This window comes from Acinetobacter sp. UC24323 (assembly GCF_024151445.1).
GTDB lineage: Bacteria > Pseudomonadota > Gammaproteobacteria > Pseudomonadales > Moraxellaceae > Acinetobacter > Acinetobacter baumannii.
In genome coordinates, this window is sequence record NZ_JAHIBY010000004.1 from 1 (window position 1) to 57671 (window position 57671).

Here is a 57671-nt window from a genome sequence, read left to right on the forward strand (position 1 = left end):
TGCAGAAATCACAACACCTGGTGTCGTATCATCTGTGCTGCTTCCTGACCCCTTGATTCCTTGATCAGGTCCAACATTGTCCAGATAACCACTCGGTACAGAAGGAGTAGCCGGTGCTAATGTATCTACAGTAACTGTTATTGCTGGGCTCTGTGCACTTTCATTACCTGCTGCATCAGTCAGCGTATAAGTCAGTTGATGTGAACCATCTGCCAGCGGAGTGGTAGGCGTTAGTGTACCGGTTACAGGATCATAGCTTGCAGCTACCTTCTCACCATCAACATACAAGGTCGGAGTCTCACCTGCACCCGGTGCAGAAATCACAACACCTGGTGTCGTATCATCTGTGCTGCTTCCTGACCCCTTGATTCCTTGATCAGGTCCAACATTGTCCAGATAACCACTCGGTACAGAAGGAGTAGCTGGTGGTGTAGTATCTGTTGGTGTTGAAGAATCATCATTACTATCATGATTTGATGCTGCGGCGATAATACCGCCCGCAACTAGTGGAATAGCAGCCCATAACCATGGGTTCACGCCTGCATCATGATAAAGTAAAGGTTCAATTGAAGAAATAGGCTGGTAAATAACATCAGATACCAACTCTTGTGGAGCTTCTGCTGGTAGAGCTGCTGGTAAATCCTCACCTAAAAGTGCTTGTGGTTCCACATCACTGTCAGCATCTGCATCTGCGTCACTATCAGCATCTGCATCATTTTCAGCATCTTTGAATTTTGCCCAAATCAACTGTCCATTTTCATCTTGGAAAACCAGACTGTTATCTTTAGGCTCGGCTGTTCCGCTAAAGAAACCTTCAATAACAATGGTCTCGCCATTTTTCAGACGTATGACTGCATTGGTACCCTCCCTATTCACTACCAATACATCACTGGCAGCCACTTTCACCAATACAACTGACGCTTCTGAAAGTTTTGCAGAAGTTCCCTCTGTGGTTACCAAGGTCTTATGATTATCCTTAGCAATAATTTGTATCTCAGGCATATCTACATTCCTTTATATTATTGATTTAAATGATTTTATGTATAATTCTTTTTACTTAATGTTTTCATGTTTTTTGATCTACAACTTAAAAAACATTAAGTAATGTGATCATTTTTACGTTAATCACTTTAAAATAAAAAAAATAAATACTAAAGCCCTTAAAGAAAAAAAATTAACTAATACAAATTTTATATAAATAAAAATCTGATTTTTCTACTTATAATCTATTCAAAATAGCTTATTAACTTTTTTATATGTAAAAGAAAATTAATTTTTCAATATTGAACATTCATTAAAAATTATTTTAATTTAAATTTTCATATAACAAGTTTTAATATCTCAACAAAATAAAATATATTAATAATGATATATATAAAAAAATGGCCTTAGATAATATTTTACTATTACACTAAAGCCTCATTTTTATATTCAAATAAAAATTATTTTTTATTTACCTTTAGAAATTATCGGGACTTTCAAAACGTTTTACTTCTTGTAACTTATTTGGATCATGCATGGTTGCGATCCCGTCTTCTGTTTTTTGATCAACAATAACATCTGGGTTAAAGATAGTAATTGTTTCTCTTCCTAATGCATCTTCTCCAACTATATATTGAAAGCCACGGCGATTCATTTTATGGCATAGCTTTTGATAAAAGCCTTTAAGCCCTTCCGTTTCTTCATTAGGATTGTAATAAAACGCATTCATTACCGCAGGAAGGCCAAGTCCACACACTACACCAGATAACAATACGCTGATAAAGGTATATCCAATCAGAATACTGCTATAAGGGCTCAGCGCCGGAATATTCGCGACCGCCAAAATCAAAGCGAGTGAAATCCCTCCTCGAACACCACCCCAAGATAAAATAGTTAAACTACCATTGTAACTTTTGGTCTTACGCATTGTTGGGAAGAAAGCAAAAGACATAAAGTTTGCTGCAAAACGAGAAATATGCAGAATAAAGAAAGCAACTATTCCACCTAAAATCAGGCTAAAGTTTAAGTCAAGAATAAATAACTCAAGGCCAATTAAGGTAAATAAGAATGAATTGATAATCCCTTCTACTGTATGCCAAAAATGGTTAACCTCTCTGATCTCACGCTCTTCACGAATTTCTTTCCATTTATTACCGACGATTAAACCACCAATTACGCAGGCAATCGGTGCGGAAGCATGGGCGAATAGAGCCACCAAATATGCTCCGCTTGCAAGTAAGGCAGTTGTTAAAATCAGGGATTCCATTTCGTGTTTACCACGCAATAAGCGTAAGGTACCTATCCCAAATGCCCACCCAATACCAACAGCTACCACAATTTCATAAAGCAAAGCTTCTAATGTCGCAACCAATGAAAAATGTTCACCCTGTAAAACATTCAGTAATGTCATAAATAAGGCAATACACATCGCATCGTTAAATAAAGATTCTCCTTCTAATTTAACAATGAGATGATGAGGAGCACGAATTGAACTTAAAACACCTTTAATACCGATCGGGTCTGTTGCACCTAATGCTGCACCTAATAATAGAAGAACCAAAATTGGTACATGATGCCCAACTAACAATTGGAAACCGTAAAGTAAGCTACCAAACAATACAGCGCAGATTACCAAGGCAATAGTGGCTAAAATACTAATCTGTTTCCAATAACTTCTTAGATCTGAAATTTTAAATTTAAGTGCTGAAGACGTCAGAATAAAGCAAATAACACCATTAATTAAAAAATCATAGAAATCGATATGACGTACTGCTTCCTCAATATTATGAATATTGATAGTAATGAATTGATTACCATTTAAAAGACTGGCTCCCCATTGCAAAATGAAGACAAAAATCGCAGAAACAAGAGGTACGCCGATAGCCTGAGGAAAGCCCAAAATACGCTTATTAAATATGGTGGTCGCAATTGATAAGGCAAATACAACCGTAAATGCTTGTAATAAGAAAAAATTACCCATGAACACCCTTCTTCTGGGTCAATGACCAAATAAAAAATCTAGACAGCTGAACTGAACAGAACGAGAAAATAGACACCTCATGTGTGCCCAAGCAATTAAAAAGTTAGAATACAAGTTTAACGAATTACGTTAATCATTCTATCAATTAGTTAAATTTCTTAACATTAATTATGTGGAAGGGATGATTAAAAAGATGAGTCTACTTAAACACCTTGTAAACTCATCTTATTTATAGATTTAGATAGAATTATTAAAAGTATCGCATTGGCTAATATCACCGGTTTTTAAACCGACTTGGAACCAGTGCATTCGCTGTTCACTACTACCATGAGTAAAGCTATCCGGAACGACTTGTCCTGTTGCTCGTTTTTGTAAGTAGTCATCTCCAATTTTTTGCGCGGCATCCATTGCCTCCTCAACGTCCCCCTGCTCTAAAAACTGAGTACGCTGTTGATTATGATTGGCCCAGATACCCGCTAAACAGTCAGCTTGTAATTCTTGACGTACAGATAACTGATTACCTTCTCTTTGACTGACTTGTGCACGAGCCTGTTGTACTTGAGATGAGATACCAAGCAAAGTTTGAACATGATGTCCTACTTCATGGGCAACCACATAAGCTTGGGCAAAGTCCCCTGCCTGATCTTGTCTCGATAATTCTGTCTGATTTTGTTCGCCAGATATTCCCATCTGCTCACGCATATCTTTGAAGAATTCTGTATCTATATAAACCTTCTGATCTGCTGGGCAATAAAAGGGACCCATTGCAGACTGAGCTGTACCACAGCCTGACTGAATCATCCCACTAAACAAGACTAATTTTGGTGGCGTATAAGTTTTACCTAACTGTTTAAAAATAGGTGTCCACGTATCCTCTGTATCGGCTAATACTGTTCCAACAAAATCAGAAGCTTCTTTTTGCTCGGCTGTTAAACTTTCGGGTGCAGTTGCATTTGATTGTTGCGAAGCAGTAACCTGCTGCGTTGCCTGATATGCTTGTTGGGGGTCAACGCCAAAAAATTTCCATGCAACAAATGCTACAACCAAACCAATAATACTAATACCACCTGCCCTAACACCGCCTCCGCCTCGACGGTCTTCAACATTGGTACTGACTCGACGATCTCTCCAACGCATAATTTCCCTCTTCTTTATAGATGGCCTGATTAACTAGAAGCTTTTGGCCACATTTTTTGTATCAAGCTAACAACAAGCAATACTATTGCACCAGCAACAATTCCTATTGCAAAGTTAATAAGCGTTGGGGTTAAAGCACCAATGATGTTGCCTACAGCAGGTATAGTTTCCACATGGTCAACTGTATTTTCAGTGACATGATGGAGTAAAGGAATCGTATGATTAATAATCCCTCCACCTACCAAAAACATCGCAATAGTGCCGACGATAGACAATAACTTCATTAAAAGTGGCGCAAATGCAAGCAGCCCTCGACCAATAGTTTGTTTAAAAGAAGCAGCCTGTTTTGTTAAATATAGACCCAAGTCATCAATCTTAACAATCATGCCGACCAAACCATAAACGCCGATCGTCATCACAACTGCAATAATGCTGAGGACACTAACTTTAGTCATTAAAGTTGCAGTTGCCACAGTACCTAAAGAAATAACCACAATTTCAGCTGACAAAATAAAGTCTGTACGAATAGCTCCTTTCACTTTATCTTTTTCAAAAGTCGCCAAGTCTAACTCTTCACTATCAAACTCTTTTTGTGCTTCTTCTGAGGTTGAGGCTTTTTTATGTGTAATGGTATGAAGAACTTTTTCAACACCCTCATAACATAAGAATAGCCCGCCAAGCATTAATAAAGGATTAATCAACCAAGGAGCAATCACGCTAATTAATAAAGCTAGAGGAACTAAAATGAGCTTATTAACAAAGGAGCCTTTAGCAACTTTCCACACAATCGGTAATTCGCGATCAGCACGGACACCTGTAACCTGTTGTGCATTTAAAGCCAAATCATCACCTAAAACACCAGCAGTTTTTTTTGCTGCCATTTTGCTCATTAAGGCGACGTCATCTAAAATTGTTGCAATATCATCTAGTAGTAAAAGTAAGCCACTTGCCATTTCTTATCCAGGTTTGTATTTATTAAACTATTGTAAGATGATTTTTTTCAATTTTTGTAATTTTACTGAATAAATTCACAATATTATTTTAAGAAAAGTTTACCCAATTGCTGACGAAAAAATTTTATTTCCCGTACAATAATGCCAATCTTTTATATTGCAGGGCTTATTATCCCTGATTAAGCCAATACCATAGTGGAATAAATAATGAGTAATGTTGATCAGCGTCCAATTATTTTGACAGGCGACCGCCCAACCGGACAACTTCACCTCGGGCATTTTGTCGGTTCTTTGCGTTCTCGTGTAGGTCTACAGGATAGCCATCATCAACATCTCTTATTAGCAGATGCACAAGCGTTAACAGACAATGCCGATAACCCAGATAAAGTGCGCCGTAACATTTTAGAAGTTGCTCTAGACTATTTAGCGGTAGGCATTGATCCAACTAAAACCACAATTTGTGTACAGTCATGCTTGCCTGCACTGAATGAGCTTACAATGTTATATCTTAACTTTGTAACTGTAGCTCGATTGGAACGTAACCCAACCATCAAATCTGAAATTCAAATGCGTGGTTTTGAACGTGATATTCCTGCTGGTTTCCTTTGCTACCCTGTAGCACAGGCAGCTGATATTACGGCTTTTAAAGCGACTGTAGTACCAGTAGGCGAAGATCAAATTCCAATGATTGAGCAAACTAACGAAATCGTACGTCGTGTAAACCGTCAAATTGGTCAAGACCTTTTACCTGAATGTAAAGCATTGCTTTCTAATATGGCTCGTTTACCTGGTTTTGATGGTAAAGCGAAAATGTCTAAGTCATTAGGCAATACCATTGTTTTAAATGCTTCTGACAAAGACATCAAAAAAGCTGTAAATGCGATGTATACCGATCCAAATCATCTTCGCATCGAAGATCCGGGTCAAGTTGAAGGAAACATTGTATTTACTTATTTAGATGCATTTGATCCAAATAAAGAAGAAGTTGAAGAGCTAAAAGCACACTACCGCCGTGGTGGTCTTGGTGATGGTACAGTTAAAAAACGTCTTGAAGGTGTACTAAAAGAATTAATTACACCTATACGTGAACGTCGAGAAGAACTTGCTAAAGATCCTGACTACATTATGGATGTTTTACGCCAAGGTACTGATAAATGTCGAATCATTACCCAGCAGACTTTGGACGAAGTTAAAGATGGCTTAGGCTTATTTAAGTTCTAATTTTTTATATTAGAGATATAAATCAAAAAAGCCCTGCGGGGCTTTTTTTATAATTATTTTTAGATTCAACAATTTAATTTTTTAGAATTTCTATATATTTATTATGATTCACACGCTTTTACCCTTTTAACGTGAAGTAACACTAATTAACGTGAACCTTAATGAACAAATAAGAATGCGTCACTAATATAACTTGAGTAGGTTGATATGAACCTCACGACATTTCTCCTTAAGCCGAAACTGTTTTTAACAGATTCGTTGTTCTACGCAGTGATCACCCCAATCATTGCGTATTTTTTTTGTCTTTTTTAACCAAATTATTCCTTATATCAATTTTATTTAACTTTTCAATAATACAAAAAAATACCGCATCATTTTTCAGATGCGGTATTTTTTAAAGATTCAAGGAAGCAATTAAGCTAAACCTTTCTCTTTTAATACTTGCAACATAGTTGAACCAAGCTCAGCTGGGCTACGAGTGTAAGCCATACCTGCTTTTTCAAATGCAGCGAATTTCTCTTCAGCAGTACCTTGACCACCAGAAATGATCGCACCAGCGTGACCCATACGCTTACCTTTAGGCGCAGTTACACCAGCGATGTAACCTACTACAGGTTTAGTCACGTTAGATTTGATGAATTCAGCAGCTTCTTCTTCCGCTGTACCACCGATCTCACCGATCATGATGATTGCATCAGTATCTGGATCGTCTTGGAACAATTGAAGAGCTTCAATTTGGTTCATACCTGGGATCGGGTCACCACCGATACCGATACAAGTAGACTGACCTAAACCAAGCTTAGTTGTTTGAGCAACAGCTTCATAAGTCAATGTACCTGAACGTGAGATGATACCAATACGACCTGGTTGGTGGATGTGACCAGGCATAATACCGATCTTACATTCACCCGGAGTGATCACGCCTGGGCAGTTAGGACCAACTAAACGAGTACCGTTACCGTTAGTTTCTAAATAACGTTTTGCTTTAAGCATGTCGATTGTTGGAACACCTTCAGTGATCACAACGATTAGGCCAACACCTGAATCAACCGCTTCAACGATTGAGTCTAAAACGAATGGAGCTGGTACATAGATTACAGATGCATCTGCATTTGTTTCACGTACAGCTTCTTTCATTGTGTTGAATACTGGTAAGTCAAGGTGAGTTGTACCACCTTTACCTGGAGTAACACCACCAACAACTTTTGTACCGTAGTCTAAAGCTTGTGCAGAGTGGAAAGTACCGTTTTTACCAGTAAAACCTTGTACCAATACTTTAGTGTCTTTATTAATTAATACGCTCATGATTGATACTCCCCTTACGCTTTAACTGCAGCTACAACTTTTTCTGCGGCATCAGACAAACCGTTCGCAGAAATTAATTTCAAACCAGATTCATCAAGTAATTTCGCACCTAACTCAGCGTTGTTACCTTCTAAACGAACAACAACTGGAACAGTTACATTTACTTCTTGAACCGCTGCAATAATTGCTTCAGCAATCATGTCACAACGCACGATACCACCGAAGATGTTGATTAAAACACCTTGTACAGACGTATCAGCAAGAATGATTTTGAACGCTTCGATTACACGCTCTTTAGTTGCGCCGCCACCAACGTCAAGGAAGTTTGCAGGCTGACCACCATAAAGTTTAATGATGTCCATAGTTGCCATTGCAAGACCAGCACCGTTAACCATACAACCGATGTTACCTTCTAAAGCAACATAGTTAAGATCAAATTCAGATGCTTTTAACTCACGCTCATTCTCTTGAGATTTGTCACGTAAAGCAGCAACTTTAGGTAAACGGTAAAGCGCGTTAGAGTCGATACCTACTTTCGCGTCTACACATAAAATTTCGCCATTTTCACGAACTGAAAGTGGGTTAATTTCAAATAAAGCGAAATCATTTTCAACAAATGCTTGGTAAGCAGCTGTCATGATTTTCACGAATTGACCGATTTGCTTGTCTTTCAAACCTAAAGCAAACGCAACTTCACGTGCTTGGAATGGTTGTAAACCAACTAATGGATCAACTTCAACTTTGATAATTTTTTCTGGAGTTTCTTCCGCAACTTTCTCGATTTCTACACCACCTTCTGTAGAAGCCATGAAAGTAATACGACGGCTAGAACGGTCTACAACCGCACCCAAGTAAAGCTCACGCTCAACTGGATATACGTCTTCAGCAACAATGATGCTGTTTACTGGTTGACCATTTGCATCTGTTTGATACGTTACAAGACGAGTACCAATGATATTGTTTGCAAATTCGATAACATCTTCTTTAGATTTTGCAACTTTAACGCCACCAGCCTTACCACGACCACCAGCATGAACTTGCGCCTTCATTACAGCGAATTTACCACCAAGCTGTTCAAATGCAGCAACTGCTTCGTCTGCATTGGTTGCCAAGATACCTTCTTGTACCGGCATACCATATTCTTTCAATAACGCTTTAGCTTGATACTCATGTAAGTTCATTTAGTTACCTACTTAACTTTGTTTGTTGTCTTCAATTTGCGCAACATTCTCATGTTGTATAAGCAAATTGCTGTCTACGTCTATCAACTTGATGATTTTTTAATCACACCATCGAATGTGAAAAAGAGCGGAGGACCGCTCTTTATTTTATTTACGCTTACGTTGAATCGCGTGAATTGCACGACCATCTACAGCAAGTGCAGCTTCATGAACAACTTCAGAGAATGTTGGGTGACCAAAAGTCATCAACTGAAGATCTTCAACAGAAGATACAAATTCAAGTGCGATCATACCTTGGTGAACGATATCAGATGCCGCAGGCCCAATCACATGCATACCTAATAAACGGTCAGTTTTTGCATCAGCAACAAACTTAACAAAACCTGCACCTTCACCAGCAGCTAAAGCACGACCATTTACAGCAAAACCGAATTGACCAGTTTTTACTTCATGACCTTTTTCTTTAGCTTGCTCTTCAGTTAAACCAACCCACGCCGCTTCAGGGTGTGTATAGATAACAGAAATGATTGTGTCATAGTTTACTTGAGCTGCATGACCATGAATACGTTCAACAGCCATTACGCCCTCTTCCATTGCTTTATGAGCAAGCATTGGACCGCGTACTAAGTCACCAATGGCATATACACCTTCTACAGAAGTTGCACAGTGATCATTTACTTCAACTAAACCACGTTCAGTTAATTTAATACCTGAATCTTCAGCTAATAAACCTTCAGCATAAGCTTTACGGCCCACACAAACGATTAACTTATCAAACGTTTGTTCTTTATCTTCGCCACCTTGAGTGTATTTAACAGTCACTTCACGACCGTTTACTTCAGTACCAGATACTTTTGCACCAATGCGGATATCTAAACCTTGTTTAGTCAAGATTTTTTGATATTCCTTAGAAAGTGCTTTATCAGCCATTGGCAAGAATGCATCCATTGCTTCAAATACAACAACTTCTGCACCAAGACGACGCCATACTGAACCAAGTTCTAAACCGATTACACCTGCACCAATTACACCTAAACGCTTAGGTACTTCAGGGAAGTTTAATGCACCAGTTGAATCAACAATAATATCTTGATCTACAGGAGCTACAGGAATATTTACAGGCACAGAACCAGACGCAAGAATTACGTATTTAGGTTCTAAAATTTGAGTTTCACCTTCATGTGGAACAAACTCAACTTTTTTACCAGCAAGTAATTTACCTGTACCTTTTAACCACTCGATACCGTTGCCTTTAAGCAATTGATCAATACCGCCAGTTAATTGGTCAACAATTTTGTCTTTACGAGCAAGAAGTTTTGCAAGATCGAAATTCACTTCACCAGTTGTAATACCGTGATCAGCTAAATGATGCACTGTATCTTCATAACGATGAGAAGAATCAAGCAAAGCTTTAGAAGGGATACAACCTACGTTTAAGCAAGTACCACCTAAAGAAGGCTTACCGTTGTGAATACGTTTTTCAATACAAGCGACTTTGAAGCCTAGTTGAGCAGCGCGAATCGCAGCTTCATAACCACCAGGACCACCGCCAATGACAACAAGATCAAATTGTTGAGACATTTTTATCTCCATAAACCAGGATAGAGGATTACTCTACCCTGGTAGGTATTTATTCGAAGAAATTAAAGATCAAGAATGAGTTTAGCTGGTTCTTCTAACAATTCTTTGATTGCTACTAAGAAACCTACAGCTTCTTTACCATCGATCATACGGTGGTCATAAGAAAGCGCTAAGTACATCATTGGCAAGATTTCAACTTGACCATTTACCGCCATAGGACGTTCTTGGATTTTATGCATACCCAAGATACCAGTTTGCGGCTGATTCAAAATTGGAGTTGAAAGTAATGAACCGAAAGTACCACCGTTAGTGATTGTGAAAGTACCGCCAGTCATTTCTTCGATAGATAATTTACCATCACGTGCTTTAGCAGCGTAAGCAGCAATACCTGCTTCAACTTCTGCATAGCTCATACGGTCAGTATCACGTAATACTGGTACAACAAGACCACGATCAGAAGATACTGCAACACCGATGTCATAGTAACCGTGATAAACGATATCATCGCCATCAATTGAAGCATTTACAGCTGGGTAGCGTTTTAGCGCTTCAGTTGCTGCTTTAACGAAGAATGACATGAAGCCTAAACGAGCACCATGACGTTTTTCGAAAGCATCTTTATATTGCTTACGTAATTCCATGATTGGCTTCATGTTAACTTCGTTAAATGTAGTTAACATTGCTGTTTCTTGAGTAGCTGCAAGAAGACGCTCAGCTACACGTTTACGTAAACGAGTCATTGGAACGCGTTTTTCGATACGTTCGCCAACAGCAACGCTTAATGGAGTAACGTTAGCAGCTGGTTTAGCTTGATGGTTTGCAACATCTTCTTTAGTGATACGACCACCACGACCAGTACCTTGTACGTCAGAAGCAGCAATACCAGATTCAGTTAACGCTTTACGTACTGCAGGAGCTTGATCAGATACAGTTTCATTACGCTCAACAACAGGAGCAGCACCAGCTTGAGTCTGAGCAACTGCTTGTTCTACTGCCGCAGGAGCAGCAGCCGCTGCGCCAGCACCAGCTTCGAATTGAGCAATAACTTCATCAGAAAGAACTGTATCGCCTTCACCTTTAATGATTGCAACCAAGCTACCATCTGCAGGAGCAACAACTTCTAAAACAACTTTGTCGGTTTCAATATCACAGATTACTTCATCACGTGATACAGGTTCACCCACCTTTTTATGCCAAGTTGCGATGGTTCCATCTGCAACAGACTCTGGGAATACCGGTGCTTTAATTTCGGTTGCCATTATTGAGAATCTCCTGATTGTTCAGCTTCGATTGCCAATGCATCATTAATTAGCTGAGCTTGTTGTTTTGCATGCAAGTACGGTGAGCCACAAGCTGGTGCAGCAGAAGCTTCACGACCTGCAAAACTGATACGGATTTGTTTGCCAGATTTTAAGATATCGTCATATAAACGCGGTGCGATAAACAACCAAGCACCTTGGTTCTTCGGCTCTTCTTGCGCCCAAACGAGTTCTTTCACATTTGGATAAGCAGCCAAGATTTCCGCAAGACGTTGCTCTGGGTATGGATACAACTGTTCAATACGTACAATTGCAACATTAGTTAAGTTTTGTTCACGACGTTTTTCAAGTAAATCGTAGTAAACCTTACCACCACAAAGTACAAGACGAGTTACATCTGACTTGTTAATTTGATCAATTTCGTCAATTACAGTCTGGAATGAACCATGTGCTAGCTCTTCTAAAGTAGAAGTCGCAAGTTTATGACGAAGTAAAGATTTCGGTGACATTACGATTAATGGCTTACGAATTGGGCGTACAGCCTGACGACGTAATGCATGGAAAATCTGTGCAGGTGTCGTTGGAGTGATCACTTGCATGTTGTCTTCAGCACATAACTGTAAGAAACGTTCTAAACGAGCTGAAGAGTGCTCTGGACCTTGACCTTCGAAACCATGCGGCAACAACATTGTTAAACCACAAACACGTTCCCATTTAGTCTCACCAGAAGCAATAAACTGGTCAATCACAACCTGAGCACAGTTTACGAAGTCACCAAATTGTGCTTCCCAAATAATTAAGCTCTTAGGAATCGTAGTTGCGTAACCATATTCGAATGCAAGAACTGCTTCTTCTGATAAAAGAGAGTCATAAATCGCAAAACGCGGTTGGTTCTCTTTCACATGGCAAAGAGGAATGTAAGTTGAACCATCAACTTGGTTATGCAATTTCGCATGGCGGTGTGAGAAGGTACCACGACCCACGTCTTCACCAGTAATACGAACTAGATAGTCTTCATCTAATAAAGTTGCATAAGCTAAAGTTTCTGCTGCACCCCAGTTCAATGGAGTTTCACCAGTTTGCATTTTCACGCGGTCTTCAATTACTTTTTGAACCTGACGTTGCATTACAAACCCTTCAGGAAGCTTGCTCATGCCCTCGCCTAACTCTTTAAGGCGGTTTATGTCAAATGAAGTATCCCAATCGTCTGTATATTCATGGCCCAAATATGGAGTCCAATCTACAAACATTTTAGTGTTCGGCTCAAGAATCAAAGCATTCGCTACATGATTACCCGCTTCTAAATCAGCACGATAATCTTCAACCATTTGGTCAGCTTCAGCACGGTCAAGCACTTTCTCTTGTACCAATTGATCAGCATAAAGTGTACGAGTAGTTGCTTTCTTAGCAATCACTTGATACATCAATGGTTGTGTACCAGATGGCTCATCTGCTTCGTTATGACCACGACGACGGTAACAGAACAAATCGATGACTACATCTTTACGGAATTCGTGACGGAAATCATGTGCTAATTGAGTAGCAAAGATAACAGCTTCAGGATCATCACCATTTACATGGAAGATAGGAGCCTGAATCATTTTAGCAACGTCTGTACAGTATTCTGTCGAACGCGCATCACGTGGATCAGAAGTTGTGAAACCAACTTGGTTGTTCACAATAATATGAACTGTACCACCAACCGTATAGCCACGAGTTTGTGACATCTGGAAGGTTTCCATGTTCACGCCCTGACCTGCAAATGCAGCATCACCATGAACAATAACTGGTAATACGTCATCACCGCCGATGTCTTTACGACGTACTTGACGCGCACGTACAGAACCTTCGACTACAGGACCAACGATTTCTAAGTGAGATGGGTTAAATGCCAATGCCAAGTGAACTTCACCACCTGGAGTCATTACATTACTTGAGAAACCTTGGTGGTATTTAACGTCACCAGAACCTTTCTTATGAAGTGCTTTACCTTCGAACTCACCAAATAAGTCCGCAGGGTTTTTACCCATAATATTAACAAGAAGGTTCAAACGACCACGGTGTGGCATACCGATAACAACTTCTTTACAACCTACGGCACCAGCACGCTGGATAATCTCATTTACCATAGGAATAAAAGATTCGCCGCCTTCAACACCAAAACGTTTAGCGCCGACGTATTTATTACCGAGATATTTTTCTAAGCCTTCAGCAGCGGTTAAACGCTCTAAGAAGCCTTTCTTTTGTTCATTTGAGAAATTGAATTTACCACGGGCACTTTCAAGACGCTGTTGAATCCAACGTTTCTCTTTTGTGTCCACGATATGCATATATTCAACACCGATCGAACCACAATAGATTGCTTCCATTGCTTCAATCATCTCAGCAAGCGTTGCTTCGCTTTTACCGATCTCAAGATTGCCTGTGTTGAATACTGTGTCTAAATCTGATTTGGTTAAACCGTGTGCTGAAAGATCTAAATCAGGAATATCTTCACGCTTAGCAAGACCTAACGGATCTAACTTAGCTTTTTGATGTCCGCGATTGCGATAAGCAGCAATGAGTTGTAAAACGCCAATTTGACGACGCTCATGTTCAGTACTTACAGTACTTTGTACAACAGGTTGAACACGATTAGCATTACGTCCTAGTAATAGGAATTGCTCACGCACAGCGCTGTGTGGTTGGTCACCCTTTGGATATTTATCGAAATATTGGCGCCAGTCCTCAGCGACGGAGGTTGGGGAAGTCAGGTACTGCTCGTAAAGTTCTTCAATATACGCTGCACTATCAGCGGAAAGTTCAGTGTCAAGACGCAATGCGTCAGCAACTTCTTGCATTTGTGGACCCATTTCCTATTGCAAAAAATATTACAGGCTGCCTTTTAAGCATACCCATGATGCATAATGTCAAATTGGTAAAAATGACACTACTTACCCAACAGGTCTTCAAGACCATGGGGCGTCATACTACCTAGAGAGAAAACTCCATAGGTAATTAATGAATCACAACGCCCTCAATGGCATCATCACTCACCTTATACTCGATAAAAAACCGAGCAATTTTTTGCAAATCTTTTTAGAAAAATTAACTTTAAAATTAACTTTTCTAAAATGACTTTAACCATAAAAATTAAGCACAGATCTAAGATCGTGCCACTTAATTTAATTTCACTAGTATACGCTTTTTTCACCTATAACTTTGTGGCAAATCGTATCATGTTCTTAACGAACGATTGATTTTTTTGACACATACCATCTATAAATTGGCGAAATACATATCCAATTTTATCTATTAATATATGGTGCTTTATATAAAAACCCCTCTTTTACCGACTAAAGTATAAGACACGTATTATAAAATTAAAAAAAAACGCACATCAAGGATGTGCGTTCTCTATTTGCGCAGAATTAACCCGCTTGATCTAACAACATATTACGGATATGACCGATTGCTTTTGTTGGATTCAAACCTTTAGGACATACTGACACACAGTTCATAATACCTTTACAACGGAACAAACTGAACGGATCGTCAAGACGAGCCAAACGTTCTGCAGTTGCAGTATCACGAGAGTCGATAATAAAACGATATGCATTCAACAACGCTGAAGGACCCAAGAATTTATCAGGGTTCCACCAGAATGATGGGCATGAAGTTGAACAACATGCACAAAGAATACACTCATACAAACCATTTAAGTGTTCACGCTCTTCAGGAGATTGCAAACGCTCTTTAGGTGGAGCAGGTTGGTTATTAATCAAGAATGGCTGAATTTTGTCATACTGATCATAGAATTGGTTCATATCAACAACCAAATCTTTAACAACCGGCAAACCAGGTAATGGACGAATTACGATTTTCTCTGGTAAATCGTTAAGGTTTTGCAAGCAAGCCAAACCATTTTTACCATTGATATTCACACCATCAGAACCACAAATACCTTCACGGCAAGAACGACGGAATGTTAACGTTTCGTCTTGAACCTTCAAAGCAAGCAATGCATCAAGCAACATACGGTGCTTATCAGTCAATTCAAGCTTGAAAGTTTGCATGTACGGCGCTTTATCCTTATCAGGATCATAGCGGTAGATTTCGAATGTACGAGTACCTCTACTCATCTTTATACTCCCGATTAGAATGTACGTGGTGCTGGTGGAATTGGATCAACAGTTAACGGCTTGAAGCGCACTGGCTTATATTCCAAACGGTTATCTGATGAATACCATAAAGTATGTTTCATCCACTCATCATCACGGCGACCGTATGAATAAGTTGGGTGATCAGCTGGTAATTCATAATCAACTACCGTATGCGCACCACGACATTCTTTACGCGCAGCAGCTGAAATTAATGTAGCTTTTGCAACTTCATATAAGTTTTCAACTTCAAGCGCTTCAACACGTGCAGTGTTAAATACTTTAGATTTATCTTTCAAGTGGATGTTACGCACGCGTGGTTCAAGAGCAAGAATCTCTTTAACACCCTTATCAAGCAATGCTTGAGTACGGAATACACCTGCGTGGTCTTGAACGATATCACGAATTGCATCAGCAACTTCTTGAGCATTTTCGCCAGAAGTTGATTCATCCAATTTACGTAGACGAGCTAAAGTTTGCTCTAATACATTTGTTGGAAGCGGCGCATATTCATCACCATGATGTTTAGTTACGTAATCGATAATGTGCTCACCAGCAGCCTTACCAAATACAACCAAGTCAAGAAGTGAGTTAGTACCTAAACGGTTCGCACCATGTACTGATACGCATGAACACTCACCGATTGCATAGAAACCTTTTACAGGTTTAGTGTAGTTGTCTGTACCAGGCTCTGGTAAGCACACTTGACCATGCATATTCGTAGGAATACCACCCATTTGATAATGGATTGTTGGTACTACTGGAATTGGTTCTTTAGTGATGTCAACGTTTGCGAATTTTTTACCAATCTCAAATACAGATGGTAAACGCTTCATAATTGTGTCAGCACCCAAGTGAGTCATATCAAGCAAGATATAATCACCTTTCGGACCACAACCACGACCTTCTTTAATTTCTTGGTCCATAGAACGTGATACGAAGTCACGCGGAGCCAAGTCTTTTAAAGTTGGTGCATAACGTTCCATGAATGGTTCGCCGTCTTTGTTACGAAGGATCGCACCTTCACCACGACAACCTTCAGTCAACAATACGCCTGCGCCCGCAACACCTGTAGGGTGGAATTGCCAGAATTCCATATCTTGTAATGGAATACCAGCACGAGCAGCCATACCAAGACCGTCACCAGTGTTGATATAAGCATTTGTTGATGCACGGTAAACACGACCAGCACCACCAGTTGCAAATAATGTTGCTTTTGCTTGGAATACTGCAATGTTACCAGTTTCTTGGTCAATTGCAGTTACACCGAGTACATCACCTGCTTCGTTACGGATCAAATCAAGAGCGATCCACTCAACGAAGAATTGAGTACCCATTTTCACGTTGCTTTGATAAAGCGTGTGCAATAAAGCGTGACCAGTACGGTCAGCAGCAGCACAAGCACGTGGAACTGGTTTATCACCATAGTTTGCAGAGTGACCACCGAATGGACGTTGGTAAATTGTACCATCAGCGTTACGGTCAAACGGCATACCTAAGTGTTCAAGTTCATAAACAACTTTTGGCGCCTCACGACACATAAACTCGATTGCGTCTTGGTCACCTAACCAGTCAGAACCTTTTACTGTATCGTAAAAGTGGAAATGCCAGTTATCTTCTTGCATGTTACCTAACGACGCACCAATACCGCCCTGAGCAGCAACTGTATGTGAACGTGTTGGGAAAACTTTAGTAAGTACTGCAACTTTCAAACCTGCTTGAGCAAGTTGGTAAGATGCACGCATACCAGAACCACCACCACCAACGATAACAGCATCGAAAGTGAGGTTTTGAATATTTGAATAATCTTCTTTAGGGTTTATCGCGCCCATGATATCTTCCTATCAATTCGCCCAGAAAATCTGGATACCCCAGATTGCGTACACAAACACTGCAATAATGACAGCCGTAGTCAGTACAAGGCGTAAACCTTTCGCTGAAGGACCCATTTGACGAGTAGTGACATAGTCAGTAAAAACCTGCCACATACCAATCCATGCGTGTGCGATAAGCGACAAAATTGCCAATAAAGAGAAAATCTTCATTGGTAATGTCATCATGAAGCCAGCCCATTGTTGATAGTCAAATCCGCCTTTGCAGAGGATCCAACCAAAAAGAACAACAGTATAAGCTGCCAATACCACAGCACTTACACGCTGGATAAACCAATCACGAGAACCTGAACCTGTTAAACCTGTAGCACTTTTCATTAGAACATAATCCATACAAAGGCTGCGATAATGGCTACCACAGATAAGATCAATGAAATTGTCGCTGCAATACGACCGCTTTGCAGTTCTTCAGCAAAACCTAGATCTGCAAGCAAATGCTTAACCCCAGCAATGAAGTGGAAAATCAAGCCGGCTACAAATACCCACACAACAAAACGTACGAGGATATTTCCAAAAACGACATTTTTAACGTAGTCAAATCCTTCTGGTGAAGATAATGATTTATCTAGAATCCATAAGAGAACTGGTACTAATAAGAAAACGATGACACCTGATAAACGGTGTAAAATTGATGCAATAGCCACGGGTGAGCGTAAATTTACCGCTAACACCTGACCCATGGACAAATTGACAGGTCTGTTGCTTTTCACAGCGGGCATCCTGTAGGTAGAAACTCCGACCGGAGTTTGTTGAATTAATTCCAAGGAAAGCTGGCATTGTTAGGCAAGCACAGCTCATGCCTAACCTATAAACGACACTGAATTATAAAACGCGAAATATCAAAATACAAACAATCGACTTTGGCTTTTCCGCAAAAACTCATCAAATAAGAATCATTCACATAGCCAAACAGCATCCTTCCCTATCCCGAAGTTAAGATTAAACAAAACATGTGCTTGTTTAATCTCATCTTTTATAAAAAATTGCTTTTCTACAGTTTTATTTAAAATAAGTGCATTTTAGACTAAAGATAAAGTTAATAAATCATCAACTCAAGACAAAAATATAAATAAAACTGCTTCTTACCTGCTAATTTTATTCAGTTTTACCTATAAAGAGGGTTTATCCGTATTTATATTAAAAGAAATAAAGTGCTACTTGACTGTTAACAATGATCACTATTTTTACAAAAAATGAGTTTTAATTTTTTCTAGACTGTTCAATGAGCTATTTTTTAAACAATTAAACTTAAAAAAAAGACAACTTTTGGAATTATCAAATAGTGATAATGTGGCGATTTTTGAATCACAATTTAAAATTACAGCCTGAGTTTTATGATTTTTTTAATCGGATTGGCATTTTATAACGTTACCCTATTCTTAATTTTTATTTAAAAATTTGCTTACAATTGTACTCACGCTTCATTTTTTTTCTGCACGTTCTTCTTGAATTGACTTATGATACCATCCCGATGCAGTGATTTTACTGACTTTTTTTGCTCGGGTCTTGATGACTAACTCTCTGTGGGAACGTCATTTTTTATCCATAAGTATAATTGACAAAATTTCAGTACTCACTAATCTTATAGCAAATTTTGACACCGTCTGATTCGCACATGAGAAAATTAGGATTTCGAGTCAGATAATCATTCACCAGGACAGGAGATCTATTGAATGTCTGAAGCAACTGGCAAAAAAGCCGTATTACATCTTGATGGCAAAGAAATTGAATTACCAATTTACAGTGGCACATTAGGTCCCGATGTAATCGACGTTAAAGATGTATTGGCCTCAGGTCACTTTACTTTTGATCCTGGTTTTATGGCGACAGCTTCATGCGAGTCTAAAATCACATTTATCGATGGTGACAAAGGTATTTTATTACACCGCGGTTACCCGATTGACCAGTTAGCGACTCAAGCAGACTACCTTGAAACTTGTTATTTATTATTAAATGGCGAGTTACCAACTGCTGAACAAAAAGTTGAGTTCGATGCGAAAGTTCGTGCTCATACTATGGTTCATGATCAAGTTAGCCGTTTCTTCAATGGTTTCCGTCGTGATGCTCACCCTATGGCAATCATGGTTGGTGTAGTAGGCGCATTATCTGCTTTCTATCACAACAACCTTGACATTGAAGACATCAACCACCGCGAAATTACTGCGATTCGTTTGATTGCTAAAATTCCGACGCTTGCTGCTTGGAGCTACAAATATACTGTAGGTCAGCCATTCATCTATCCACGTAATGACTTAAATTACGCGGAAAACTTCTTACACATGATGTTTGCAACTCCTGCAGACCGTGACTACAAAGTAAACCCTGTTCTTGCTCGTGCAATGGATCGTATCTTTACGCTTCATGCTGACCACGAACAAAACGCGTCTACTTCTACAGTTCGTCTTGCTGGTTCTACTGGTGCGAACCCATATGCGTGTATCTCTGCTGGTATCTCTGCTCTTTGGGGTCCTGCACACGGTGGCGCGAACGAAGCAGTTCTTAAAATGCTTGATGAAATCGGTAGCGTTGAAAATGTTGCTGAGTTCATGGAAAAAGTTAAACGCAAAGAAGTTAAACTTATGGGCTTCGGTCACCGCGTTTACAAAAACTTCGATCCACGTGCTAAAGTGATGAAGCAAACTTGTGACGAAGTTCTTGAAGCATTAGGTATCAATGATCCTCAATTAGCGCTTGCTATGGAACTTGAACGTATTGCATTGAACGACCCGTACTTTGTTGAACGTAAACTTTACCCTAACGTAGACTTCTACTCTGGTATCATCCTTAAAGCGATTGGTATCCCAACAGAAATGTTTACTGTTATCTTCGCTCTTGCACGTACAGTTGGCTGGATCAGTCACTGGTTAGAAATGCACAGCGGTCCTTACAAAATTGGTCGTCCTCGTCAGCTTTACACTGGTGAAGTGCAACGTGACATCAAGCGTTAATATTCGAAAGAACATTAATGTAAAAAAGCTGCCTAATGGCAGCTTTTTTTTATAAATAAGTTTTTAAAAGTTATTCTTCTTCAAACATATTTAATAAGTGATGACTAATACCATCAGCTCTTAACCAAGCCAACTCATAACTTGCTTTAGCCAAAGCTAAAATACGTCTTTCAAACTCAGTCCATACTTCTTTAACTTGTGCTTCTGAAATCCCTAAACCACTCTCATGAGCTAAATGCTTATTCTTTTCACATATTTTTAAGGCATGGTAGAGTTTACGCCCTTTACTCGCCCCTTCCATTAACCTGACACGTTTACCTAATATAAATCCTTCTACATGCTGTAGATTCGCCTGCGGCAACATAGGTACCAAAATCTGATCCAATTGATCATCTAAACGCTTCCAGACAGCTAAACGCTGCTCTGCCGTATAGGTATTCCATTGAATTACTTCATGGTTAAAGCGGCGACAACCACGACACACCTGATCACCAAAAACTGTTGAACAACGCCCTGCACATGGGGTGAGAGAGAGCATTCGATGATCACTACTCAAAACAGACTCCTTAAATAAACCATATACTTTTTATGGTTTTCTCGCTTATTACGAATTTTCGCGCTAAAATATGCGCCTTAAATTTCTATCTTAATACATTTGGAGTTTTCCATGAACGCTACTGTAGAACAGCTTGCACCTGTAGAACAGCAAGCGACCGCGGGTTGGGTTGTTGCAGCACTATATCAATTTAAAGAAGTTCAAGATCCAGCTGATCTTCAACAACGTCTTTTAGACTTAGTGAAAACAATTAACCTTTGCGGAACTCTGATTGTAGCAGGTGAAGGAATTAATGGTACCGTTGCTGGGGACCGTGAGGCAATTGATACGATTCATCAATTTTTGTTAAACGAAGGCTTTAACGCTATGGAATATAAAGAATCCCATAGTTCTGACAAACCTTTCCGTAAAATGAAAATTAAGCTTAAAAAAGAAATCGTGACTTTAGGCGTTGAAGTAAAACCTCGTGATTTAGTGGGTCATTATCTTGATCCTAAAGAATGGAATGAGCTTATTGCACGTGATGATGTGATTCTAATCGACACACGTAATGACTATGAATATAAAGCCGGAACTTTCAAGGGTGCGATTGACCCAAAAACAGAAACTTTCCGCGAATTTCCTGAATATGTAAAAAAAGAGTTAGAACAACATAAAGATAAGAAAATCGCAATGTTCTGTACGGGTGGTATTCGCTGCGAAAAATCAACTTCTTTACTTCTTCAAGAAGGCTTTAAAGAGGTTTACCACCTTAAAGGCGGTATTCTTAAATATTTAGAAGAAACTCCTCCTGATGAAAGCCTTTGGGAAGGTGAATGTTTCGTATTTGATGGACGTACTGCTGTAACGCATGGTGTTGAAGAAGGCGCAAACATTAAATGTCATGCTTGTGGCTGGCCTTTAACTCCTGAAGAGTCTGCGCTACCAAGCTATGAACATGGTGTTTCTTGCTTGTACTGTATTGATAAAACCACTGAAAAACAAAAAGCTGGTTTCCGTATGCGCCAATCACAAATTGCTGCCGCTAAACGTAAACGCCTATAAGATTTAATAGAGTTACAAAAAAGGCATTTAGTTTTCTAGATGCCTTTTTTAATTCATATAAATAAATTCTGACAATAAAAAACGCCCTAGAAAGGACGTTATTTATTATTTCTTCTAATAAATTAATTTGGAGTATGGTACATCAAATATAACTCATTCAAATTATCTGGGATTTCTTCTGCCAGTTCATCCATTAACTGTCCATTGCGACGGAAAGATTCCATCTGTGGATCTTCTTCATCAATTCCGCTAAAAACCATGATTGGTAAAGTCAAATCAACCAATTGTTCTTCATACTCAGGGGCAAACCAAGCCTCTTCGTTTAAGAACATTGCATCAACAAACCCTACACTCCAATCGCCTAAGCTTGATTCAACGTCAGCTTCTTCAACTTCAAATGGAAATTCAATCCCATTTTCATTTGCTAAATCTTGACGAATCGACTCTAGCCAAACCTTGATTTGTTGAATAATTTCAGCTGGAACCTTTTTCTGGTTACCTTCGAACAATTCATCTAACCAACGGTCAAACTGAGGGCCTACTGCAATTGCACACAAAAATCCATGAGTTGCAGCAAAGTCTAGACCATACTCATTGTGGTCTCCATCTAGATATTCACTTAATTGGTCTAAATCTAATGCACTCATTGTGTGTTACCTGACTTTAAAAAGAAATTGACGATAGCATAGCACTTAAGCTGACGATGCCCTATTTAGTTTTGATTAGTCTTCGTCATCAAGATCATCATCGTCTAAATCATAATCGAAATCTTTTAACTCACGCTCTAAACGACGCTGTGCCAATAGATCATCAATTAATCTACGTTTTTCCAACGATTCTTTTGCACTGATTTTGCCTGATGACTCATCAAAACCGACATCATCATCATCGCCGTAGTTATCATCTAGTTCAAAATCTGTAGAAGACACTAAAACTACCTCATAATGAAAAAATGTGAATGGGTCTAGCCGCTATTTATCTGTCTTACTTTTCCTTGTCAAGTTTTATTTATATTTTTTTCATTTAATTGCTCATTTGTACTTTTTTTCACCCAAAAAATTGTGTATTTATAAAACAGAACAATCTTTTGATAAGCGAAGATTTCTACAAATTTTTCTATGATTTAACCTTGAAAAAAATGATTTTAGCCCAATATTCAAAAAATAGTCGTGAATTCAAAGATATTTTTTATTTAACGGTCACCGATCAAAGCCCAAACATTTCAAGCAAATTGTGCTATCATGCACGGTTTTTCACTGCCACAGATTCAACAAAGAGTAAGCAAAGATGAGCGATATGCATTCCCCTACTTCTCAAGTAGCGGCTCTGATTAGCCGAGGCAAAGAACAAGGTTACTTAACTTACGCTGAGGTTAACGATCATCTGCCGGACTCGATTACTGAAAGCGAACAGATTGAAGACATCATCCAGATGCTTCAAGACGTTGGTATTCCTGTACACGAGCGTGCACCTGAATCTGACGATACCATGTTCGGCGAATCAGCTGATGCAACTGATGAAGTTGCTGAAGAAGAAGCTGCTGCCGTACTTGCATCTGTTGAAAATGAGCCTGGACGTACGACAGACCCTGTACGTATGTACATGCGTGAAATGGGTACAGTAGAACTGTTAACCCGTGAAGGTGAAATCAGCATTGCTAAACGTATTGAAGAAGGCATTCGTGATGTCTTGAACTCAATCGCTTACTGGCCAAATGCTGTTGAAGTTGTATTAAAAGAATATAATGATTTTTTAACTGGCGAACGCCGTCTTGCCGATATCTTATCTGGTTATTTAGACCCTGAAACTGATGAAGATATTCCTGAAGTTTTAGAAGATGTTGAAGAGCTTGAGGAAGAAGACGAATCATCTACAAAGTCAACGAAAGAAGTTAAGCTTGATGATGACGATGAAGAAGAAGAGTCTGAAGGTGATGATGATTCTGAAGGTGATTCAGGTCCAGACCCTGAAGTTGCAAAAGTTCGTTTTGCTGAATTAGAAGCTGCATGGGCTCAAACTAAAGCTGTCATCGAAAAACATGGCCGTAATAGCCCTGAAGCAAATGAAGCTCTTGAGTCTTTAGCAACTGTATTTATGATGTTTAAATTTACTCCACGTTTATTTGACATCATTTCAGAAATGATTCGCGGAACTCATGAACAAATTCGTGCCAATGAACGTGAAATTATGCGTTATGCAGTACGTCGTGGTCGTATGGATCGTAACCAGTTCCGTACATCTTTCCCGAAACAGGAATCTAATCCTGCTTGGTTAGATGAACAAATTGCTAAAGCTCCAGCTGAAATCAAGGCTCACTTGGAAAAAGTTCGTCCTGATGTTTTAGCCTTCCAGCAAAAAATTGCAGATATCGAAAAAGAGCTTGGCCTAAACGTTAGTGAAATTAAAGATATTTCTAAACGTATGGCAATTGGTGAAGCCAAAGCTCGTCGTGCGAAAAAAGAAATGGTAGAGGCCAACCTTCGTTTGGTAATTTCGATTGCGAAAAAATATACTAACCGTGGTTTACAGTTCCTTGACTTGATTCAAGAAGGGAACATTGGTTTGATGAAAGCCGTAGACAAGTTTGAATACCGTCGTGGTTATAAATTCTCGACTTATGCGACTTGGTGGATTCGTCAGGCAATTACCCGTTCTATTGCCGATCAGGCTCGTACAATTCGTATTCCTGTACACATGATTGAAACGATTAACAAAATTAACCGTGTATCGCGTCAATTATTACAGGAAATGGGCCGTGAACCTACTCCTGAAGAGTTAGGTGAACGCTTAGAAATGGATGAGGTTAAAGTTCGTAAGGTTCTTAAAATTGCGAAAGAACCAATTTCAATGGAAACTCCAATCGGTGATGATGAAGATTCGCATCTTGGCGATTTCATTGAAGACCAGAACATTACTTCTCCAATTGATGCTGCGACTTCAGAAGGCTTAAAAGAAGCAACTCGTGAAGTTTTAGAAAACTTAACTGAACGTGAAGCAAAAGTATTGAAGATGCGTTTTGGTATTGATATGCCAACCGATCATACTTTAGAAGAAGTAGGTAAGCAGTTTGATGTAACACGTGAGCGTATTCGTCAGATTGAAGCGAAAGCATTGCGTAAATTACGTCACCCTTCTCGTTCTGAACACTTGCGTTCTTTCCTAGAGAATGACTAATTTTTGAAATCTTGAAATTTCGAGACTAGTCCCCATTTAATAGAAAGAGCTATAAACGCCTGCGATGATGCAGGCGTTTCACATGATGAGGTTACTTATGTTAGACCGCACTCCATCTCGCGAACTCCGTGAAGACCTTTGGGTATTTCCAATGGACTATCCAATTAAACTCATTGGCGATGCGGGTGAAGAATTACGTATAGCTGTCGTTGATATTCTAGTGAAACATTTTCCTGACTTTGACCAAACAACGTTAAAAGTACAAGAATCACGTACAGGCAAATACCATTCATTAACCGCGCAATTACGCTTTGATGAATTGGAACAAGTGCATGCTTTGTATGCAGACTTGGCTGCTTGTCCGCAAATAAGAACTGCGCTTTAATTTTAAAATGCCATGACAAATTTAATGTCATGGCATTTTTATTTATACCAATCTTTATAGAAATAATTACAAATATTTAGAACCGCTTAGGCAAAATACTTTAAACTCATCAAAAGCATACTCTCATAATTTAAAAGTTGAGAGACTTCCCTTCTGTTAAGTACCATGCACAGGAAAATGTTTAATGAGCCTTGATAAACCCACTTTGATTATTCGTCAGTGGAACGATTTACAAGATTATCAAAGCAAATTCGAATCGATGAAGAACCTGACCAATCAACGTGATGAAAATACAGCAGACGAGCTGTGGTTACTCCAGCATCATGAAGTACTAACTCAAGGTCAGGCTGGAAAACCAGAACATATTCTGATTCCATCAAACATTCCTGTGGTACAAACTGACCGTGGTGGACAAGTGACATGGCATGGCCCTGGTCAACTCGTCGCTTACTTTATGTTTGACCTTAATCGACTGAAATGGAATGTACGCACATTGGTCAGTTTTGCTGAACAATTTATGATAGATGTTTTAAAGAAATATAACATTGAAGCATATGCAAAACCTGATGCACCAGGCGTTTATGTGGATGGCAGAAAGATTGGTTCATTAGGCTTCAAAATTCGCCGTGGACGTAGTTATCATGGTTTAGCCCTAAACTTGGACTGTGCTCTAACTGGTTTTCAAACCATCAACCCATGTGGTTATGCAGGGCTAGAAATGGTCCGCATACAAGATTTAGTGACTCCATATCCATCATTTGAACAACTTTGTCAGGACTTTATTGAGTATATTAAAGCTACTGAGTACTTTAATGACCCAGAAGTCAAAATTGAATAAATGATTTTGAGATGGAATAAAAATATATTAGAGTAATTACTCTAAATTTGCTTTTGCATAATTTTAAGAAGGGATAGCAAGTGATTTCGACAAAAGCTGTAAAGCCCACTCTGCAACTTGCCTACGTTAAGCTCATGATGGACGTTGTTGGTCGAGGCTTAGTCATGGCGAGTCAAGTAGATAGTGAAATACAAGAGGAAGTGTCTAAATTTCCTGTTCACTTTGTACTTTCAATGAATGTCTTCCCAAATGGACCCGCATTTTTTGCACGAGTGACAGAAGATAAACAATTAGAACTACTGAAAAGAGCGGAAAAAAAGCCTGATTTAACCATTACGTTTAAGCATGTAACTCATGCCTTTTTGGTTTTCTCTTTTCAGGAAAGTACTGCTCAAGCCTTTGCAAATGACCGCATGATTGCTGATGGTGATGTATCCGCAGCAATTCGTTTAGTTCGCTGCCTCAATAAAATGGAGTCTCTCATTTTACCGAAATTGGTGGCTTCACTCGCTGTTAAAGAATACCCAACTGAACTTACCCTAAAAGAAAAATTCAACCAAGCTGCAAATATTTATTTAAAAGTAGCTAAGTCTTACTTCAAGCGGAGCGCATAACATGGCTAAACCATATTACGAATTCTTTTGTCCTGTAAAAGTCATTGCCGGTAATGCTGCTTTAGAACATATTCCGTTTGAACTTGCGACTTTAGGTGCAAAACGCCCTCTTATCATTACCGATAAAGGTGTTCGTGCAAATGGCTTGTTAAACCCTATTGAAGCTGCTTTTAGCACAACTGATGCAGTCATTGGTCATGTTTTTGATGATGTTCCACCAGACTCAAGTCTTGAAGTTGTTCGACTTGCCGCGGAAGCTTATCGCACAAATAAATGTGATGCGATTATTGCTGTGGGCGGTGGTTCTGTTATCGATACCTCTAAAGCAACTAACATTTTAGTATCAGAAGGTGGAGATGATCTTCTTCAATATTCTGGTGCACACAACCTACCAAAACCATTAAAACCATTTTTCGTCATCCCGACTACATCAGGTACGGGATCTGAAGTGACTATGGTTGCTGTTGTGTCTGATACACAAAAGAATGTTAAATTGGCATTTGCTTCATATTACTTAATGCCACATGCTGCGATTTTAGATCCACGCATGACATTAACTTTACCACCTCACTTAACTGCAATGACGGGTATGGATGCGTTAACACATTGTGTTGAAGCGTACACCTGTATGGCAGCCAACCCACTCAGCGATGCTTATGCAAGTGCGGGTATTAAAAAGATTAGCGAAAATCTATTTAATGTCTTAGAAAATCCAAATGACTCACAAGGTCGTTTAGAACTCGCCCAAGCTTCTACAATGGCAGGTATCGCATTCTCTAACTCGATGGTAGGCCTTGTACACTCATTAGGACATGCATTAGGTGCAGTTGCTCACCTGCCCCACGGGCTGTGCATGAACTTATTCTTACCTTATGTGCTTGAGTACAATAAACAAGTCAATGGTCAGAAAATTGGCGAGTTGCTATTACCACTTGCAGGTGCCGATATTTATGCCCAGACTCCTGCTACTCAGCGTGCAGACAGAGCAATCGCAACTATTTTAGCAATGCGTGATCGTTTATTTAGCTTAACCAAATTACCACGTACCTTACGTGAAACAGGTAAAGTTACTGAAGCACAGCTTGATGAAGTGGCAGAGAAAGCACTAAATGATGGCTCAATTATTTATAATCCTAAAGAAGCAAGCTTAAAAGATCTAAGAGAGATCTTACAAAAAGCTTGGTAAGTTAAGATTTAGATATCTAAAGCAAAAAGCTAAAGGTCTGATTTTTATGACAAATCAGACCTTTTTTATATCTATGAATTTTTATTCATCATTTTCTTTGGAAATATGGCAAAAAATTTGCTAAAAAATCCACGAAAGTACTGACAATTTGCATCAATTTAGGATAGATTGGCGCACTTTATCTTTTATGTAGGGGGGATCGTTCGTCTCAAACGATCCTTAACACCAAGCTGATCCTTGATCAACGATTATGAGGATAACGCCGTTGACAAACTTATCTGGGACTAAACCAACAGCTAAACTTCAAAAGAATCTTGTGCTTTGGCACATCATTATTATTGGTTTAGCTTATATTCAGCCATTAACTTTATTTGATACTTTTGGTTTAGTATCAGAACGAAGTGGTGGACATGTACCTACTTCTTATATCTTTGCCTTAGTTGCAATTTTATTGACGTCGATCAGTTATGGACACATGATCAAACGCTATCCTTCTTCAGGATCAGCATATACCTACGCCCAAAAGTCAATTCACCCTAATGTTGGTTTTATGGTGGGTTGGTCATCTTGGCTAGACTATCTACTTTCACCACTCGTCAATATCATTTTGGCCGATATTTATTTAAGAGCTTTGTTTCCAGAAGTAAATAATTGGCTATGGGTTATTGGCTTAACTGCATTAATGACTGTGATTAACTTATTTGGCGCACGCTTTGTCGCGCGTTTTAACAGTACAATTGTGGTTATTCAACTTGGTGTTATTTTTTACTTTGTTTATCAAGTATATATTCTCCTTACCCAAGGCGTATATGCTGATGGTACGCTTAATCCCGATAAAGCCGAATTATGGTCATTAACTCCTTTTTGGAATGATATGACTTCTATTAGTGCTTTGATTGGTGGTGCAACAGTACTGTGCTTTTCTTTTACAGGTTTTGATGCTTTATCTTCACTTGCAGAAGAAACTAAAGATGCTGAAAAAACGCTTCCAAAAGCGATTTTCTCAACAGCATTGCTCGCAGGTATTATTTTTATTGTAAGCACTTACTTTATCCAGTTGTATTTCCCTAGCAACCCAAACATCTATTTTAAACCGTTAGATGAATCACAACCTGTTATGGTTGCAGCAATTGGCAGCATTGCATTTAAAACATTAGTTTTATATTTTGCTGTAGTTGCAGTAATGGCATCCGGTATTTCAGCACATGCTGGTGTATCTCGCTTAATGTATGTAATGGGTCGTGATGGGGTTATCAATAAAAAGCTGTTTGGTCATATTAGCCCAAGATTGCATACTCCGACTTACAATATTCTTATTGTTGGTGTAGTTGCATTATCTGCTGGCTTTTTAGACCTTGAACATATTGTTAACTTAATTAGTTTCGGGGCCTTAACTGCTTTTAGTTTTGTAAACTTCTCGGTGATTTCGCGCTACGCGCTGAGAGATGGTAAAAACAAATCTATCAAAGATATTATTAATTACATTATTGTACCAACGCTTGGCTTTGCTAGTGTGTTCTTAATGTGGTTAGAAATTGACAAGCTTGCTTTGCAAATTGGCTTAGCTTGGGCAGTGTTTGGAGTCGGTTATCTTGCCTATAAAACCAAAGGCTTTAAATATAATGCTCCTCAACATAATGAGCATGAATAATAAAAAAGGCGCTTAAAAGCGCCTTTTTTATGGACTCATTAACCATATATTTTATTTACAATGGCTTGTACACGTTTTGCATAAACTTTAGCTGTTTCCAAATCTCCTGTTGGAATTTCATCTACACTTGCATCCGAAGGTGATTGAACTAAAAGTCCTACCGAACCGCCTAAGTTGTTTACATCTTCACGTGTTGCATCTTTTGTATTCGCTGGCAATAAACCCAGACTCACCCAAATGCCACCATGCTGTGATGCTAAAGTTTGCAGCTGGATAAGCGTAACTTGTTTATCCCCATTTAAACTTGCACTATTCGTAAAGCCTGCAAATACTTTATCTTGCCAACCACGTGTGAACCAAACCTTTGAAGTTGCATCAGCAAATTTTTTAAATTGCCATGGTGCTGTACCCATATAGGTCGGCGCACCAAACACAATGCCTTTTGCATTATTCAATGTTTCCCAATCTTGCTCAGTGATATTACCTTCCTGATCAATCTGGATAAGTTGAGCATCAATTTCATTAGCAAAAGTTTCAGCCACTACTTTAGTGTGGCCATAACCCGAGAAATATACAACCGCAATATTAGAATTAGACATGGAAGAAAACCTATGTTTTATTAAATTCCATTTAATGATATATTTTAGATACTAGGTGTCAATTAGTTACCATTTGGTAACTATCTTATTTTTTTTAGAAAAGAGAGGGTAAATTAGATGAATGAATGTTTAAAATATAATATTTTTCAACAACATTGCCCTGCTCGACTGTTTTTTGAAAAAATTGCAGACAAATGGGTTTTACTCATCTTAAATATTCTTGAGCATGAAACTCAGCACTTCAACTTACTTAAAAAAAATATTGAAGGGATTTCACCTAAGGTCTTGTCTCAGAAGTTAAAAATGTTAGAGAGAGACGGTTTTATCGAACGAAAAATTCAGGATACTTCCCCTATTCGTGTCGATTATTCCCTCACGCCACTTGGGCAAAATGTAGCTGCTATGGCATATCAGTTAAAAGAATGGGCTGAAACTAATATTGAGCAAGTTTTAGCAGCCCAAATCATCTATGACGAAAAGATACTAGAACAAGCTTGAATAAAAATAAGGCCACTAAGGGCCTTATTTTTATTTAGAACTTAAGAAATTAACCTAATTTTTTAAAGCCTTGCTGACGCCATGCTTCATATACAATTACGGCAGTTGCATTAGATAAGTTTAAACTTCTTGAGTTTTCTGCCATTGGTAAACGAATCCATTGTTCTTGAGGGAACATCAGACGAACATGTTCAGGCAAGCCGCGTGTTTCTGGCCCCATCAATAAAGCCACAGGTCTATTTAAATCAACTGTATGAGGCGTAGCAGAACCTTTCGTAGTTAAAGGAAAAACATGCTCAACACCTTTTGCTTTTAAGTCCGCAAGACAAAGCTCTATGTTGTCCCAAATTTGCATTCTTGCCCATTCATGATAATCAAGCCCTGCACGTTTAAGCTTTTTATCATCAAGTTCAAAGCCTAAAGGCTTAACTAAATGCAATTGAGCGCCTGTATTCGCGCATAGACGAATAATATTACCTGTATTAGCAGGAATCTCAGGCTCGTATAGAACAACATGAATCACTTAATTACTCACTTAAATTACTTATTGGTTAGCTCAGGCAATAATTACATCTCTTTTGCAGATATCAATAAGCCTACTAATTCCACTGTAACTGTTCACGCAAACGTACAACCTCACCAATAATTGTGAGTGTCGGCGCATGAATTTGATGTTCTGTCACTTTAGATGCAATATCAGCAAGTGACCCCACCACAACCTTCTGTTCAGGTGTCGTACCCTTTGAAATTAATGCAACTGGCATATCTGGACGTTGTCCATGCGCAATCAGCTGCTCACAAATACGCTCTAATCCCACCAACCCCATATATAGTACTAATGTCTGGTTTTCGTATACCAGTTCGTTCCAAGGTAACTCAGGAGAACCTTCTTTTAGATGGCCTGTAAGAAAGCGGACACTCTGGGCATAATCACGATGGGTAAGCGGAATACCTGCATAAGCTGAACAACCTGACGCAGCAGTAATACCGGGAACAACTTGAAATGGGACGCCAGCTTGGAATAACTCTTGGATCTCTTCGCCACCACGGCCAAAAATAAAAGGGTCTCCCCCTTTTAAACGACAAACACGTTTACCTTTTTTCGCGTAGTCAACCAATAATGCATTAATACCTTCTTGAGGAACACTATGGTTAGAACGCGCTTTACCAACATATATTTTTGTTGCGTCTCGACGGCACAATTCTAAAATAGGTGCAGAAACAAGACGGTCATAAATGACCACATCAGCTTGCTGCATTAAACGTAAAGCTTTTAAAGTAATGAGTTCAGGATCACCTGGACCTGCACCCACCAAATAAACCTCGCCTTTAGGTGCTTTCCACTCCTGCAGTGCTTGTTCAAGCATGCTATCGGCAACATCTAGATTGTCATTAAAAACTTGTTCTTTTAAGGGGCTTGCATACAAGTTTTCCCAAAATATACGGCGCTCATCTGGATTAGAAATTTTTTCCTTAACCTGATTGCGCCATTTTCCTGAAAACTCAGCTAACTTACCCATGCCGTGTGGAATAGAGGTTTCTAACTGCGTACGGATTTGACGAGATAGAACAGGAGATGTTCCATTTGAAGCCACTGAAACAATTAATGGAGATCGATCAATAATCGCAGGCACCATAAAACGGCAATGTGGAATATCATCGACGCTATTTACAAGTAAATTGCGCGCTTCACACTGCTCAAAAACTGTTTTATTTACTTCTGCATCATTGGTCGCTGCAATAACTAAACGATAGGGTGTACTTAAAAATTTTTCAGCAAAAGCTTCAATAAACGGCTCGCCGCCTGTTGTTTTAATTAATTGCAGAAGCTGATCTTCAATTGCAGGAGCAACAACATCAATTATTGCTCCTGCTTTAGCTAATAAAGTTGCCTTGCGTAAAGCAATATGCCCTCCGCCCACAATCAGACAACGTTGCTGCTGCAACTTCAAAGAGATTGGAAAAATATCCACCTTAAACCTCTACATCAATCATCTGACTATGTTTAAGCAAAAACCGTGCACAATTTAGATGCAAAGCTTAATCAATAAACGTTGCACCACCCATATATGGGCGTAATACTTCTGGAATCTCAATTGAACCGTCTTCGCGTTGGTAGTTTTCCATTACTGCAAGTAAAGTACGCCCAACAGCAAGGCCTGAACCATTTAGAGTGTGCACCAATTCGGTCTTCTTCTGATCCATACGGTAGCGTGCTTTCATACGACGTGCCTGGAAATCACCCATATTAGAGCAGCTTGAAATTTCACGGTAAGTATTTTGACTTGGAACCCAAACTTCTAAATCATAAGTTTTAGTCGCCCCGAAGCCCATATCACCACCACAGAGCAAAATTTTGCGGTAAGGCAAACCAAGTGCCTGTAAAATGCCCTCAGCATGTGCAGTAAGCTCTTCAAGTGCCTGCATAGATGTTTCAGGCTTAACGATTTGCACCATTTCAACTTTATCAAATTGGTGCTGACGAATTAAACCACGTGTATCACGACCATAAGAACCTGCTTCACTACGGAAACATGGTGTATGGGCCGCATATTTTAATGGTAAGCGATCTGCATCAATAATTTCATCACGGACAAAGTTAGTGACTGGAACTTCTGCTGTAGGGATGAGGTAGTATTCTTTTTCACCTTGAAGTTTAAATAGATCTTCTTCAAATTTTGGTAACTGACCTGTCCCACGTAATGAATCAGCATTTACCAAATAAGGCACATAAGCTTCGGTATACCCATTCTTTAAAGTATGGGTATCGAGCATGAACTGAGTTAAAGCACGTTGTAGACGAGCTAAAGGTCCCTTCAATACACTAAAACGTGAGCCTGTGAGTTTAGTGGCAGTTTCAAACTCTAGTCCGCCCATCCACTCACCTAAATCAGTATGATCTTTGATTTCAAAATCGAACTGACGAGGTGTACCCCATTTTGAGATTTCAACGTTATCATTTTCATCTTTACCAGCTGGTACAGATTCGTCCGGCAAGTTAGGAATGCTAAGCGCTTTTTGCTCAATCTCGTTTTGTAGCTCTGATAAAGCAACTTCGGCAGCTTTAATTTCATCACCAATGGCTTGCATACGTGCCATGATTTCAGAAGCATCACCACCGGATTTTTTAATCTGACCCACTTGTTTAGCACCGGCATTTCGCTCTGCCTGTAACTTTTCAGTTTTTGATTGCAAGTCTTTACGGCGAGTCTCTAAAGATGCCCATTCTTGAACATCTAACTGAACACCACGTTTTGCCAAAGCTGCATTAACGACTTCAATATTATTTCTGAGTAACTTAGGGTCGATCATAATCAATCATAATATGGGTAAAAAACTGGCTATAGTGTAAGCCCTTAACACTAAAAAATATAGTGATCATCTTCATAACGAATAGCTTTCACACAATTCTTAGAATAGATCTTATATTTTATAAGTTATAGTTCGGTACACTCGGTAAATACTCAGGTTTAATATATTTAGCTGCTTCAAAATATGGCAAGGTTAATTCAGACATACCTTCTGCATAAGAAGCTAATTCATAAATTGGATAGACAAAAACAATCCCATTTGCACCATAGTAGAAATTATCACTTAATTGCAGTTTTTCGCGGCTAATATTGTGCTCTTGAAGCCAATTAGTATTTGCATCAAAAAGTGCATCAACCAACTGTTTTTCAACATCTGGCTTAATAAGTTCTTCAACGGTAATGTGCTTTTTATTTAGCAAGTCAAAATTTACAAACTCTTGATGTGACATACCATGTGCTGCCCCCGCAGAGTATGAATATGTCTGGAATGCAAAGGTTGCAAGGTTATAATTTTGCCCTAAATAACGGACATAGATGGCACTCTGACTTGAGCTCGGCTCCCCTTCCGGTACCTCAACAGGTTTATCAGCCAAATTTGCAAAAGCATTCGGGTCTGCTTTTTTTATACGGTTCGTAAAATAATCATTAATCCATTTTTGATTGGTTTGTACGGTCTGAAAATCATATTCAGTGCAGCCGTCTTCAAGACAAACTTTAGGTTTTGGCAGCTTTACAGGAACAACTTTTGCTTGAATGACAGGGACTTCAGCTTGCTTTTGCTCTTTTACTGAAGCACTAGAAGCCGGTTGTTCATCTTTAGCCGTAGATTTTGGCTGACAACCGCTCACCGCAACCATGGCAGCTAACATTGGAAGAATGAAAATAGTTTTTTTATCGTAAAGTTGCATGTTAATCCCCGTAAACTCACTCCTACCACTATACAAAGCGTAAGTTTAAGACGGGGTTAAAAAATGTATCTAGGCTTGATATATAAAAAGAAAGCCATCGTAAAGATGGCTTTCTAAATAATCAGACTTATTGATCAATAATATCGGTACCTTTCGGAGGCGTAAAATTGAAGGTTGAAGCCGGAATTGAGGCATTTACTTTAACATTCTTGAAACGAACATAAGTCGTTTGACCTAAAGAATCTTGTAATACCATGAGTGTAGGTGCTTTGTTGGCACCAAAACTAATCGTTAAGCTTTGGAAAGCTCCATCTTCTTTTTTAGGGAATAAAGTGAAATATAACTTAGATTTATCTGGCTGAGTTACCCGGTAAGACTTCATGATTTGGTTAGTATTACCAGAGAGTAATAAAGCAGGTGTATCAGCGACCTGATCATCTAGGCTTTGGCGCACAGCCTGTTGTAGATCAGGGTCATAAATCCAGACTGTTTTTCCACTTGTTACAATAGTTTGCTTAGAGGGACTTACAGTTTCCCAATAAAATTTCCCCGGACGTTCAACTTTCATTGAACCTTTAAATGTCTGGTTCATATGCTGAGCACTTAAGCCTTTTTTCTGTGCTACAGTTTTTGTATTCGCTTTCGTTGTTTGTTCAAAATCGGCAGTCAAACGCTGTAAGCCTGATAACTGATTTACCAGGTTCCCAATTGCCTGTTGCTCCGGTGCTGCTACGGGTGCAGCGAACGCTGTAGTACTCATTACAGGAGCAAGCACTGAGGCGCTGAGTGTAATAGCACACATGGTTTTACGAAGCATATTCATGTCATCACCTTTTTAGTTGCTGTAAGATAACTTGCTAGCCTTTCAATTAATCCAGCTAAACAAGCTCTTCATTCAAGACTTATATTAACCGACAAACTTTGTGCTAATCATTGAGAAAATAAGATATTTTGTTATGTTATTCATGTTGTTTGTAGAATTTCATTCATCATCATGAAGACAATATTGATGTATTTCCATAAAAAAAGCCCACAAAATGTGGGCTTTTTCTTAAGCTAAAACTTAAACAGTTTCAACTTTTACGTAGCGACGGCCAAATTGACCTTTCACTTCGAATTTTACTACGCCGTCAGCAGTAGCAAATAAAGTATGGTCACGACCCATACCAACATTTGCACCAGCGTGGAATTCAGTACCACGTTGACGAACGATGATGTTACCAGCAGTTACAGTTTGACCACCGTAAACTTTAACACCTAACATTTTTGGGTTTGAATCACGACCGTTCTTCGTCGATCCACCGGCTTTTTTAGTTGCCATGTCTCTTACTCCTCGTGATTAGCCTGAAATACCAGTAATTTTCAACTCAGTGAACCATTGACGGTGACCTTGTTGTTTACGGTAGTGTTTACGACGACGCATTTTGATGATGCGGATTTTGTCGTGACGACCATGACCAATCACTTCTGCAGTTACTTTAGCGCCAGCTACAACTGGAGCACCGATTTGAATGTTGTCACCGTTTACAACCATTAATACATCATCAAATGTAATAGTTGCGCCAGATTCAGCCTTCAATAATTCAACTTTAAGGGTTTCACCCTCAACTACACGGTGCTGTTTACCACCGCTTTGGATTACTGCGTACATAACGTACTCCAATCAGCCCGTGTCGTCGTGCCGATAAAGGGATATATCGATCTTAAAACGAACGCCACTGGGGTTATACAAGGCGACAGATTTTAAGTGAAATTTGATCAAACGACAAGTGCTTTATCTTTAACTAAGCAACAGAAGCCATCATTCTTACATAATAAAAATAGCTTCAATTTGATTTTAGTACTTTTCATTGATTCTGAATGGAATTTAAAATACAGTTCCAAACACAACTTGCAACAAGAACAAGCTGTATTCATGTTGACGTTATTAAAATTTATTGTTTTGTCGGAAACACATCGTTTTGCCGAAATAAAGAACAAAGAACTCTTCATGAACATACAAATGATTAATATCAATTGCTTGTTTCCCTGTTTAATGCACTTTTAATTGATACACTAACGCCACTTATCTACCAATACGGGGTTTTTCTTCATATGGTCATCGATTTTAAGCAAGACATTCTCGCTCCTGTTGCTACAGACTTTGCTGCGATGGATCACTTGATTAATGAAGGAATTAGCTCAAAAGTCGGCTTGGTCATGTCAGTGAGTAAACATGTAGTTGAAGCTGGCGGCAAACGTATGCGCCCAATCATGTGTTTACTTGCAGCACGCGCTTGCGGCCTCGACAATATGCAAAATGCACAGCGTCTGGCAGCTATTATTGAAATGCTTCATACCGCAACTTTAGTGCATGATGATGTAGTTGATGAATCTGGACTTCGCCGTGGTCGTCCTACTGCAAATGCAACATGGAACAATCAAACGGCCGTATTGGTTGGTGACTTCCTTATTGCCCGCGCTTTTGACCTTTTGGTTGATTTAAACAACATGACCTTATTAAAAGACTTCTCAACAGGTACATGTGAAATTGCTGAAGGTGAGGTATTACAGCTCCAATCTCAGCATCAACCGGATACAACCGAAGAAACATATTTAAAAATTATTCACGGGAAAACTTCTCGTTTATTTGAACTTGCAACCGAAGGTGCAGCTATTTTGGCTGGGCAAGAAGCTTACCGCGAACCTTTAAGATTATTTGCAGGCCATTTCGGAAATGCATTCCAGATTATTGACGATATTTTAGACTACACTTCAGATGCTGAAACATTAGGTAAAAATATTGGTGATGATTTAATGGAAGGTAAACCGACTTTACCGTTAATTTCAGCATTAGCACATTCAACCGGTGAAGAGCATGCCATTATCAGACGCAGTATTGCGACTGGTGGTGTTGACCAATTACCTAAAGTGATTGAAATTGTGCAAAAGTCTGGTGCTTTAGACTATTGCCAGCGCCGTGCCCAAGAAGAAACAGAAGCAGCACTGCAAGCCTTATCAATCTTGCCTGATACACCTTATCGTCAAGCGTTGATTAATTTAACTCGGCTTGCATTACATCGAATACAGTAGATATTATTTTGCCTATGCATATAAATTTTTCAGAACATTTTTTTAAAATCCAGAAACAGCTTGAAAACCCTCAAGCTGTTATTGACGAAAATATTCTCATTGACCTAGTCAATGCTTTACGGCCATCCGATCCTCAAGATACGGATGAAATAGAGCAAAAAATACAAGCCTTTATTGATAGTCTATTACTTACTCCTACCGCTCCAGCTCTTTTACAAACCTTTTTATTACGCCTCATTAATCAATATAAGCAAGTCAGCTTATATGCAGATAGTGGTATTTTGTCTTTAGATGGCTTCTGGAACCAGCTTGGGCAAAGACTTGGCGGTCACTTTCTGCCACTTATTGAAGATGCAAGTCAGCTTAAAATTCTGATTGGAAAAATTTTCTATTTAGAAAGTGATTCAATCTGGTTAAACAATGTCGATGACAAGGATTGGGCAACTTTGTTCGGACTTATTGGGCAAAGTAACAGTAATGTCGATGAAAAGCATGCCATTCAGCGAGAAATGATTAAGGCTATTACTGTCTTATCTTACCGTATTAGTGGTATCGGTCTTTATCCTGAATTTATTAACGCTCAACCTGAATTAACCGAATATGAATCGCCATTTTTGGTACAAAACCGTGAAATTATTGAGTTTATAGAGAAGTACAAAAAACAGGATATTTCTAGCAACGACATTGCTGTGCTTCCACCTCCTGATGCCTCTCAAGCATTTGTAATGCTAGAGCAGTGTCGAGACGTCGTTTTAAAAATACGCCGAGCGACCAAAAGAATCGGTGTAAGTTTAAGTTTGACCTATCTTTTGTCTTTACTTGAACAGTGTTTAGATCGGATTGAATTATTACTCTATCTAGTTGTAGATGATAGCGAGGGACGCTACGTTTCTTTAGGAAACTTAATTTCAGACTTAACTAAAGCACATTATAGTGAAAAAAGTGTTCGCTCGTTACTCAGCACGACCAGTGAGCTTATTGCCTTTCAAGTCACAGAGAATGCAAGCCGTACTGGCGAACACTATGTAAGTACAGACACCAAAGGCTTTTGGGGCATGTATAAAGCCGCTGCTGGTGCAGGTGTGATTATTGCCTGTATGGCCTCATTAAAAATTCTTGCTGCACGTATGACTATGGCTCCGCTCATGCAAGCCTTTACGTTCAGTATGAACTATTCACTGGGCTTTATTCTGATTCATGTATTGCACTTTACTGTTGCAACAAAACAACCCGCAATGACGGCTGCCGCACTTGCAGCCACAGTTCAGCAACGTAAAGGCTCTAAAACTGCACAAATTGCAGAATTAGCCGCACTTATTATCAATATTATTCGAACTCAGTTTATTGCTATTTTGGGTAATATTTCGATTGCAATTCCTACTGCTGCTCTTATTACCTTTGCTTGGCAGTTCTATCTTGATGAGCCTTTATTAACTCATACCAAGGCAACTTATCTATTACATAGCCTAAACCCTTTTACCTCATTAGCCGTTCCGCATGCAGCGATTGCTGGGGTGTGTTTGTTTTTATCTGGCCTTATTGCGGGCTACTTCGACAACATGGCAGTTTATAGAAAAGTAGGACCCCGTTTAAAAGCACATCGACGTTTAAGAAACTTATTTGGACAAGAACGCCTGAACCGTTTTGCAGAATATATTGAACGTAATTTAGGGGCGCTCGCAGGTAATTTCCTATTTGGCGTAATGTTAGGAAGTATGGGAACAATTGGCTTTATTTTGGGCCTACCTCTAGATATTCGTCACATTGCCTTTGCGTCAGCGAACTTCATTCAAGGTTTAATGACTATTAATGGTAGTCCTGATATTGGCTTGATTATAGTTTCATTTTTAGGCGTACTCTGTATTGGTCTCACCAACTTATTTGTGAGTTTCACACTCACTATTATTGTGGCATTACGTGCACGTCGAGTTCGCTTTGAACAATGGAAGCCATTAGCCAAACTGGTCATGACCCATTTTCTTACCCGACCAAGTGACTTCTTCTGGCCACCGAAACAGCCTCTAGAATTAGAAGAAAATGCCCAAGCCAATAGCGGAAAAAAAGCAGAACATTAAATGTTTTGCTTTGTACACAAAATGTGATGTCCGTCAATTTTGTTGTGATTGTTTTTCCAAATGTTAAAAAAATTTCAAAATGAATTTACGATGATCTATCAGGCTTGAAAAAAAGTGTACTGGCAAGTACACTTTCAACGGCGTTCAATAGTGAAAAACTATATGAATAAGCAAAGGTGTGTTTATGCCCTATCTATTGCTTTGTATTGGTTGCGTTTTTTTAGGATTAGGTGTTCTTGGTCTTTTTGTACCAAGTCTTCAATCTTTGGACTTGCTCACCGTTCAAACATTGAGTCACCATCGTTTAGATTATCTTAATAGTATAACCACCTTTCTTGCACGCGTAGGCGGCATGCCTTTTGTATGTTTTTTATCCTTTCTAGTATGTATATATTTAGCATGGTATAAAAAATATATTACTGTTATTTTCATTAGCTTGGGAGTTATTGGCAGTATCACCATGGGTTGGCTGCTCAAGTGGTGTGTTAACCGGCCTAGACCTCCTGAGGCATATCATATTGTTGAAAGTTACGGTGCATCGTTCCCAAGTGCACATAGTGTTTATGCATCAACACTGGCTTGTCTGGCAATGATTATGTTATGCCATAAGCACAACATTAACTCTCCTTATATTGTTTTGATCTCCTGTCTTTGGTTTGTGTGTATGGGGCTTTCAAGAATATATGCAGGAGTTCATTTCCCAACAGACGTACTCGCTGGTTGGGGCATTGGTTTTATTTGGATTGCACTGCTTTGGCTCTGGTTATTACAAACACAAAGTAGGTTAAGTAAAAAACAAATATATTTTTAGATTTTATCTAAACGAGGTGGAACAATGATGTCGGCTAAGCTTTGGGCACCAGCCCTTACTGCTTGCGCATTAGCAACAAGTATCGCGCTTGTTGGTTGTAGCAAAGGCTCCGATGAGAAACAGCAAGCTGCTGCTGCTCAGAAAATGCCGCCTGCAGAAGTAGGTGTTATTGTTGCTCAACCACAAAGTGTTGAACAAAGCGTTGAGCTTTCAGGCCGTACTTCAGCATATCAAATTTCTGAAGTTCGTCCTCAGACAAGTGGCGTGATTTTAAAACGCTTATTTGCTGAAGGAAGCTATGTTCGTGAAGGTCAGGCGCTTTATGAGCTCGACTCTAGAACGAACCGTGCAACGTTAGAAAATGCAAAAGCATCACTCCTACAACAACAGGCAAATCTAGCTTCACTACGTACCAAGTTAAATCGTTATAAACAACTTGTTTCTAGTAATGCTGTGTCTAAACAGGAATATGATGACTTACTTGGTCAAGTTAATGTTGCAGAAGCACAAGTTGCAGCAGCTAAGGCTCAAGTAACAAATGCAAATGTAGATCTTGGTTATTCTACAATTCGCTCTCCTATTTCTGGCCAATCTGGTCGTTCTTCAGTAACGGCTGGTGCTTTGGTTACTGCAAACCAGACTGACCCGTTGGTAACGATTCAACAGTTAGATCCTATCTATGTTGATATTAATCAGTCTAGTGCTGAGTTATTGCGTTTACGTCAACAACTAAGCAAAGGTAGTTTAAATAACAGTAACAACACGAAAGTAAAATTAAAGCTTGAAGATGGTTCTACCTATCCAATCGAAGGGCAACTTGCTTTTTCTGACGCTTCTGTAAACCAAGATACAGGAACAATTACATTACGTGCCGTATTCTCTAACCCGAATCATTTATTGCTTCCGGGTATGTATACCACTGCGCAAATTGTTCAGGGCGTTGTTCCAAATGCTTACCTGATTCCTCAAGCTGCCATTACTCGTTTACCTACAGGACAAGCTGTAGCGATGCTTGTTAATGCTAAAGGGGTTGTTGAGAGCCGTCCTGTTGAAACCTCTGGTGTTCAAGGACAAAACTGGATTGTGACTAACGGCTTAAAAGCCGGCGATAAAGTCATTGTTGATGGTGTTGCCAAAGTTAAAGAAGGGCAAGAAGTATCAGCAAAACCTTATCAAGCTCAACCAGCAAACTCTCAAGGTGCAGCACCAAATGCTGCGAAACCGGCTCAATCAGGTAAACCTCAAGCAGAACAGAAAGCAGCTTCAAATGCATAAGGGGTAGATTGAATGGCACAATTTTTTATTCATCGCCCCATATTTGCGTGGGTGATTGCATTAGTCATTATGTTGGCGGGTATTCTTACGCTAACAAAAATGCCTATTGCACAATATCCAACGATTGCACCACCAACCGTAACGATTGCTGCGACTTATCCTGGTGCATCGGCTGAAACAGTTGAAAATACTGTAACCCAGATCATTGAACAACAAATGAATGGTCTTGATGGCTTACGTTATATTTCATCTAACAGTGCTGGTAATGGTCAGGCATCTATTCAATTAAACTTTGAACAAGGTGTTGACCCTGATATTGCACAGGTTCAAGTTCAAAACAAATTGCAATCTGCAACTGCGCTTTTACCTGAAGATGTACAACGTCAAGGTGTAACAGTTACTAAATCTGGTGCGAGCTTCTTGCAAGTTATTGCATTCTATTCACCAGATAACAACCTGTCAGACTCTGACATTAAAGACTATGTAAACTCGTCAATTAAAGAACCGCTTAGCCGTGTTGCCGGTGTTGGTGAGGTACAGGTCTTTGGTGGCTCATACGCAATGCGTATCTGGCTTGATCCAGCTAAATTAACAAGCTATCAACTTACTCCTAGTGATATTGCAACTGCCTTACAAGCGCAGAACTCGCAAGTTGCTGTAGGTCAGTTAGGTGGTGCTCCGGCTGTACAAGGTCAAGTTCTTAACGCAACAGTAAATGCACAAAGCTTATTGCAGACTCCTGAGCAGTTTAAAAATATCTTCTTAAAGAACACAGCATCAGGTGCTGAGGTTCGATTAAAAGATGTTGCTCGCGTAGAATTAGGTTCGGATAACTATCAATTTGACTCGAAGTTTAACGGTAAACCGGCAGCTGGTCTTGCAATTAAAATTGCCACAGGTGCTAACGCACTCGACACAGCCGAAGCAGTTGAACAACGTTTATCTGAACTACGTAAGAACTATCCAACAGGTCTTGCAGATAAACTGGCTTATGACACGACTCCATTTATCCGTCTTTCAATTGAAAGTGTAGTACACACATTAATTGAAGCCGTGATTTTGGTATTCATTGTCATGTTCCTATTCTTACAAAACTGGCGTGCAACGATTATTCCAACGCTTGCAGTTCCAGTAGTTGTATTAGGTACATTTGCGGTCATTAATATCTTTGGCTTCTCAATTAACACCTTAACCATGTTCGCTATGGTATTGGCAATCGGTCTTCTGGTCGATGACGCCATTGTTGTAGTCGAAAACGTTGAACGTGTGATGAGTGAAGACCATACCGATCCGGTTACGGCCACTTCTCGCTCAATGCAGCAGATTTCTGGTGCGTTAGTAGGTATTACCAGCGTATTGACAGCGGTATTCGTACCAATGGCTTTCTTTGGTGGTACAACAGGTGTAATTTACCGCCAGTTCTCGATTACTCTTGTAACTGCAATGGTTCTGTCGTTAATTGTAGCGTTGACGTTCACACCGGCACTTTGTGCAACTATCTTGAAACAGCATGATCCTAATAAAGAACCAAGCAATAATATCTTTGCGCGTTTCTTTAGAAGCTTTAACAATGGTTTTGACCGCATGTCGCATAGCTACCAAAATGGTGTTAGCCGCATGCTTAAAGGCAAAATCTTCTCTGGCGTGCTCTATGCTGTTGTAGTTGCCCTTTTAGTCTTCTTGTTCCAAAAACTCCCGTCTTCATTCTTACCAGAAGAAGATCAGGGTGTGGTCATGACACTTGTACAATTACCACCAAATGCAACGCTTGACCGTACCGGTAAAGTGATTGACACCATGACTAACTTCTTTATGAATGAAAAAGATACCGTGGAATCTATTTTCACTGTTTCTGGTTTCTCATTCACAGGTGTTGGTCAAAACGCGGGTATTGGCTTCGTTAAGTTGAAAGACTGGAGCAAACGTACGACACCAGAAACTCAAATTGGTTCATTGATTCAGCGTGGTATGGCATTAAATATGATCATTAAAGATGCATCATACGTTATGCCGTTACAGCTTCCAGCAATGCCTGAACTTGGTGTAACTGCCGGATTTAACTTGCAGCTTAAAGATTCAAGTGGTCAAGGCCATGAGAAACTGATTGCAGCTCGTAACACGATTTTAGGTTTGGCATCACAAGATAAACGTCTTGTAGGTGTGCGTCCAAATGGTCAGGAAGATACTCCTCAGTATCAAATTAATGTAGATCAGGCTCAAGCTGGTGCTATGGGCGTTAGTATTGCCGAAATCAACAATACAATGCGTATTGCATGGGGTGGCTCATACATTAACGATTTCGTTGACCGTGGTCGTGTGAAAAAAGTTTATGTTCAAGGTGATGCGGGCAGCCGTATGATGCCTGAAGACTTAAACAAATGGTATGTACGTAATAACAAAGGTGAGATGGTTCCATTCTCGGCATTTGCTACAGGCGAATGGACGTATGGTTCTCCACGTCTCGAACGTTATAACGGCGTGTCATCGGTTAACATTCAAGGTACACCTGCACCTGGCGTGAGCTCTGGTGATGCCATGAAAGCAATGGAAGAAATTATTGGTAAGTTACCATCTATGGGCTTACAAGGTTTCGACTATGAATGGACAGGCTTATCACTTGAAGAACGTGAGTCTGGTGCTCAAGCGCCGTTCTTATACGCACTTTCATTGTTAATCGTATTCCTTTGCTTGGCTGCACTATATGAAAGCTGGTCAATTCCGTTCTCGGTTTTACTTGTGGTACCACTTGGTGTCATTGGTGCAATCGTATTGACCTACTTGGGCATGATTATTAAAGGAGATCCAAATCTCTCAAATAACATTTACTTCCAGGTAGCGATTATTGCGGTTATCGGTCTTTCTGCAAAAAATGCGATCTTGATTGTTGAATTCGCAAAAGAATTGCAGGAAAAAGGTGAAGATCTACTTGATGCAACCTTACATGCTGCAAAAATGCGTTTACGTCCAATTATCATGACCACCCTTGCCTTCGGTTTCGGTGTACTTCCACTTGCACTTTCAACAGGTGCCGGTGCAGGAAGTCAGCACTCTGTAGGCTTTGGTGTACTTGGTGGCGTACTCAGCGCGACGTTCTTAGGTATCTTCTTTATCCCTGTATTCTATGTGTGGATTCGTAGTATCTTTAAGTACAAACCAAAAACCATAAACACTCAGGAGCATAAATCGTGATGCAAAAAGTATGGTCTATTTCAGGTCGTAGCATTGCGGTATCTGCACTTGCGCTTGCTTTGGCAGCTTGTCAAAGCATGCGCGGCCCAGAACCAGTCGTGAAAACCGATATACCACAAAGCTATGCATATAACAGCGCTTCTGGTACGTCTATTGCTGAACAGGGTTATAAACAGTTCTTTGCTGACCCGCGTTTGCTTGAAGTGATTGATTTGGCTCTTGCCAATAACCGTGACTTACGTACAGCAACGCTCAATATTGAACGTGCTCAACAGCAATATCAGATTACACAGAACAACCAGCTTCCAACAATCGGAGCAAGTGGTAGTGCAATTCGTCAGGTTTCTCAAAGCCGTGATCCGAATAATCCCTACTCTACTTATCAAGTAGGTTTGGGTGTAACTGCTTATGAGCTAGATTTCTGGGGTCGTGTTCGTAGCCTTAAAGATGCTGCTTTAGATAGTTATCTTGCAACACAAAGTGCTCGTGATTCGACTCAAATCAGTCTGATTAGCCAAGTTGCTCAAGCATGGTTAAATTATTCGTTTGCAACAGCAAACTTAAGACTGGCAGAGCAAACGCTTAAAGCCCAGTTAGATTCTTACAATCTCAACAAAAAACGTTTTGATGTAGGTATCGACAGTGAAGTTCCATTACGTCAAGCACAGATTTCTGTAGAAACTGCGCGTAATGATGTAGCAAACTACAAAACTCAAATTGCTCAAGCACAAAACTTGTTGAACTTGCTTGTAGGCCAACCTGTTCCACAAAACTTGTTACCTACACAACCTGTAAAACGCATTGCTCAACAAAATGTGTTTACTGCCGGTTTACCAAGTGACTTGTTAAATAACCGTCCAGATGTAAAAGCTGCTGAATACAACTTAAGCGCTGCGGGTGCGAATATCGGTGCTGCAAAAGCACGTTTATTCCCAACCATTAGCTTAACGGGTTCGGCTGGTTATGCATCAACTGACTTAAGTGATCTATTTAAGTCTGGTGGTTTTGTATGGTCAGTTGGTCCAAGCTTAGATTTACCAATCTTTGACTGGGGTACACGCCGTGCCAATGTAAAAATTTCTGAAACCGATCAGAAAATTGCATTGTCTGATTATGAAAAATCAGTTCAATCTGCGTTCCGTGAAGTTAATGACGCGCTTGCAACTCGTGCCAACATTGGTGAGCGTTTAACAGCACAACAACGTCTAGTAGAAGCGACTAACCGCAACTACACACTTTCAAATGCCCGCTTCCGTGCTGGTATTGATAGTTACTTGACTGTTCTTGATGCGCAGCGTTCTTCATATGCAGCTGAACAAGGTTTGTTATTGCTTCAACAAGCAAACTTAAACAACCAAATCGAGTTATACAAAACTCTAGGTGGTGGTTTAAAAGCAAATACTTCAGATACAGTGGTACACCAACCATCTAGTGCTGAACTTAAAAAGCAATAAGTTTTAAATCACTTTCTTATAAAAGCTCACTTCGGTGGGCTTTTTTATTGCAACTCATCTGAATATTTTTTATCTTGAAAGCTTAAGAAATTTAGTTTGATAAAAAACAATGTTATTAAGTAATTTAGAAAGTGTTCCAGGCCATCAAATTTTAAAGCAACTTGATGTTGTTTACGGGAGTACCGTCCGTAGTAAGCATGTGGGTCGCGACTTGATGGCAAGTTTAAAGAATATTGTAGGTGGTGAACTTACGGGTTATACCGAATTATTAGAAGAATCTCGCCAAGAGGCTATGCAACGTATGATTGTAAAAGCCCAGCAACTTGGTGCCAATGCAATTGTTGGTATTCGTTTTTCTACCTCAAATATTGCCCAAGGTGCTTCTGAATTATTTGTATATGGCACAGCAGTAGTTGTGCAGCCAGCACCTCATCTACCCGATCCATTTAGTGCATAGGTAGAAAATGGAAAATCTTATTTTTCAGCTTGTTATTTTTCTCATTCTTTTCAGTATTGGTTGGGCTTTTGGTCGCCATATTGAACGAAAACATTTAAATGAGCTTCTAGAAAAAGAGCAACAATTTGCCCATATCAGAATTGATACCAATCGTTTTGCCACAAGCGACCAGTTGGGACATTTTATTAGCAGTAATGTGGTTATTTCGCATGACTACTTTAAATATGTACTGGCCTCTATAAAAAATATTTTAGGCGGTCGGCTGACCAGTTATGAAAGTATTGTTGAACGTGCTCGCCGCGAGGCGATTGTACGACTAAAACAACAAGCTCAAAGTGTCGGTGCCAATCACATTATGGGAGTTCGGCTGAGTACAACCGAACTGGGTATGCAAGGTGGAATGGTAGAGGTATTTGCCTACGGAACAGCAGTCAAAGATTAACACTGCCCCATAGCAGAAAAATGTATACGCGAATTGCCAATATTTTTAGTTAAGTGTTGGCAAATTCCGGTAATTTTCCATATGCCCTGTTGTTTTGCCAAAGTAAAATAATAGCGACCAAAAGAATGAAAATAATCATTTTCCGAAAAACGATAAATTTGATAATTACATTCTAACCATGCTTGATCTTGTTCAATCCGAATAAGAGGATTGCTTAAATTGTGCTGTAGCCGCAAATGTGACAAAGCTTGTTGCCGTGAACCTTTATATTCATGACAAGACACCACACATAAAGGCTCCCCTCTAAACTGCAAATAGTCCACCTCAAGTTGATCGGCTAACAACTCATCAAACGCATCCCAATTTTTCTGGTCAAAGACCAATTGAAAACGCGTAATGACCTCTAAAATACGATGGTAGTCTTGATCCATGGTGAACCTTCTATGCGGGTTTTTCCATCAATTTAGCACGGCGAAATCTTTTTTTTATTTCACTTTTGTTTTCCGGATCATTTTATAGAGTAGTTTCGGTGACATACGGGAAACCATCACGCCTAATTTTTCTTTAGTACCGCCCACTACAATATATTCCTGTCCTTGCATTAATGCCTTAACTGACTGTTCTGCAAAAACATCGGCTTCTAGTCCATTTTCGATTGCTTCGTCTTGATGGCCTTGAGGTTGCCCTGCACCATTTAGTGCATTAAACGAAACATTAGTTTTTACAAAGCCCGGGAAAATAACCGAAACTTCAACACCCTGATCGGCAACCTCAGCACGTAAACTGTTAGCCCACATGTGAATAGCAGCTTTAGCAGCCGAATAACTGGCACGGTACTGCGTACCTAAAAGCCCTGCTACACTCGACACAAATACGACTCGGCCAGACTTTTGTTTAAGCATGGTCGGTAACACAGTTTTGGTTAATGCGACTTGTGAAAAATAATCGACTTCCATAATGGCCCGTTCTGTTGCCATTGTGGTGTCTTGAATAAGAGCACGTTGACTTAAACCCGCATTATTAATAAGCCAGTCAATTCGTCCTTTTGCTTTTAAAATCTGCTCATAAGCCTCTTGAACTTGCTCTTGATTGGTAATGTCTGCAACTACCGACAAGTGCTGATCCGGATGGAGTAAACCAACGCGAACTTCTTCTAACTCTTCAAAGCGACGCGAAGTTAAAATCACTTGAGCACCTTGCAAAGCAAACTCACCAGCTAAAGCTTTACCTAAACCGGAAGATGCTCCCGTAATCCACACCACTTTATTTTGCAAAGTATCAAGTTTGGCCATTTTAACTTCCTATTATCTTTTTAAATTATGCTGCTTGATGCATGAAGGCCAAAAAGTGGTTGATATAGTGAGTTGCGGTCGTTTGATCAACCTGCGTCCCCAATTTTTCCAAACGTTTATAGCCCAAATGCGTTGTCATATTAATGACCCCATTTAGGGTTTTATCGACAACCAAATTAAATTTTAAACGTTTTTTAGGTTCACGTACTAGGCTTGTTACACCTAAATCCACAATTTGAATTAAGGTCTGAAAAGCTTTTTCTACGCTTTGCATATTGCCCTCACGTATTTGTTCCGTCAGCGTTTGGGCCTGTTGTACAAGTTGAGGTGTGATCGGGTATGTAATATAAACCTCTTGCTCACGTTCTTTCATGAGTGAGGTCATATAATCAACTAGAGGTAAAAGTCTTTCATTACCGAAAAAAGAGACTGACCAAGGCATATATTTTCGGAAAGTATCTAAAATTTGCTGAAGAACTTTCTCGGACTCATACCGCTGCTTTTCAGTCATAGTCGAGTTATCTTGCTCATCCTTTAACAATACAGAGAAAACTTGCTCAATAATTTCACACGACAAATCGGAAAGAACATCCCCCAATACTTTCGACTGGCTTTCTCTTACCCCAGCATGTAATTTCTCTCGAATTGAAGCAAATTGGGTATAGGTTGAATCGGAAATCTTTAAAAAAACTTTGTAGCTCATGTGTCGCATCCCTTTTCAATTCTTTTGTAATTTTTCTGCCGTGCCGCTACACGATTAAATTGTGATCCATGCTTCATAAATCTACCGTTTTTTGAAAAAAATACAAAACCGTTTATCTGTTTTCAGCACATTAATTTCGAGGCAATTTTTTGCTACAATAGATGCAATTTTTTATGCATATTCGATCTAAGCTACTATGACTGACGCTCAAACCGCTCAAAATATTGCCACCACCTACGATCCAACCGAGATCGAAAAGAAGTGGTACAAAACGTGGGAAGAACAAGGTTACTTCAAACCTTCTGGTCACGGTGAATCATTCTGTATCATGATTCCACCACCAAACGTCACTGGTAGTTTGCACATGGGCCATGGCTTTAACAATGCCATTATGGATGCCCTCACCCGTTATAACCGTATGATGGGTAAAAACACTTTGTGGCAACCGGGTACTGACCATGCTGGTATTGCAACTCAAATGGTTGTTGAGCGTCAACTTGGCTTACAAGGTATCACTCGTCACGACTTAGGCCGTGAAAAGTTCATCGAAAAAGTTTGGGAATGGAAAGAACAATCTGGCGGCACAATTACCAAACAAATTCGTCGTTTAGGTTCGTCTGTAGACTGGTCACGTGAACGCTTCACGATGGATGAAGGTTTATCAAACGCCGTTAAAGAAGTATTCGTTCGATTACACGAAGACGGTTTAATTTACCGCGGTAAGCGCCTAGTAAACTGGGACCCTAAACTTCAAACTGCGCTTTCTGACCTTGAAGTAGAAAGCAAAGAAGAAAAAGGTTCACTTTGGCACTTTAAATATTTCTTTGAAGATAAATCAGTTAAAACTCAAGATGGCAAAGACTATCTCGTAGTTGCAACGACTCGTCCTGAAACTTTACTTGGTGATACTGCTGTTGCTGTTCACCCTGAAGATGAGCGTTATGCGCACCTTGTTGGTAAAAATATTGTATTGCCAATCACTGGTCGTTTAATTCCAATCGTTGCTGACGACTACGTTGAAAAAGACTTTGGTACGGGCTGTGTAAAAATCACCCCTGCTCACGACTTTAACGACTATGAGTTAGGTAAACGCAATAGCTTGCCAATCATTAATATCTTCAACAAAAACGCCGAAGTTTTAGGTGAGTTTGAATATATTGCCAAAGCTGGTGAACAAATTTCTAAAACCATTACTGCACCTGCAGACTACGCTGGTTTAGAGCGCTTCGAAGCACGTAAAAAATTAGTTGCTCAAGCGGAAGCTGAAGGCTGGTTAGACCAAATCCAACCGTATGACTTAAAAGCGCCACGTGGCGACCGTTCAGGCGTGATCATTGAGCCATTACTTACTGACCAATGGTACGTAAAAATTGCTCCGCTTGCTGAGCCTGCAATTGAAGCAGTTCAAGATGGCCGTATTAAGTTTGTTCCAGAGCAGTACAGCAACATGTACATGGCATGGATGCGTGACATTCAAGACTGGTGTATTTCACGTCAGCTTTGGTGGGGTCACCGTATTCCAGCTTGGTACGATGCTGATGGCAACATCTATGTTGGCCGTAGCGAAGAAGAAGTTCGCGCGAAAAATAACATCGCGGCTGATGTTGAGCTTAAACAAGACGAAGACGTACTTGATACATGGTTCTCATCTGCACTTTGGACATTCTCAACTTTAGGCTGGCCAGAACAAACGCCTGAACTCAAAACTTTCCACCCGACTGACGTGTTGGTGACTGGTTTTGACATTATCTTCTTCTGGGTTGCCCGCATGATCATGATGACCATGCACTTCATGAAAAATGAAGATGGTTCATCTCAAATTCCATTTAAGACGGTTTACGTTCACGGCTTGGTACGTGATGGTGAAGGTCAAAAAATGTCGAAGTCTAAAGGTAACGTTCTTGACCCATTAGACTTGATTGACGGTATCGATTTAGAAAGCTTAGTCGCAAAACGTACGACTGGCCTAATGAACCCGAAAGATGCTGCGAAGATTGAAAAATCAACGCGTAAAGAATTCCCAGAAGGCATTAATGCTTATGGTACTGACGCAGTTCGTTTCACGTTCTGTGCCCTTGCAAACACGGGTCGTGACATTAAGTTCGACTTAAAACGTGTTGAAGGCTACCGTAACTTCTGTAACAAAATCTGGAACGCAACGCGTTTCGTTCTGATGAATGTTGAAGGCCAAACTGTTGGTACCGACGCTCGTCCTGATCTTTGGGAACTTCCAGAACAATGGATTATCAGCCGTCTGCAAAAAGCTGAAGCTGCTGTACACCAAGCGTTTGCAACGTATCGTTTAGACCTTGCTGCTCAAGCGATTTACGACTTTATCTGGAATGAATACTGCGACTGGTACGTTGAGTTAACTAAACCAGTTTTAAACGATGCAGAAGTTTCAGAAGAACGTAAAGCAGAAGTACGTCGCGTGTTGCTTGCTGTGATGGAAGCTTCATTACGTTTGGCTCATCCATTAATGCCGTATTTGACAGAAGAAATCTGGCAAACACTTGCACCAATGCTTGGTCAAGGCGGCCCAACCATTATGACTGCTCAATATCCTATTCCTGAGCAAGCAAAAATCAATGAACAAGCTGAAGCAGATATGCAATGGCTTCAAGGTTTGATTGGTGCAGTACGTAACATTCGCGGTGAGTTAGGCTTAGGTAATGCGCGCTTGTTGCCAGTATTACTTCAAAACACATCTGCCGCTGAACGTGAACAAATCATTCGTATTGAAGCATTGTTCAAAGCATTGGCTAAAGTTGAAAGCATTGAGTTCTTGAATCAAGACCAAGAACCACCTTTATCTTGCTCTAGCGTTGTTAGCCATGCATCGGTATTTGTACCAATGAAAGGCTTAATCGACCCTAAAGCTGAGCTTGCTCGTTTGCAGAAAGACTTGGATAAAATCCAAAAGCAACACGACCAAATTGCGGGCAAACTTGCAAATGAAGGCTTTGTATCTAAAGCACCAGCAGCGGTTGTTGAAGGTGAAAAAGCGAAGCTTGCTGAGTTTGCTGCTCAGTTAGATAAAGTTAAAGCGAATATGGAGCAAATTGCTGCGCTTTAATACAGTAGTTTGATTCAAAAAAATCCCCTCTTAGTGAGGGGATTTTTGTTGGAAATAATTACAACTCAGTTCAGAAAGACATATATTTTCAAGCTTTGATATAAACCTATTAGATAACCAAGTCAAATATTGATCAAAAATATAAGTTCAATAAAATCTTAACCTATTAATTTAATGTCTTAAAAATATCAATCAATTTTATACACACTAAATAATAGTTTTCCATTTGCAGAGATTGCCCAATATAAGTGATCATTTTTCTGACTTTCTTCTAAAATAATGAATTTATTTTGCTGGCAAACTTGTTCAACTAAACCAATATTTTTTTCTGAACCATACACATTAAAAGAATCATGTCTTTCAAAATCATCATGATCCCTTAGCAATTCAGGTGGTTGAACATAATGAATGTTGGAGTTAAATGTTTTCCAACGTTTTTTTATAGTTGGCTTAATACATTCAACTGTTGAATAGGTAATTTTCTTCTGGCCTTGCAACTGCTTTTTAGATAAAAAATTTACTTTAGTTTTATTATCTAAGGGATAGACTACAATCCAATAACCTTCGTCAGATGAATCTAGCCTTTGATAAAAAAATATTGATTTTGTCAGATTAGGAAAGATTTTATGATCATATAAAATACTATTTTTCAATCTTTTCTTATTTAAACTCTCTTCAAAAAAATTATCCGCCATACATACTAAAAAAATTATTACAATTAAAAAACTTACAATTGAAATAAAGACATAAATTACTAACATTAAAATTATACTTAAAAATTTTTTTAGCATAAAAACTCAACTTCAAAACTAGAAAAGGCCCCCATAGGCCTAATTTCTTAGAGCTATATTAAATAGCCCCCAATTTTTTAAAATTCCCCAAATCATCACTACTAATATCACAGCACCATATAAATTCTGAAAGTTAATTATTGGTGTTATTAATTAATAATTTTAGAGAGTTTGCCAAAGAAACTAAAGCGCCCCATGCCCCAACAACGTCTCTAACCCACTCACCTTTTTCATATGCTTTAAACGTTCCTTTTCCCACTTCACCTGCTGCTTTAACTCAGCACAGTCAGTATCTACAGCTTTATACACATCACTGATATGCACATGCTCTGCTTTTACATTCTTGGCTAACTGAAACGAATCTAAAATCTCGGCAATTTGACTTTCAAGCTGCTGACTTTGTGCATCCAAAGCCAGTTTATAAAACCTCAACTGCTCCGCAGATAATTCTTTAGTGCCTAGCCCTTTATTCTGTTCAAGCTGTAACTGGAGTTTGAGTAAATAAAACAAATCCTGCTTTTCGTAGGCCTGACTTGCTTGTTGGAACAGCTCAGTTTTTTCTTCTTTTTTGGTTTCATCCTGCTCACGGTCTGGGTGAATCATCGCGGCAATTTTTAAATAAACTGTTTTGAGTGACTGGGCTGCCATTTGCTCAGCTTGTTCACGTTTTTGTTGCTGTCTTTGCTGTTTAGCTTGTTCCCGCGCTTGTTGTTGCTCAGCCGCATACCGTTCAAAGTCTTCTTCTAACTCTAAACCTTGATCAATGCTTTCTTCATATTCAGATTTTATTGACTGAGCTTTTCTATTCTTTTTTGCCGATTCCGCTGCATGTTGCTGATAAAAGTTATCGATCTGTTTTACTAACTCCACCTGTTCAGCAGATAACATTTTTGAGCGCTTCAACATGTGTGCAAGCTGGGCAATTTTTTCATCGAGTTGTAGTATATCCGCTTTGGAAAACTCATGGCTATGTAACATATTCCAGAGTTGCTCTAACTGCTGAAATAGCACTGCATGCAAATCGCTATATACAGGCATCAGTTTTTGCCGAATGTACTGTTGAATCTCAGCTTGTGCATTTTGCCATGTGCTCAGACTAACTTTTTGCTGTTCTATTTTATCAATCAGGCGATTCAGTTTTTTCTGCTGTGCAGACGGTTCAGACCTTTGCTGCAAGCTCACTTTGAGATCAAAGGACATACTTCATTCACCTGAAAAAGAAAAAAGTGTAGCAATAATCAGATGAGGAAGGTAGCAAAGCATTCTTTAAATATGAGTCAGACTAAAGATTTATATCTTAAGAAATCCACCAAATCACTAATGGCAAGGTTACAGCGGCACATAGAGTTTGAAAGCTAATCACGGCTGCCATAAGCTGACTATCACCCCCCAAAACTTTGGTTAAAATGTATGAAGCAGAAGCAGTCGGTAGCGCAAAGAAAATAACTAAAATTTGCGTTTGCAAACTTGGTAAATCAAACCACATGCAGACCATATAAGCCAAAGCAGGTACTGCTAAAAGTCGTGCAAACGTGTCTGCCGCCAATACCACAATGTCTTTTTTAATTTGCATAAACTGTAAAGCTGCGCCAACACATAACAAACCTAACGGCAAACTCGACACTGAAAAAAGCTTAATAAACTGAGTAAAGCCTTCCCAAATCGGGACATGAAGCGCATTAACTGCTGCCCCAACCACACACGATGCAATTAATGGATTTTTAAGAAGAGCAATCAAAACAGGTTTAATTGCCATGTGTTCTTTAGAAGTTAAAGCAAGCACCGAAATAACATTCACAAGCGGAATGCAAAGTGCCAATAAAATTGCCAGAATTGCCATTCCTTCACTTTTAAAAAGCGAAGTGACTAAAGCCAAACCGATATAGGTATTAAAGCGAACCATGCCTTGTACGTGCACACCAAAACGTGCAGGCGGTATGTGCCAAAACATTCGAAGTATGTATAAAAAGGCGGTGACTGCCAAAACTACAATCAACATCGCAATGATGGCTGTACTCAAGCTTTTTAAGTCAATTTTTGCAGTCGAGAGCGTACCAAAAAGCAAAGCGGGAAATAAAATATAGTAATTCAGCTTCTCTGCCCCAGCCCAAAACTCATCGCTAAAAAAACGATATTTTTTAAATAAGTATCCCGATGCAATTAATGCAACTAAGGGAAAAAGAGATAAAACAATACTATTCATTTCTTTACTCGAGTTTTGTTGGGGCTTGCTAGTTTGGGAACTACCTTGGCTTACTCATATATTAAAGATAATGAAAACTCATGATAAAATGAGTTTTTACTCATAATAAGTACAACATGACATTTACCCAGCTTGAAATTTTTGCACTCATTGCTGAACTAAAAAGCTTTACTGCTACAGCAGAAAAGCTGGGAATTTCACAATCGGCAGTTTCCCATGCGCTTAAATCATTAGAACAACAATGGGGCATTAACCTGATTTCAAGAACTCAAAGCGATATTGAGCTGACGACGACAGGACAGCAGTTATTAACCCATGTAAAAGAGCTGTTGAGTATTTCCGATACCTTAGAAAAAGAAGTGGCTGCAATCCATGGTTTAAATGAAGGCACATTACGTATTGGATCTTTTGGAGCTTCATCATCTATTTATCTATTGCCTGAAATTTTAGAAGCCTTTCGGCAACGCTACCCTAAAATCGAAATTTATATCGATGAAGGTGAAGATAAAGAAGTTGCTCAGTGGTTATTAGAGCGACGCATCGAAGTTGGTTTTTTGATTATGCCAGATGAGCGTTTTGATACATTTCCCTTAATTGAAGATCGTTTTGTGGCCCTAATTCCGAGTGGTTACCCGCTCGCGCAGCAACTCTATATTGATCCAGCACAGCTAGAAAATTGTCCTTTTATTATGACAATGGCGGGTAGTCGACATCAGGTCGAATTAATTTTAAAAAATTTTAATGTCAAACCAGATATCAAATTTTATGTTTCACAAATTCTAAGCATTGTGAGTATGGTCCACAACCAGTTAGGGATTTCGATTGTCTCTGATATGGTAATCACCAAAGAGTTACTCTCGCTTTATCCAAACGTAGTTAAACGACCATTTAAACCAAACCTTAAACGTTCTATTGGTCTTGCAGTAAAAAATAAGAAACACATCAGTCCAGCCGTAAAAGCATTTATTGAAGTTGCTCAAGAGGTTTGGTCCGATCATTAATTGAATATAGATAATTTTTAAAAATTTAATAACGATCTCTTTCAGATCAATTTATCAACATATTAGATGACTTGTAACGTAAAAAGTGCCCTTATTGCCCTATCTTGAATAAAACAACGCACCATTTATCGCCAAAACCCTCCATTTCAATCCAAATTGGTGCGCTTATTGCATATTCACTTTTATGCAATTGAGTTTGTTTCGACAAACTTAGGTTTTTAGATTCCTTAAATCTATTTTGGTGCAATTTACAGACCCAGATTTGTTCCAAAATGGAATTTAGCACTTTTTTCGAGCATGCTATGCAAAATGTAGATCTGTTTTTCTTATTACTTGGTGCAGTTTTGGTTCTTGCCATGCACGCAGGTTTTGCATTCTTGGAACTTGGTACAGTTCGTCACAAAAATCAGGTGAACGCGCTTAGTAAAATTCTGACTGACTTTGCCCTCTCCGCAATCGCATATTTCTTTGTTGGCTACTACATTTCG

General features: G+C 39.4%; 52 protein-coding genes and 1 pseudogene (1 of these 53 running past the window's edge). 22 read left to right on the plus strand and 31 right to left on the minus strand.

The window, feature by feature from the left end:
• From KNQ97_RS06810 to KNQ97_RS06825, 4 genes are all read right to left on the minus strand, one after another.
• A partial coding sequence (locus KNQ97_RS06810) for a BapA prefix-like domain-containing protein (RefSeq protein ID WP_253612003.1) occupies positions 1 to 1002 on the minus strand: 1002 nt, incomplete at its 3' end.
• Between the two features lie 457 nt (positions 1003 to 1459).
• Positions 1460 to 2962, minus strand: a complete 1503-nt coding sequence (locus KNQ97_RS06815) for a sodium:proton antiporter (RefSeq protein WP_000526259.1) — start codon at positions 2960 to 2962, stop codon at positions 1460 to 1462.
• A gap of 237 nt (positions 2963 to 3199) precedes the next feature.
• Positions 3200 to 4099: a neutral zinc metallopeptidase gene (locus tag KNQ97_RS06820; RefSeq protein WP_001267655.1), complete on the minus strand. Its 900-nt coding sequence runs from the start codon at positions 4097 to 4099 to the stop codon at positions 3200 to 3202.
• A gap of 29 nt (positions 4100 to 4128) precedes the next feature.
• Positions 4129 to 5052 carry a DUF808 domain-containing protein gene (locus KNQ97_RS06825; RefSeq protein ID WP_000146247.1) on the minus strand — a complete coding sequence of 308 codons (924 nt, stop codon included), beginning with the start codon at positions 5050 to 5052 and terminating at the stop codon, positions 4129 to 4131.
• 207 nt (positions 5053 to 5259) lie between these two features.
• On the opposite strand from KNQ97_RS06825, the gene trpS reads away from it, so the two are divergent.
• On the plus strand, positions 5260 to 6273 hold the full coding sequence (trpS, locus tag KNQ97_RS06830; protein WP_000072941.1) for a tryptophan--tRNA ligase: 1014 nt from the start codon (positions 5260 to 5262) through the stop codon (positions 6271 to 6273).
• A 414-nt stretch (positions 6274 to 6687) separates the two neighbouring features.
• Here the strand turns inward: trpS and sucD are convergent, their stop codons facing one another.
• The 10 genes and pseudogenes from sucD to sdhC all read right to left on the minus strand — a co-directional run bounded on the left by sucD (position 6688) and on the right by sdhC (position 18349).
• Positions 6688 to 7578: a succinate--CoA ligase subunit alpha gene (gene sucD, locus KNQ97_RS06835; protein WP_000114637.1), complete on the minus strand. Its 891-nt coding sequence runs from the start codon at positions 7576 to 7578 to the stop codon at positions 6688 to 6690.
• Between the two features lie 14 nt (positions 7579 to 7592).
• Positions 7593 to 8759, minus strand: coding sequence for an ADP-forming succinate--CoA ligase subunit beta (gene sucC, locus KNQ97_RS06840; protein ID WP_001048573.1), 1167 nt, complete (start codon positions 8757 to 8759; stop codon positions 7593 to 7595).
• A gap of 147 nt (positions 8760 to 8906) precedes the next feature.
• Positions 8907 to 10340 carry a dihydrolipoyl dehydrogenase gene (gene lpdA / locus KNQ97_RS06845; RefSeq protein ID WP_000082613.1) on the minus strand — a complete coding sequence of 478 codons (1434 nt, stop codon included), beginning with the start codon at positions 10338 to 10340 and terminating at the stop codon, positions 8907 to 8909.
• Positions 10341 to 10402: 62 nt separating this feature from the next.
• Positions 10403 to 11599, minus strand: a complete 1197-nt coding sequence (gene odhB / locus KNQ97_RS06850) for a 2-oxoglutarate dehydrogenase complex dihydrolipoyllysine-residue succinyltransferase (RefSeq protein WP_000179879.1) — start codon at positions 11597 to 11599, stop codon at positions 10403 to 10405.
• Positions 11599 to 14439 (minus strand): 2-oxoglutarate dehydrogenase E1 component, encoded by a 2841-nt coding sequence (locus tag KNQ97_RS06855; RefSeq protein WP_253612004.1) that lies wholly within the window; start codon positions 14437 to 14439, stop codon positions 11599 to 11601. The genes odhB and KNQ97_RS06855 overlap by 1 nt, the downstream gene beginning before the upstream one ends.
• Before the next feature lie 157 nt (positions 14440 to 14596).
• Positions 14597 to 14726, minus strand: a pseudogene (locus KNQ97_RS06865) (hypothetical protein).
• A 283-nt stretch (positions 14727 to 15009) separates the two neighbouring features.
• Positions 15010 to 15720, minus strand: a complete 711-nt coding sequence (locus tag KNQ97_RS06870) for a succinate dehydrogenase iron-sulfur subunit (RefSeq protein WP_000086385.1) — start codon at positions 15718 to 15720, stop codon at positions 15010 to 15012.
• 14 nt (positions 15721 to 15734) lie between these two features.
• On the minus strand, positions 15735 to 17570 hold the full coding sequence (gene sdhA / locus KNQ97_RS06875) for a succinate dehydrogenase flavoprotein subunit (RefSeq protein WP_253612005.1): 1836 nt from the start codon (positions 17568 to 17570) through the stop codon (positions 15735 to 15737).
• Positions 17571 to 17582: 12 nt separating this feature from the next.
• Complete coding sequence (gene sdhD, locus KNQ97_RS06880; protein WP_000833672.1) at positions 17583 to 17948, minus strand: succinate dehydrogenase, hydrophobic membrane anchor protein; 366 nt, start codon at positions 17946 to 17948, stop codon at positions 17583 to 17585.
• Positions 17948 to 18349 carry a succinate dehydrogenase, cytochrome b556 subunit gene (sdhC, locus tag KNQ97_RS06885; RefSeq protein WP_001984863.1) on the minus strand — a complete coding sequence of 134 codons (402 nt, stop codon included), beginning with the start codon at positions 18347 to 18349 and terminating at the stop codon, positions 17948 to 17950. The genes sdhD and sdhC overlap by 1 nt, the downstream gene beginning before the upstream one ends.
• 954 nt (positions 18350 to 19303) lie before the next feature.
• Between sdhC and gltA the strand changes: the two genes are divergently transcribed.
• Entirely contained in the window at positions 19304 to 20578 is a 1275-nt protein-coding gene (gltA, locus tag KNQ97_RS06890; protein WP_001287579.1) for a citrate synthase, read from the plus strand.
• 70 nt (positions 20579 to 20648) lie between these two features.
• Here the strand turns inward: gltA and KNQ97_RS06895 are convergent, their stop codons facing one another.
• A complete protein-coding gene (locus KNQ97_RS06895) occupies positions 20649 to 21134 on the minus strand; it encodes a DUF1289 domain-containing protein (RefSeq protein ID WP_001981983.1) in 486 nt (161 codons plus the stop codon).
• Positions 21135 to 21245: 111 nt separating this feature from the next.
• On the opposite strand from KNQ97_RS06895, the gene KNQ97_RS06900 reads away from it, so the two are divergent.
• Positions 21246 to 22178, plus strand: coding sequence for a rhodanese-related sulfurtransferase (locus tag KNQ97_RS06900; RefSeq protein WP_000994655.1), 933 nt, complete (start codon positions 21246 to 21248; stop codon positions 22176 to 22178).
• Positions 22179 to 22300: 122 nt separating this feature from the next.
• Here KNQ97_RS06900 and KNQ97_RS06905 read toward each other — a convergent pair whose 3' ends face one another.
• Both KNQ97_RS06905 and KNQ97_RS06910 read right to left on the minus strand, forming a co-directional pair.
• Complete coding sequence (locus KNQ97_RS06905; RefSeq protein ID WP_001274941.1) at positions 22301 to 22825, minus strand: YecA family protein; 525 nt, start codon at positions 22823 to 22825, stop codon at positions 22301 to 22303.
• Between the two features lie 75 nt (positions 22826 to 22900).
• Positions 22901 to 23107: a PA3496 family putative envelope integrity protein gene (locus KNQ97_RS06910; RefSeq protein ID WP_000099358.1), complete on the minus strand. Its 207-nt coding sequence runs from the start codon at positions 23105 to 23107 to the stop codon at positions 22901 to 22903.
• A 358-nt stretch (positions 23108 to 23465) separates the two neighbouring features.
• Here KNQ97_RS06910 and rpoD point away from each other — a divergent pair, with 358 nt between their 5' ends.
• The 6 genes from rpoD (at position 23466) to KNQ97_RS06940 (ending at position 30026) form a co-directional block, all read left to right on the plus strand.
• The gene (gene rpoD / locus KNQ97_RS06915) at positions 23466 to 25352 is read left to right on the plus strand and encodes an RNA polymerase sigma factor RpoD (protein ID WP_001281941.1); all 1887 of its coding nucleotides are present in this window, start codon (positions 23466 to 23468) and stop codon (positions 25350 to 25352) included.
• Between the two features lie 97 nt (positions 25353 to 25449).
• Positions 25450 to 25737 (plus strand): YbeD family protein, encoded by a 288-nt coding sequence (locus KNQ97_RS06920; RefSeq protein ID WP_000887099.1) that lies wholly within the window; start codon positions 25450 to 25452, stop codon positions 25735 to 25737.
• A gap of 184 nt (positions 25738 to 25921) precedes the next feature.
• Positions 25922 to 26575 carry a lipoyl(octanoyl) transferase LipB gene (gene lipB, locus KNQ97_RS06925; RefSeq protein WP_000050857.1) on the plus strand — a complete coding sequence of 218 codons (654 nt, stop codon included), beginning with the start codon at positions 25922 to 25924 and terminating at the stop codon, positions 26573 to 26575.
• Between the two features lie 80 nt (positions 26576 to 26655).
• Positions 26656 to 27189 (plus strand): hypothetical protein, encoded by a 534-nt coding sequence (locus KNQ97_RS06930; protein ID WP_000626048.1) that lies wholly within the window; start codon positions 26656 to 26658, stop codon positions 27187 to 27189.
• Between the two features lies 1 nt (position 27190).
• On the plus strand, positions 27191 to 28375 hold the full coding sequence (locus KNQ97_RS06935; protein WP_001118410.1) for an iron-containing alcohol dehydrogenase: 1185 nt from the start codon (positions 27191 to 27193) through the stop codon (positions 28373 to 28375).
• Positions 28376 to 28640: 265 nt separating this feature from the next.
• Positions 28641 to 30026: an APC family permease gene (locus KNQ97_RS06940; protein ID WP_000183443.1), complete on the plus strand. Its 1386-nt coding sequence runs from the start codon at positions 28641 to 28643 to the stop codon at positions 30024 to 30026.
• A 38-nt stretch (positions 30027 to 30064) separates the two neighbouring features.
• Here the strand turns inward: KNQ97_RS06940 and KNQ97_RS06945 are convergent, their stop codons facing one another.
• Positions 30065 to 30625, minus strand: a complete 561-nt coding sequence (locus tag KNQ97_RS06945) for a flavodoxin family protein (RefSeq protein ID WP_253612006.1) — start codon at positions 30623 to 30625, stop codon at positions 30065 to 30067.
• A gap of 117 nt (positions 30626 to 30742) precedes the next feature.
• On the opposite strand from KNQ97_RS06945, the gene KNQ97_RS06950 reads away from it, so the two are divergent.
• Positions 30743 to 31123 carry a helix-turn-helix domain-containing protein gene (locus KNQ97_RS06950; RefSeq protein ID WP_001001259.1) on the plus strand — a complete coding sequence of 127 codons (381 nt, stop codon included), beginning with the start codon at positions 30743 to 30745 and terminating at the stop codon, positions 31121 to 31123.
• A gap of 49 nt (positions 31124 to 31172) precedes the next feature.
• Here the strand turns inward: KNQ97_RS06950 and KNQ97_RS06955 are convergent, their stop codons facing one another.
• The 7 genes from KNQ97_RS06955 to rplU form a co-directional block, all read right to left on the minus strand.
• Entirely contained in the window at positions 31173 to 31646 is a 474-nt protein-coding gene (locus tag KNQ97_RS06955) for a tRNA (cytidine(34)-2'-O)-methyltransferase (RefSeq protein WP_000582207.1), read from the minus strand.
• Positions 31647 to 31722: 76 nt separating this feature from the next.
• Positions 31723 to 33096, minus strand: a complete 1374-nt coding sequence (gene cysG / locus KNQ97_RS06960) for a siroheme synthase CysG (RefSeq protein WP_000350915.1) — start codon at positions 33094 to 33096, stop codon at positions 31723 to 31725.
• Between the two features lie 67 nt (positions 33097 to 33163).
• Entirely contained in the window at positions 33164 to 34435 is a 1272-nt protein-coding gene (serS, locus tag KNQ97_RS06965; RefSeq protein ID WP_000566834.1) for a serine--tRNA ligase, read from the minus strand.
• 118 nt (positions 34436 to 34553) lie between these two features.
• A complete protein-coding gene (locus KNQ97_RS06970; protein WP_001177773.1) occupies positions 34554 to 35342 on the minus strand; it encodes an RsiV family protein in 789 nt (262 codons plus the stop codon).
• Between the two features lie 127 nt (positions 35343 to 35469).
• Entirely contained in the window at positions 35470 to 36165 is a 696-nt protein-coding gene (gene lolA / locus KNQ97_RS06975) for an outer membrane lipoprotein chaperone LolA (RefSeq protein WP_001056757.1), read from the minus strand.
• Between the two features lie 240 nt (positions 36166 to 36405).
• Positions 36406 to 36663 carry a 50S ribosomal protein L27 gene (gene rpmA, locus KNQ97_RS06980; protein ID WP_000201632.1) on the minus strand — a complete coding sequence of 86 codons (258 nt, stop codon included), beginning with the start codon at positions 36661 to 36663 and terminating at the stop codon, positions 36406 to 36408.
• 18 nt (positions 36664 to 36681) lie between these two features.
• Positions 36682 to 36993 carry a 50S ribosomal protein L21 gene (rplU, locus tag KNQ97_RS06985; RefSeq protein ID WP_000271409.1) on the minus strand — a complete coding sequence of 104 codons (312 nt, stop codon included), beginning with the start codon at positions 36991 to 36993 and terminating at the stop codon, positions 36682 to 36684.
• Between the two features lie 96 nt (positions 36994 to 37089).
• Between rplU and KNQ97_RS06990 the strand changes: the two genes are divergently transcribed.
• The 9 genes from KNQ97_RS06990 to KNQ97_RS07030 all read left to right on the plus strand — a co-directional run bounded on the left by KNQ97_RS06990 (position 37090) and on the right by KNQ97_RS07030 (position 48117).
• Positions 37090 to 37389: a hypothetical protein gene (locus KNQ97_RS06990; protein ID WP_000667118.1), complete on the plus strand. Its 300-nt coding sequence runs from the start codon at positions 37090 to 37092 to the stop codon at positions 37387 to 37389.
• 47 nt (positions 37390 to 37436) lie between these two features.
• On the plus strand, positions 37437 to 38414 hold the full coding sequence (sdsA, locus tag KNQ97_RS06995) for an All-trans-nonaprenyl-diphosphate synthase (protein WP_000234081.1): 978 nt from the start codon (positions 37437 to 37439) through the stop codon (positions 38412 to 38414).
• Positions 38415 to 38428: 14 nt separating this feature from the next.
• A complete protein-coding gene (locus tag KNQ97_RS07000; RefSeq protein WP_000547886.1) occupies positions 38429 to 40489 on the plus strand; it encodes a site-specific recombinase in 2061 nt (686 codons plus the stop codon).
• Between the two features lie 184 nt (positions 40490 to 40673).
• Positions 40674 to 41300, plus strand: a complete 627-nt coding sequence (locus KNQ97_RS07005) for a phosphatase PAP2 family protein (RefSeq protein WP_017816375.1) — start codon at positions 40674 to 40676, stop codon at positions 41298 to 41300.
• Positions 41301 to 41324: 24 nt separating this feature from the next.
• Positions 41325 to 42575, plus strand: coding sequence for a multidrug efflux RND transporter periplasmic adaptor subunit AdeI (adeI, locus tag KNQ97_RS07010; protein WP_000986589.1), 1251 nt, complete (start codon positions 41325 to 41327; stop codon positions 42573 to 42575).
• Between the two features lie 12 nt (positions 42576 to 42587).
• Entirely contained in the window at positions 42588 to 45764 is a 3177-nt protein-coding gene (gene adeJ, locus KNQ97_RS07015; protein WP_000046678.1) for a multidrug efflux RND transporter permease subunit AdeJ, read from the plus strand.
• Complete coding sequence (gene adeK, locus KNQ97_RS07020; protein WP_001174793.1) at positions 45764 to 47218, plus strand: multidrug efflux RND transporter outer membrane channel subunit AdeK; 1455 nt, start codon at positions 45764 to 45766, stop codon at positions 47216 to 47218. The genes adeJ and adeK overlap by 1 nt, the downstream gene beginning before the upstream one ends.
• Positions 47219 to 47327: 109 nt before the next feature.
• Positions 47328 to 47675, plus strand: a complete 348-nt coding sequence (locus KNQ97_RS07025) for a YbjQ family protein (protein ID WP_000927244.1) — start codon at positions 47328 to 47330, stop codon at positions 47673 to 47675.
• Between the two features lie 7 nt (positions 47676 to 47682).
• A complete protein-coding gene (locus KNQ97_RS07030) occupies positions 47683 to 48117 on the plus strand; it encodes a YbjQ family protein (protein ID WP_000429224.1) in 435 nt (144 codons plus the stop codon).
• Here KNQ97_RS07030 and KNQ97_RS07035 read toward each other — a convergent pair.
• From KNQ97_RS07035 to KNQ97_RS07045, 3 genes are read right to left on the minus strand one after another with little or no spacing between them, the layout of a single operon-like run.
• Positions 48114 to 48548 carry a nuclear transport factor 2 family protein gene (locus KNQ97_RS07035; RefSeq protein ID WP_253612007.1) on the minus strand — a complete coding sequence of 145 codons (435 nt, stop codon included), beginning with the start codon at positions 48546 to 48548 and terminating at the stop codon, positions 48114 to 48116. The two genes, KNQ97_RS07030 and KNQ97_RS07035, sit on opposite strands and share 4 nt — an antisense overlap.
• Positions 48549 to 48602: 54 nt before the next feature.
• Positions 48603 to 49409, minus strand: coding sequence for an SDR family NAD(P)-dependent oxidoreductase (locus KNQ97_RS07040; RefSeq protein WP_001086059.1), 807 nt, complete (start codon positions 49407 to 49409; stop codon positions 48603 to 48605).
• A 25-nt stretch (positions 49410 to 49434) separates the two neighbouring features.
• Complete coding sequence (locus tag KNQ97_RS07045; RefSeq protein WP_000120756.1) at positions 49435 to 50112, minus strand: hypothetical protein; 678 nt, start codon at positions 50110 to 50112, stop codon at positions 49435 to 49437.
• Positions 50113 to 50308: 196 nt separating this feature from the next.
• Between KNQ97_RS07045 and KNQ97_RS07050 the strand changes: the two genes are divergently transcribed.
• A complete protein-coding gene (locus tag KNQ97_RS07050; protein ID WP_253612008.1) occupies positions 50309 to 53188 on the plus strand; it encodes a valine--tRNA ligase in 2880 nt (959 codons plus the stop codon).
• Positions 53189 to 53376: 188 nt separating this feature from the next.
• Here the strand turns inward: KNQ97_RS07050 and KNQ97_RS07055 are convergent, their stop codons facing one another.
• From KNQ97_RS07055 to KNQ97_RS07065, 3 genes are all read right to left on the minus strand, one after another.
• The gene (locus KNQ97_RS07055) at positions 53377 to 53979 is read right to left on the minus strand and encodes a hypothetical protein (RefSeq protein WP_000913392.1); all 603 of its coding nucleotides are present in this window, start codon (positions 53977 to 53979) and stop codon (positions 53377 to 53379) included.
• Positions 53980 to 54162: 183 nt separating this feature from the next.
• Positions 54163 to 55179 carry a molecular chaperone DnaJ gene (locus KNQ97_RS07060; protein WP_253612009.1) on the minus strand — a complete coding sequence of 339 codons (1017 nt, stop codon included), beginning with the start codon at positions 55177 to 55179 and terminating at the stop codon, positions 54163 to 54165.
• Between the two features lie 97 nt (positions 55180 to 55276).
• On the minus strand, positions 55277 to 56182 hold the full coding sequence (locus KNQ97_RS07065) for an AEC family transporter (protein WP_140982692.1): 906 nt from the start codon (positions 56180 to 56182) through the stop codon (positions 55277 to 55279).
• 116 nt (positions 56183 to 56298) lie between these two features.
• Between KNQ97_RS07065 and KNQ97_RS07070 the strand changes: the two genes are divergently transcribed.
• Both KNQ97_RS07070 and KNQ97_RS07075 read left to right on the plus strand, forming a co-directional pair.
• Positions 56299 to 57183: a LysR family transcriptional regulator gene (locus KNQ97_RS07070; RefSeq protein WP_000144730.1), complete on the plus strand. Its 885-nt coding sequence runs from the start codon at positions 56299 to 56301 to the stop codon at positions 57181 to 57183.
• 302 nt (positions 57184 to 57485) lie between these two features.
• On the plus strand, positions 57486 to 57671 hold the beginning of the coding sequence (locus tag KNQ97_RS07075; RefSeq protein WP_002001094.1) for an ammonium transporter. Its footprint extends 1002 nt past the window's final position; 186 of the gene's 1188 nt are visible here — the first part of the coding sequence; the start codon lies at positions 57486 to 57488; its stop codon lies off the right edge, out of view.

Excerpts from the sequence above, each read along its gene's own strand:
- KNQ97_RS06815 (WP_000526259.1), bottom strand. The coding sequence starts at position 2,962 with ATGGGTAATTTTTTCTTATTACAAGCATTTACGGTTGTATTTGCCTTA.
- KNQ97_RS06820 (WP_001267655.1), bottom strand. The coding sequence starts at position 4,099 with ATGCGTTGGAGAGATCGTCGAGTCAGTACCAATGTTGAAGACCGTCGA.
- KNQ97_RS06825 (WP_000146247.1), bottom strand. The coding sequence starts at position 5,052 with ATGGCAAGTGGCTTACTTTTACTACTAGATGATATTGCAACAATTTTA.
- trpS (WP_000072941.1), top strand. The coding sequence starts at position 5,260 with ATGAGTAATGTTGATCAGCGTCCAATTATTTTGACAGGCGACCGCCCA.
- sucD (WP_000114637.1), bottom strand. The coding sequence starts at position 7,578 with ATGAGCGTATTAATTAATAAAGACACTAAAGTATTGGTACAAGGTTTT.
- sucC (WP_001048573.1), bottom strand. The coding sequence starts at position 8,759 with ATGAACTTACATGAGTATCAAGCTAAAGCGTTATTGAAAGAATATGGT.
- lpdA (WP_000082613.1), bottom strand. The coding sequence starts at position 10,340 with ATGTCTCAACAATTTGATCTTGTTGTCATTGGCGGTGGTCCTGGTGGT.
- odhB (WP_000179879.1), bottom strand. The coding sequence starts at position 11,599 with ATGGCAACCGAAATTAAAGCACCGGTATTCCCAGAGTCTGTTGCAGAT.
- KNQ97_RS06855 (WP_253612004.1), bottom strand. The coding sequence starts at position 14,439 with ATGCAAGAAGTTGCTGACGCATTGCGTCTTGACACTGAACTTTCCGCT.
- KNQ97_RS06870 (WP_000086385.1), bottom strand. The coding sequence starts at position 15,720 with ATGAGTAGAGGTACTCGTACATTCGAAATCTACCGCTATGATCCTGAT.
- sdhA (WP_253612005.1), bottom strand. The coding sequence starts at position 17,570 with ATGGGCGCGATAAACCCTAAAGAAGATTATTCAAATATTCAAAACCTC.
- sdhD (WP_000833672.1), bottom strand. The coding sequence starts at position 17,948 with ATGAAAAGTGCTACAGGTTTAACAGGTTCAGGTTCTCGTGATTGGTTT.
- sdhC (WP_001984863.1), bottom strand. The coding sequence starts at position 18,349 with ATGCCCGCTGTGAAAAGCAACAGACCTGTCAATTTGTCCATGGGTCAG.
- gltA (WP_001287579.1), top strand. The coding sequence starts at position 19,304 with ATGTCTGAAGCAACTGGCAAAAAAGCCGTATTACATCTTGATGGCAAA.
- KNQ97_RS06900 (WP_000994655.1), top strand. The coding sequence starts at position 21,246 with ATGAACGCTACTGTAGAACAGCTTGCACCTGTAGAACAGCAAGCGACC.
- KNQ97_RS06905 (WP_001274941.1), bottom strand. The coding sequence starts at position 22,825 with ATGAGTGCATTAGATTTAGACCAATTAAGTGAATATCTAGATGGAGAC.
- rpoD (WP_001281941.1), top strand. The coding sequence starts at position 23,466 with ATGAGCGATATGCATTCCCCTACTTCTCAAGTAGCGGCTCTGATTAGC.
- KNQ97_RS06920 (WP_000887099.1), top strand. The coding sequence starts at position 25,450 with ATGTTAGACCGCACTCCATCTCGCGAACTCCGTGAAGACCTTTGGGTA.
- lipB (WP_000050857.1), top strand. The coding sequence starts at position 25,922 with ATGAGCCTTGATAAACCCACTTTGATTATTCGTCAGTGGAACGATTTA.
- KNQ97_RS06935 (WP_001118410.1), top strand. The coding sequence starts at position 27,191 with ATGGCTAAACCATATTACGAATTCTTTTGTCCTGTAAAAGTCATTGCC.
- KNQ97_RS06945 (WP_253612006.1), bottom strand. The coding sequence starts at position 30,625 with ATGTCTAATTCTAATATTGCGGTTGTATATTTCTCGGGTTATGGCCAC.
- KNQ97_RS06950 (WP_001001259.1), top strand. The coding sequence starts at position 30,743 with ATGAATGAATGTTTAAAATATAATATTTTTCAACAACATTGCCCTGCT.
- serS (WP_000566834.1), bottom strand. The coding sequence starts at position 34,435 with ATGATCGACCCTAAGTTACTCAGAAATAATATTGAAGTCGTTAATGCA.
- KNQ97_RS06970 (WP_001177773.1), bottom strand. The coding sequence starts at position 35,342 with ATGCAACTTTACGATAAAAAAACTATTTTCATTCTTCCAATGTTAGCT.
- lolA (WP_001056757.1), bottom strand. The coding sequence starts at position 36,165 with ATGAATATGCTTCGTAAAACCATGTGTGCTATTACACTCAGCGCCTCA.
- rpmA (WP_000201632.1), bottom strand. The coding sequence starts at position 36,663 with ATGGCAACTAAAAAAGCCGGTGGATCGACGAAGAACGGTCGTGATTCA.
- rplU (WP_000271409.1), bottom strand. The coding sequence starts at position 36,993 with ATGTACGCAGTAATCCAAAGCGGTGGTAAACAGCACCGTGTAGTTGAG.
- sdsA (WP_000234081.1), top strand. The coding sequence starts at position 37,437 with ATGGTCATCGATTTTAAGCAAGACATTCTCGCTCCTGTTGCTACAGAC.
- KNQ97_RS07000 (WP_000547886.1), top strand. The coding sequence starts at position 38,429 with ATGCATATAAATTTTTCAGAACATTTTTTTAAAATCCAGAAACAGCTT.
- KNQ97_RS07005 (WP_017816375.1), top strand. The coding sequence starts at position 40,674 with ATGCCCTATCTATTGCTTTGTATTGGTTGCGTTTTTTTAGGATTAGGT.
- adeI (WP_000986589.1), top strand. The coding sequence starts at position 41,325 with ATGATGTCGGCTAAGCTTTGGGCACCAGCCCTTACTGCTTGCGCATTA.
- adeJ (WP_000046678.1), top strand. The coding sequence starts at position 42,588 with ATGGCACAATTTTTTATTCATCGCCCCATATTTGCGTGGGTGATTGCA.
- adeK (WP_001174793.1), top strand. The coding sequence starts at position 45,764 with ATGCAAAAAGTATGGTCTATTTCAGGTCGTAGCATTGCGGTATCTGCA.
- KNQ97_RS07025 (WP_000927244.1), top strand. The coding sequence starts at position 47,328 with ATGTTATTAAGTAATTTAGAAAGTGTTCCAGGCCATCAAATTTTAAAG.
- KNQ97_RS07030 (WP_000429224.1), top strand. The coding sequence starts at position 47,683 with ATGGAAAATCTTATTTTTCAGCTTGTTATTTTTCTCATTCTTTTCAGT.
- KNQ97_RS07035 (WP_253612007.1), bottom strand. The coding sequence starts at position 48,548 with ATGGATCAAGACTACCATCGTATTTTAGAGGTCATTACGCGTTTTCAA.
- KNQ97_RS07040 (WP_001086059.1), bottom strand. The coding sequence starts at position 49,409 with ATGGCCAAACTTGATACTTTGCAAAATAAAGTGGTGTGGATTACGGGA.
- KNQ97_RS07045 (WP_000120756.1), bottom strand. The coding sequence starts at position 50,112 with ATGAGCTACAAAGTTTTTTTAAAGATTTCCGATTCAACCTATACCCAA.
- KNQ97_RS07050 (WP_253612008.1), top strand. The coding sequence starts at position 50,309 with ATGACTGACGCTCAAACCGCTCAAAATATTGCCACCACCTACGATCCA.
- KNQ97_RS07055 (WP_000913392.1), bottom strand. The coding sequence starts at position 53,979 with ATGCTAAAAAAATTTTTAAGTATAATTTTAATGTTAGTAATTTATGTC.
- KNQ97_RS07060 (WP_253612009.1), bottom strand. The coding sequence starts at position 55,179 with ATGTCCTTTGATCTCAAAGTGAGCTTGCAGCAAAGGTCTGAACCGTCT.
- KNQ97_RS07065 (WP_140982692.1), bottom strand. The coding sequence starts at position 56,182 with ATGAATAGTATTGTTTTATCTCTTTTTCCCTTAGTTGCATTAATTGCA.
- KNQ97_RS07070 (WP_000144730.1), top strand. The coding sequence starts at position 56,299 with ATGACATTTACCCAGCTTGAAATTTTTGCACTCATTGCTGAACTAAAA.